At 45.0% G+C, this 57671-nt stretch carries 45 protein-coding genes (2 of these 45 cut by a window edge); 13 read left to right on the top strand and 32 right to left on the bottom strand.

Annotated elements, in window-relative coordinates; all coding sequences use genetic code 11:
- The 3 genes in view from H3V01_RS00440 to H3V01_RS00430 are tightly spaced (at most 31 nt apart) and all read right to left on the bottom strand, a layout consistent with a single transcriptional unit that may run on beyond the window.
- Positions 1-653, bottom strand: partial view of a DUF4178 domain-containing protein gene (locus tag H3V01_RS00440; protein WP_198185619.1) — the beginning only. 1186 nt of this gene lie to the left of the window's left edge; 653 of the gene's 1839 nt are visible here — the first part of the coding sequence; the start codon lies at positions 651-653; the stop codon falls past the left edge of the window.
- An 8-nt stretch (positions 654-661) separates the two neighbouring features.
- Positions 662-1705 carry an SPFH domain-containing protein gene (locus H3V01_RS00435; protein ID WP_084564733.1) on the bottom strand — a complete coding sequence of 348 codons (1044 nt, stop codon included), beginning with the start codon at positions 1703-1705 and terminating at the stop codon, positions 662-664.
- A gap of 31 nt (positions 1706-1736) precedes the next feature.
- A complete protein-coding gene (locus tag H3V01_RS00430) occupies positions 1737-2135 on the bottom strand; it encodes a DUF350 domain-containing protein (protein WP_025330045.1) in 399 nt (132 codons plus the stop codon).
- A gap of 197 nt (positions 2136-2332) precedes the next feature.
- On the opposite strand from H3V01_RS00430, the gene H3V01_RS00425 reads away from it, so the two are divergent.
- Together H3V01_RS00425 and H3V01_RS00420 are read left to right on the top strand one after the other, a co-directional pair.
- The gene (locus H3V01_RS00425) at positions 2333-3841 is read left to right on the top strand and encodes a polyamine aminopropyltransferase (RefSeq protein ID WP_370570110.1); all 1509 of its coding nucleotides are present in this window, start codon (positions 2333-2335) and stop codon (positions 3839-3841) included.
- A 13-nt stretch (positions 3842-3854) separates the two neighbouring features.
- Entirely contained in the window at positions 3855-5483 is a 1629-nt protein-coding gene (locus H3V01_RS00420) for an FAD-dependent oxidoreductase (protein WP_198185616.1), read from the top strand.
- Positions 5484-5560: 77 nt separating this feature from the next.
- Here the strand turns inward: H3V01_RS00420 and H3V01_RS00415 are convergent, their stop codons facing one another.
- From H3V01_RS00415 to queC, 6 genes are all read right to left on the bottom strand, one after another.
- Complete coding sequence (locus H3V01_RS00415; protein WP_025330042.1) at positions 5561-6970, bottom strand: FAD-dependent oxidoreductase; 1410 nt, start codon at positions 6968-6970, stop codon at positions 5561-5563.
- A 49-nt stretch (positions 6971-7019) separates the two neighbouring features.
- A complete protein-coding gene (gene gltB, locus H3V01_RS00410) occupies positions 7020-11486 on the bottom strand; it encodes a glutamate synthase large subunit (RefSeq protein ID WP_198185615.1) in 4467 nt (1488 codons plus the stop codon).
- A gap of 459 nt (positions 11487-11945) precedes the next feature.
- Positions 11946-12902 carry a lipoyl synthase gene (gene lipA / locus H3V01_RS00405; protein ID WP_025330040.1) on the bottom strand — a complete coding sequence of 319 codons (957 nt, stop codon included), beginning with the start codon at positions 12900-12902 and terminating at the stop codon, positions 11946-11948.
- Positions 12899-13543: a lipoyl(octanoyl) transferase LipB gene (lipB, locus tag H3V01_RS00400; protein WP_037475333.1), complete on the bottom strand. Its 645-nt coding sequence runs from the start codon at positions 13541-13543 to the stop codon at positions 12899-12901. The genes lipA and lipB overlap by 4 nt, the downstream gene beginning before the upstream one ends.
- The gene (locus H3V01_RS00395) at positions 13540-13812 is read right to left on the bottom strand and encodes an HP0495 family protein (protein WP_025330038.1); all 273 of its coding nucleotides are present in this window, start codon (positions 13810-13812) and stop codon (positions 13540-13542) included. The genes lipB and H3V01_RS00395 overlap by 4 nt, the downstream gene beginning before the upstream one ends.
- 110 nt (positions 13813-13922) lie before the next feature.
- Positions 13923-14585, bottom strand: a complete 663-nt coding sequence (gene queC, locus H3V01_RS00390; protein WP_198185614.1) for a 7-cyano-7-deazaguanine synthase QueC — start codon at positions 14583-14585, stop codon at positions 13923-13925.
- 201 nt (positions 14586-14786) lie between these two features.
- Between queC and tsaD the strand changes: the two genes are divergently transcribed.
- The 4 genes from tsaD to H3V01_RS00370 are packed head-to-tail and all read left to right on the top strand — an operon-like array spanning position 14787 to position 18712.
- A complete protein-coding gene (gene tsaD, locus H3V01_RS00385; protein ID WP_198185613.1) occupies positions 14787-15809 on the top strand; it encodes a tRNA (adenosine(37)-N6)-threonylcarbamoyltransferase complex transferase subunit TsaD in 1023 nt (340 codons plus the stop codon).
- 39 nt (positions 15810-15848) lie between these two features.
- On the top strand, positions 15849-17753 hold the full coding sequence (locus H3V01_RS00380; protein ID WP_084585868.1) for an ATP-binding cassette domain-containing protein: 1905 nt from the start codon (positions 15849-15851) through the stop codon (positions 17751-17753).
- Positions 17754-17777: 24 nt separating this feature from the next.
- A complete protein-coding gene (locus H3V01_RS00375) occupies positions 17778-18263 on the top strand; it encodes a hypothetical protein (protein ID WP_025330034.1) in 486 nt (161 codons plus the stop codon).
- A gap of 20 nt (positions 18264-18283) precedes the next feature.
- Positions 18284-18712 (top strand): DUF4124 domain-containing protein, encoded by a 429-nt coding sequence (locus H3V01_RS00370; RefSeq protein WP_078474794.1) that lies wholly within the window; start codon positions 18284-18286, stop codon positions 18710-18712.
- 166 nt (positions 18713-18878) lie between these two features.
- On the opposite strand, the gene H3V01_RS00365 is transcribed toward H3V01_RS00370, so the two are convergent.
- From H3V01_RS00365 to H3V01_RS00345, 5 genes are all read right to left on the bottom strand, one after another.
- Complete coding sequence (locus tag H3V01_RS00365) at positions 18879-19787, bottom strand: hypothetical protein (RefSeq protein ID WP_198185612.1); 909 nt, start codon at positions 19785-19787, stop codon at positions 18879-18881.
- A gap of 103 nt (positions 19788-19890) precedes the next feature.
- Positions 19891-21456, bottom strand: a complete 1566-nt coding sequence (gene proP / locus H3V01_RS00360; RefSeq protein WP_084550064.1) for a glycine betaine/L-proline transporter ProP — start codon at positions 21454-21456, stop codon at positions 19891-19893.
- 191 nt (positions 21457-21647) lie between these two features.
- Positions 21648-23804, bottom strand: a complete 2157-nt coding sequence (gene yccS, locus H3V01_RS00355) for a YccS family putative transporter (RefSeq protein ID WP_110413893.1) — start codon at positions 23802-23804, stop codon at positions 21648-21650.
- A 128-nt stretch (positions 23805-23932) separates the two neighbouring features.
- On the bottom strand, positions 23933-25624 hold the full coding sequence (locus H3V01_RS00350) for a glutamine--tRNA ligase/YqeY domain fusion protein (RefSeq protein ID WP_198185610.1): 1692 nt from the start codon (positions 25622-25624) through the stop codon (positions 23933-23935).
- 262 nt (positions 25625-25886) lie between these two features.
- Positions 25887-26045: a hypothetical protein gene (locus tag H3V01_RS00345; protein WP_198185608.1), complete on the bottom strand. Its 159-nt coding sequence runs from the start codon at positions 26043-26045 to the stop codon at positions 25887-25889.
- Positions 26046-26464: 419 nt separating this feature from the next.
- On the opposite strand from H3V01_RS00345, the gene H3V01_RS00340 reads away from it, so the two are divergent.
- Complete coding sequence (locus tag H3V01_RS00340) at positions 26465-26893, top strand: hypothetical protein (RefSeq protein WP_198185607.1); 429 nt, start codon at positions 26465-26467, stop codon at positions 26891-26893.
- 487 nt (positions 26894-27380) lie between these two features.
- On the opposite strand, the gene H3V01_RS00335 is transcribed toward H3V01_RS00340, so the two are convergent.
- Positions 27381-28163 (bottom strand): DUF3304 domain-containing protein, encoded by a 783-nt coding sequence (locus tag H3V01_RS00335; RefSeq protein ID WP_198185606.1) that lies wholly within the window; start codon positions 28161-28163, stop codon positions 27381-27383.
- 41 nt (positions 28164-28204) lie between these two features.
- Here H3V01_RS00335 and H3V01_RS00330 point away from each other — a divergent pair, with 41 nt between their 5' ends.
- Positions 28205-28564 carry a hypothetical protein gene (locus H3V01_RS00330; RefSeq protein WP_198185605.1) on the top strand — a complete coding sequence of 120 codons (360 nt, stop codon included), beginning with the start codon at positions 28205-28207 and terminating at the stop codon, positions 28562-28564.
- Here H3V01_RS00330 and H3V01_RS00325 read toward each other — a convergent pair.
- The 6 genes from H3V01_RS00325 to H3V01_RS00300 form a co-directional block, all read right to left on the bottom strand.
- On the bottom strand, positions 28551-29327 hold the full coding sequence (locus H3V01_RS00325) for a DUF3304 domain-containing protein (RefSeq protein ID WP_084553316.1): 777 nt from the start codon (positions 29325-29327) through the stop codon (positions 28551-28553). The genes H3V01_RS00330 and H3V01_RS00325 overlap by 14 nt on opposite strands.
- 396 nt (positions 29328-29723) lie before the next feature.
- A complete protein-coding gene (locus H3V01_RS00320) occupies positions 29724-30506 on the bottom strand; it encodes a DUF3304 domain-containing protein (RefSeq protein ID WP_198185604.1) in 783 nt (260 codons plus the stop codon).
- Between the two features lie 389 nt (positions 30507-30895).
- Positions 30896-31672 (bottom strand): DUF3304 domain-containing protein, encoded by a 777-nt coding sequence (locus H3V01_RS00315; RefSeq protein WP_084586850.1) that lies wholly within the window; start codon positions 31670-31672, stop codon positions 30896-30898.
- A gap of 324 nt (positions 31673-31996) precedes the next feature.
- The gene (locus H3V01_RS00310) at positions 31997-36511 is read right to left on the bottom strand and encodes a T6SS phospholipase effector Tle1-like catalytic domain-containing protein (RefSeq protein WP_198185603.1); all 4515 of its coding nucleotides are present in this window, start codon (positions 36509-36511) and stop codon (positions 31997-31999) included.
- A gap of 309 nt (positions 36512-36820) precedes the next feature.
- Complete coding sequence (locus H3V01_RS00305) at positions 36821-37597, bottom strand: DUF3304 domain-containing protein (RefSeq protein ID WP_198185602.1); 777 nt, start codon at positions 37595-37597, stop codon at positions 36821-36823.
- Positions 37598-38004: 407 nt separating this feature from the next.
- Entirely contained in the window at positions 38005-38787 is a 783-nt protein-coding gene (locus H3V01_RS00300; protein WP_198185600.1) for a DUF3304 domain-containing protein, read from the bottom strand.
- Between the two features lie 44 nt (positions 38788-38831).
- Here H3V01_RS00300 and H3V01_RS00295 point away from each other — a divergent pair, with 44 nt between their 5' ends.
- Positions 38832-39074 (top strand): hypothetical protein, encoded by a 243-nt coding sequence (locus H3V01_RS00295; protein ID WP_198185599.1) that lies wholly within the window; start codon positions 38832-38834, stop codon positions 39072-39074.
- Positions 39075-39175: 101 nt separating this feature from the next.
- Here H3V01_RS00295 and H3V01_RS00290 read toward each other — a convergent pair whose 3' ends face one another.
- The 8 genes from H3V01_RS00290 to H3V01_RS00255 all read right to left on the bottom strand — a co-directional run bounded on the left by H3V01_RS00290 (position 39176) and on the right by H3V01_RS00255 (position 51007).
- Complete coding sequence (locus H3V01_RS00290; protein WP_198185598.1) at positions 39176-39952, bottom strand: DUF3304 domain-containing protein; 777 nt, start codon at positions 39950-39952, stop codon at positions 39176-39178.
- Between the two features lie 64 nt (positions 39953-40016).
- Positions 40017-40793: a DUF3304 domain-containing protein gene (locus H3V01_RS00285; protein ID WP_198185597.1), complete on the bottom strand. Its 777-nt coding sequence runs from the start codon at positions 40791-40793 to the stop codon at positions 40017-40019.
- A 389-nt stretch (positions 40794-41182) separates the two neighbouring features.
- Complete coding sequence (locus H3V01_RS00280) at positions 41183-41965, bottom strand: DUF3304 domain-containing protein (protein ID WP_198185596.1); 783 nt, start codon at positions 41963-41965, stop codon at positions 41183-41185.
- 340 nt (positions 41966-42305) lie between these two features.
- Positions 42306-46715: a T6SS phospholipase effector Tle1-like catalytic domain-containing protein gene (locus H3V01_RS00275; protein ID WP_198185595.1), complete on the bottom strand. Its 4410-nt coding sequence runs from the start codon at positions 46713-46715 to the stop codon at positions 42306-42308.
- A gap of 295 nt (positions 46716-47010) precedes the next feature.
- Positions 47011-47793 (bottom strand): DUF3304 domain-containing protein, encoded by a 783-nt coding sequence (locus tag H3V01_RS00270; RefSeq protein WP_198185594.1) that lies wholly within the window; start codon positions 47791-47793, stop codon positions 47011-47013.
- Between the two features lie 401 nt (positions 47794-48194).
- Complete coding sequence (locus tag H3V01_RS00265) at positions 48195-48980, bottom strand: DUF3304 domain-containing protein (RefSeq protein WP_198185592.1); 786 nt, start codon at positions 48978-48980, stop codon at positions 48195-48197.
- 65 nt (positions 48981-49045) lie between these two features.
- Positions 49046-49825 (bottom strand): DUF3304 domain-containing protein, encoded by a 780-nt coding sequence (locus H3V01_RS00260; protein WP_198185590.1) that lies wholly within the window; start codon positions 49823-49825, stop codon positions 49046-49048.
- Positions 49826-50224: 399 nt separating this feature from the next.
- Positions 50225-51007, bottom strand: a complete 783-nt coding sequence (locus H3V01_RS00255) for a DUF3304 domain-containing protein (protein WP_198185587.1) — start codon at positions 51005-51007, stop codon at positions 50225-50227.
- A gap of 543 nt (positions 51008-51550) precedes the next feature.
- On the opposite strand from H3V01_RS00255, the gene H3V01_RS11210 reads away from it, so the two are divergent.
- The 3 genes from H3V01_RS11210 (at position 51551) to rnz (ending at position 53113) form a co-directional block, all read left to right on the top strand.
- Positions 51551-51793: an MFS transporter gene (locus H3V01_RS11210; protein ID WP_370570118.1), complete on the top strand. Its 243-nt coding sequence runs from the start codon at positions 51551-51553 to the stop codon at positions 51791-51793.
- Positions 51794-51858: 65 nt separating this feature from the next.
- The gene (locus H3V01_RS00245; RefSeq protein WP_198185582.1) at positions 51859-52092 is read left to right on the top strand and encodes a lysozyme inhibitor LprI family protein; all 234 of its coding nucleotides are present in this window, start codon (positions 51859-51861) and stop codon (positions 52090-52092) included.
- A 103-nt stretch (positions 52093-52195) separates the two neighbouring features.
- On the top strand, positions 52196-53113 hold the full coding sequence (gene rnz / locus H3V01_RS00240; RefSeq protein ID WP_025330012.1) for a ribonuclease Z: 918 nt from the start codon (positions 52196-52198) through the stop codon (positions 53111-53113).
- A gap of 260 nt (positions 53114-53373) precedes the next feature.
- Here the strand turns inward: rnz and H3V01_RS00235 are convergent, their stop codons facing one another.
- Positions 53374-53934 (bottom strand): NAD(P)H-dependent oxidoreductase, encoded by a 561-nt coding sequence (locus H3V01_RS00235; RefSeq protein WP_198185580.1) that lies wholly within the window; start codon positions 53932-53934, stop codon positions 53374-53376.
- Positions 53935-54048: 114 nt separating this feature from the next.
- Here H3V01_RS00235 and H3V01_RS00230 point away from each other — a divergent pair, with 114 nt between their 5' ends.
- Positions 54049-54396: a winged helix-turn-helix transcriptional regulator gene (locus tag H3V01_RS00230; RefSeq protein ID WP_025330010.1), complete on the top strand. Its 348-nt coding sequence runs from the start codon at positions 54049-54051 to the stop codon at positions 54394-54396.
- Positions 54397-55329: 933 nt separating this feature from the next.
- Here the strand turns inward: H3V01_RS00230 and mqo are convergent.
- A complete protein-coding gene (gene mqo, locus H3V01_RS00225; protein WP_198185578.1) occupies positions 55330-56841 on the bottom strand; it encodes a malate dehydrogenase (quinone) in 1512 nt (503 codons plus the stop codon).
- Positions 56842-57240: 399 nt separating this feature from the next.
- Positions 57241-57671: the 3' portion of a hypothetical protein gene (locus H3V01_RS00220; protein ID WP_198185576.1), read on the bottom strand. Its footprint extends 4 nt past the window's final position; 431 of the gene's 435 nt are visible here — the last part of the coding sequence; the start codon falls outside the window, past its right edge — the gene reads right to left on this strand; the stop codon is at positions 57241-57243.

Genomic DNA, 57671 nt, shown 5'->3' with positions numbered 1-57671 from the left:
CGAGTGTTTTGCAGTTTCAGTGATTTCAGGCTCACTCCCCGGCCTGCAAATACTTCAGGCTGTTGCTGACCGGATGAGTAATCCAACGTAATAAATGACAAACCATTACGGCAATCAGCTACCAGTGCTGTTTCAGAATTTGGCAGCGATACAGGTAACTCACCTTCAGCCACATACTGACCCCGGCTGGTTTTGTGAATATCAGCTACAGCATACCAACGTGACTGATACTTAAAAAATGTTTTACCGACTTTCAGACTACTGAATTCGGGTAATTTTTCCTCACCGGCAGATGGCGGCTGCAAACGGGTAAAAGCAAAACGGTCATTAGTTTCAGACAGCCATGCACTGCTGCCATCTTCTAACAGTGCATGCCACTCATTCCATAAACCTGCTTCATAATGTACTTGTATACGCCCGATCAGAATAAATGACTTACCCTGCCACTTACCGGTAGTACCGATTTGCAGCGGAGATAAATCATTCAATACTGCAGAATGGCGCCCTGATTGAAGCAGTTTATTCTGATTAACTAATAAAACAGAATGACAATAGCCGCAAACCGCAGTGACTGCAGTGGCTGAACGGATTCCGATTTCAGCCCCGCAGCTGGGACAGCTTGTGTGCAGCAGATAAGAGGATGAACTATTCATACTGCGAATTAACCGGTGATTTTTTTGATAATCTCAGCCTTGGCAGTATCATAATCATTCTGACTAATCAGATTTTGCTCCAGCAATGTTTTCAGTTGCGCGAGCCGCGCAGTTAAATCTGAAGATCCGTTTTCAGTACTACCGGCCGGTGCAGTCTGTGCAGCCACCGTTCCGGTTAGGCCTGAAGTCATCACAGTGGCTATATTCATACCGACCCCCAGTCCGGCACCAATTCCGGCAATACCGCCTTCATTCTCCGCTGCCAGCGGAATGGCCTGTGCAGTCTGATACTGGGTGTAACGTGCTATATCCCCGACAATACCCATGCCGATACGCTCATCGAGACGCTTTTGCAGATTTTCCGGCAGAGTAATGCTTTCCACAGTAAACTTTTCCAGCTCCAGTCCGAGCTCTGCAAAAGCCGGTTTCAGTAATGTGATCATTTGCTGTGACAGCATTAGCTGGTTAGCAGCCATATCCAGAAAAGGAATAGAAGAATTGCCAAAAGCAGTGGCCATCTGAGTAATGACCAGATTACGCAACTGCTCTTCCAGTGTTTCAGTTCGGTATTCTTCACAGACACCGCTTACTTCACGAAAGAAAACTGCCGGCTGGGCAATGCGAAAAGTGTACATGCCAAACGAGCGTACAGCGATGGCGCCAAAATCACTGTCGCGAATGGTAACTGGCTGTGCAGTCCCCCAGCGTCTGGATAATTGCTGACGCAGATTGAAAAAATACACATCCGATTTAAATGGAGACTGAAATAATTTACTCCAGTTTTTCAGATTGGTGAGTAAAGGCAGATTCTGGGTATTAAGGGTAAATGTTCCTGTACCAAACTGATCTGCAATCTGACCTTCATCCACAAAAAGAGCAGACTGTGCTTCACGCACCACCAGAGCAGCACCATTCTGAATTTCCTGATCCTGTAAGGGAAACCGCCACATTAATACATCCGGGTCAGGATTTTCCCACTGGATAACGTCAATAAATTGTTTCTTAATGAAGCCACCCAGACCATTACTGCCAAAAATTGAATTCATTACCATTGTTCGTATCCAGTTTAAATAAAGTTAATTTTTAACTTAATGCTGCAGCATTGAGAATACCGATAGCCACAGACAAACCAAAAAACAGAATTCCGACTGCAATATTATTATTAACCAGTTCCTGATTAGCTTTAGGTATCAGCAGGGTAGCAATCAAATACACCAGAATCTGAATAATCATGGCTGCTATGCCCCAGATAATAAAACTGACCAGATTAACTGATTGCAGCATACTGGAAGTCAGAGTGATGCAAAAACCAATCATTGAGCCGCTCAGCGAAACAGCACAGGCAATATTCCCCTGTTTAATTAATTTCAGCTCAGCTACAGGAGTAATACGCATATATAACAAAGCAAATGCGATTAGCATGGACAGCGCCACCGCAAAATATTTTAAATATTGGAGATATTGCAATAAAGGAATTGTCATTATTTATTATCCCGATTATTTCTGATGTTAAACATACCGTATAATAATTATTTTGTATAGTGTTGAATTTACTTTATTATGCAGAAATTTAACATCTGAATATAACTGCTGCCTTATCAGTATATACAGTTTAGTCAGACAGGATGCCTCACAGCAGCCTGTGCCTGAAGCAGACAAAATGAATAAAAGGATAAATGGTGAATCCTGCTTTAATTGTATCGGTATTTGTGGTAGCCAGCTGCGGTCTGGCATATGAACTGATTATTGCTGCTCTGGCCAGTTATCTGCTTGGTGATTCGATACTTCAGTTTTCTTCAATTATCGGCGTGTACATGTTTGCGATGGGTATCGGTGCACATATGACACGCTATATCAGGGACAAAGATGCATTAAGCCGTTTTATTGATATCGAAATTCTGGTGGGTATCGTTGGCGGTATTTCTGCGCTGCTGCTGTTTGTTCTGTTTGGTTTCTCTGAGACACCTTTTCGTTCGATACTGTACGGAATGGTGCTGACCATTGGTATTGTTACCGGAATGGAACTGCCGCTGGTCATGCGGGTACTCAATTTGCGGGAAGTTGAATTTAAAGAAGTTGTTAGCCGGGTGCTGACTTTTGATTATCTGGGTGCACTGGCTGTTTCCCTGCTCTTTCCCCTGATTCTGGCACCCAAACTCGGTATGGCCAGAAGTGCTCTGCTGTTCGGTATACTGAATACGGTTGTTGCATTATTAACTGCACGGTTATTTAAAAAAAACTTACGCCGCTACCGCAGCCTGTATCTGCGCGGTAATGTGGTTCTGCTTATTCTGATTCTTCTTTTCTGCTATGCCAATAAAATTACCGATAAGGCAGAAGAGCATTATTTCGGCGATCCGGTCGTATACAGCACAGCCTCTCCTTATCAGCGTCTGGTCATTACAAAATGGCATAATGATACCCGTTTATTTATCAACGGCAATTTACAATTTTCTTCAATAGATGAAGCCCGTTATCATGAAGCACTGGTCTTGCCGGTAATGGAACAGAATCCTCAGACTACCAGCGTTCTGATACTGGGCGGCGGTGACGGACTGGCTGCTCGTGAAGTACTGAAATACCCTCAGGTTAAGCAGGTTACTCTGGTCGATCTGGATGCCAGCATGACTAAAGTATTTCGGAACTCAACTCATCTGCGCCAGCTTAACCAGAATTCACTGAATAATCCGAAAATGCATATTATCAATGCGGATGCAGCACAGTGGCTGGAACACAATCAGCAGAAATTTGATGCAATCATTATCGATTTTCCCGACCCGTCTAATTTTTCTCTGGGCAAGCTGTATTCGGTTCCGATGTACCGGATGGTTGCACAGCATTTAAATCCTCAGGGCAATATCGTAGTGCAGTCCACTTCACCTTATTTTGCCCCGAATGCGTTCTGGTGTATTGTAAACACGCTGGAAACGGCCGGCTTAAAGACTCTGCCTTACCATGTTTATGTTCCGTCATTCGGTGAATGGGGTTATGTAATGGCAAATCAGAGCGGTGAATTTCTGATTCCTGATCATTATCAGGTACCAACACGCTATCTGGATGCCGATAGTACAAGAGAAATGTTTATTTTTCCGAAAGATATGCAACGCCGCTCTGTTGAACCCAATCATCTGAATACACAAAAGCTGGTAGAGTATTTTGAGGCTGACTGGCGCGCTGTCATGCGCTAAAGGAATAGCAGAAATGAAAATCAGTCGTCGCCGTTTTCTCAGCCATGTACTCGGTGCCAGTATGGTAGGTTTAACCGGCTATGAGGCATGGCGCTATTTCAGACCCGGGCAACCGCCAGTCAGTATAGATTTTCCCGGTAAGGCAACCGGCCATGCTATTCGTGATGCCCGTATAAATGTCCCTGCAGAGATACCCAGATTCAGCGTGAATACTGTGATTGTCGGCAGCGGGGCGGCAGCTCTGGCTGCGGCGTGGCAATTATCCAGACAAGGCATGCAGGATTATATTTTACTTGACGGGGCTGAACGCAATGGCAATAACCGCGGCGAACAGCAGTTTGGCGTAAACTATCCGACCGGAGCCCATTATCTGCCCCTGCCTTCGCCTGAATCAGAACATATTCGCGAACTACTTAATGATTTACAGCTTTGTCAGCATGGTGTTTATGATGAGCGGGCTTTGCTTCAAGTACCTAATGAGCGTCTGTTTTATCAGCAACAATGGCAGAACGATTTACTGCCGCATACAGATGCCGACAGTAAACGCTTTTTTCAGTTTATACACATGCTCAGTAATCAGCGTGGTACGGATGGTAAGCGTTTATTCACTATTCCGCTTGATTTAGCCAGCATGGATAGTCAATGGCGCCGTCTGGAAAAAATAACATTTGCTGACTGGCTTGAGCAGCAAAACTATCGTTCGCCGACATTTTTGTGGTATCTGGACTATTGCTGCCGTGATGATTACGGACAAGGTATCAGACAAATCAGTGCCTGGGCAGGTTTGCACTATTTTTGTGCGCGCGGTAATCAGCAAAATGAGCATGGCACAATAATGACATGGCCTGATGGTTTGAATGAACTGTCGCAACGGATACGCACATTCTGCCGCCTGCATCCGGCAACCAGTCTGGCGGATATTAGTTTGCCACGCACTCAGCCATATAGTATCAATGCCTTTGTTGTTTCAATTGAGGAGCATAATCAGGGTGTTCGCCTGCTTATCTGTACAGAGCAGCAACAATATTATTGGCTTGAGGCACAGCATGCTGTATGTGCCATGCCACTTTATATTGCAGCCCATGTGGTTAAAGATATTCAGCAGTACGGATTCAAACCGGATATCCATATGCCGCAATATGCACCATGGATTGTGGCGAACTTTCTGCTGCGTGGTTTTCCGGCAGAACGCAAGGGCAGCAAACTCGCCTGGGATAATATCCTCTATCAGGGAAAAGGACTGGGTTATGTGGTGGCAACCCACCAGCAAATCCGGCAGGGGCCACCAGCCTATACCTCATTTACCGCCTATACTGCACTGAATCATGATACCCCTGCTAATGTGCGCCGCTGGATGCTGTCTGCATCAACCGATGAAATTTATCAGTGTGCGGCCGCAGAACTCGAGCAAATCTATGGAGTTAAACTACGCCGGCGTATGTTGCAGGCGCGTTTAAGTTTACGTGGCCATGCCATGGCTGTACCGCAACCGGGCTATCTGTCCAATCAGGGTTTACAGTCACTGCGTACTTATACCGGTCGCTTACAGTTTGCACACAGTGATTTATCCGGTTATTCGATTTTTGAAGAAGCCTGCTACTGGGGTAAACGTGCGGCAGTTCAGATACTGGCACAACACTAATATGCGGTATCAGAACAAACAAACAGCCTGCTGCCAGAAATATGGCAGCAAGCTGTTTGATTCAGATAACAAAGTTTCTAAACTTCAAGATAATCCATAATACTTTGTGCCGCATCACGACCCTCGGCAATAGCAGTAACCACCAGATCAGAACCACGGGTAATATCACCACCGGCAAAAATTCTGGGGTTGGCTGTCTGCTGTTTATATTCACCACAGGTCTGAATCCGGCCGCGTTCATCCACAGTAACACCAACACTGTTTAACCAGGGCATACTGTGCGGAGCAAAACCAAACGCCACAATCACCGCATCGCAGGCAATCACTTCTTCACTGCCGGCAACAATTTCAGCACGCCGGCGCCCGCGTTCATCCGGCGCGCCCATTATGGTTTTTACTACCTGAATACCGCTTACTGTACCATCAGCATCAGTCACTACTGCCTGTGGCTGCACATTGAATTTGAACTGAACACCTTCTTCACGCGCATTATTGAATTCTTTTTTTGATCCGGGCATATTGGCCGCATCGCGGCGATAGGCACAGATAACCTCTTTTGCCTGCTGACGTAAAGCTGTACGCACACAATCCATGGCAGTATCACCACCGCCAAGAACCACTACGCGTTTATCGGCCATAGAAACATAATCTTTACTGGGAATATTCAGCAAATGTTCGGTATTGCCGATTAAATAAGGTAATGCCAGATAAACACCAGCGGCATCTTCATTTTCAATACCTGCACGCAGCCCCTGATAAGTACCTACACCCAGAAATACCGCATCATACTGCTGCTCCAGTTCCTGCAAGGTAACATCTTCACCTACTGTTACCCCCAGTCTGAACTCAATACCCATATCAGTCAGTACATGACGGCGGCGCATCATCACTTCTTTTTCCAGTTTAAAAGCCGGAATACCGAAAGTCAGTAAACCGCCGATTTCTGTCGCCCGTTCGTAAACTGTAACATCCACACCATTACGAATCAGTACATCGGCACAGCCCAGCCCGGCCGGACCGGCACCGACTACCGCCACTTTTTTGCCTACTTTTTCCACCTTACTGATATCAGGATGCCATCCCTGTGCAAAAGCCTGTTCAGTAATGTATTTTTCAATGGCTCCAATCGTAACCGCTCCGAATTCAGCATTCAGCGTGCAATCACCTTCACACAAGCGGTCTTGCGGGCAAACCCGTCCGCAGACTTCCGGCAGACTGTTGGTAGAGTGTGCCAGTTCAACTGCTTCGATAATTCTTCCTTCATTGGCCAGTCGCAACCAGTTGGGAATATTATTGTGTAAAGGGCATTTATTCTGACAGTACGGATTACCACAGGCCAGACAGCGGTCTGCCTGCGCAATAGCCTGTGCAGTAGTAAACGGCTGATAAATTTCCGCGAACTCATGCCGACGTACAGTCAGCGGTTCTTTCGGGGGATCGACACGCGGCACATCAATAAACTGATAAACATTTTCGCGTTGACTCATCTGGTGTTCCTTGCAATATTTCTAATTATTTCTGCATTATCCGGCGGGTTTACTGGGTCACTGCACGCAGTTCTGTAACTGTACGCGGCTTATGTCCCAGTAACGCATCAACATCATTGGCTTTCGGTTTAACCAGCACAAAACGGCTGACATAATTATCCCATTCTGCCAGAATGCGCTCCCCTAACGGACTGTGGGTATTCTCTACATGCTCAGCAATTAACCCGCGCAGATTTTCCTGATGCATAGTTAATTCACTGATATCCAGCCCTTCCACCAGCTCCGGATTAATCCGCTGTTTAAAGCAGCCATCTACATCCAGTACATAGGCAAAGCCGCCGGTCATACCGGCACCAAAATTAATTCCGGTTTTACCGAGTACGCATACCACACCACCAGTCATATATTCACAGCCATTGTCACCAATGCCTTCTACGACCACCGTAGCGCCGGAATTGCGCACGGCAAACCGTTCTCCGGCCTTACCGGAAGCAAAAAGCTTGCCACCGGTAGCACCATACAGACAGGTATTGCCGATAATTGTCGTGTCTTCAGGACGGAAAGCTGTGCCACCGTGCGGATGAATCACAATTTTGCCGCCGGCCATACCTTTACCCACATAATCGTTGGCATCCCCGGTGAGATATAAATTTACTGTTCCGGCCAGCCATACGCCAAAACTTTGTCCGGCTGTTCCGGTCAGATAGATATCAAAACGCTGGGGCACGTGACCACGATTACCGTAAGTCTCTGCAATCCGGCCGGATAATGAGGCACCTACTGAACGGTCGGTATTATTAATATCATAATTTAATTCAACATCCTCACCGCTTTGTATCGCATCACCAATATCCTGCATGATGGTACGGTTAAGGCGTCCCGGATCAAACGGAGGATTGGTCTGGGTACAGTAGCGTGAGCTGCCATCCGGTACTTTCGGGGAATACAGCAGCTTGCTCAAATCCAGCGTACCTTGTTTAGGCGTAATTCCGGAAACAATTTCCAGTAACTCAGTACGGCCGATTAAATCAGTTAACTGAGTTACACCGAGCTGCGCCATAATTTCGCGTACATCCTGTGCGATGAATTTGAAATAATTCATTGCTTTTTCAGGCAGACCGTGGAAATGTTCATGGCGCAGAGTATCATCCTGTGTCGCTACACCGGTAGCGCAGTTATTCAGATGGCAAATGCGCAGATAGCGGCAGCCCAGTGCAATCATCGGTCCGGTACCAAAACCAAAACTTTCAGCCCCCAGAATAGCTGCCTTCACAATATCCAGCCCGGTTTTCAGACCACCGTCAACCTGTAAGCGCACTTTATGGCGCAGATTATTTTCTACCAGAGCCTGCTGAGTTTCAGCCAGACCCAGTTCCCACGGGCTGCCGGCATATTTCACACTGGTTATCGGACTGGCACCGGTACCGCCGTCATAGCCGGAAATAGTAATCAGATCCGCATATGCCTTAGCCACACCGGTAGCAATCGTCCCCACACCCGGTAAAGACACCAGCTTAACTGAAATCAGCGCACGCGGATTAATCTGCTTCAAGTCAAAAATCAGCTGTGCCAAATCTTCAATTGAATAAATATCATGATGCGGTGGCGGCGAAATCAGCGTAGACCCGGGCACGGCAAAGCGCAGTTGAGCAATGTACGGAGTCACCTTATCGCCGGGTAACTGACCACCTTCACCCGGCTTGGCACCCTGTGCCACTTTAATCTGAATAACATCTGCACTCATCAGATAAGCCGGTGTTACACCAAAACGGCCGGAAGCCACCTGTTTAATCCGTGATACCCGTTCAGTGCCGTAGCGGTTCGGATCTTCGCCACCCTCTCCTGAATTGGAGAAACCACCCAGACGGTTCATCGCAGTAGCCAGCGCTTCATGCGCTTCCGGACTCAGTGCGCCAATAGACATTGCTGCACTGTCAAAGCGCTTATACAGATTTTCTGCTGCTTCTACCTGTTCCAGCTTAACCGGCGTTGCATTATCAGTTTTCAGACGCAGCAAATCTCGCAGCATAGCAGGCGGACGGTGGTTAACTGCATCTGCATAGCGACGGTAACGGCTATAGTCTCCGGTATTTATGGCCGCCTGCAATGTATTCACCACCTCAGGATTATAGGCATGATATTCACCCTGCGGCTTGTATTTCAGATAACCGCCGATTTCCAGTCCGCGGCTTTTCTGCCATGCCCGCTTGTGAAGCCATCTGAGCTCATCATCCAGCTGGGCAAATGTTGCACCTTCAATCCGGTTAATCATATTCTTAAAGCATAACTGCATCACTTCATGATGAAAGCCCACTGCTTCAAACAAACAGGCACAACGATAGGAAGAAATCGTTGAAATACCCATTTTGGAGATGATTTTATACAGCCCCTTATTAATACCATTGCGGAAATTCAGCATTACCTGCCGTAATGGTTTGGTAATTGCACCAATGCTAACCATTCTGGCCAGACTTTCATACGCCAGATACGGATACACTGCCGTGGCACCCAGACCAATCAGTACCGCAAAATGGTGCGGATTACGTGCCGAGGCAGTTTCAACAATAATATTGGCATCACAGCGCAAATTGGTTTCGACCAGACGCTGCTGAATAGCACCGACACTGAAAACAGCAGGAATAGCAATAGCATTCCGGCTGACATTGCGGTCTGATATCACCAGCAGAACAGCACCGTTTCTGACAGCAGCCACAGCTTCATCGCATAAATGTACCAGCGCTTCCTGCAAACTGGTTTCATTCGGGTTATAGACAGCATCCAGATGATGATGCTGATAATGCTCAGCTGATAACTGCAATAACTGCTGCATATCAGAGTACAGTAATACCGGCGATTTAAAATTCACCCGGTGTGACATTCCCTCAGCCTCAAAAAACACACTCATTTCGCGCCCGATACAAGTATTCAGGCTCATCACATGTTTTTCGCGCAAGGGATCAATCGGCGGATTGGTTACCTGAGCAAAATACTGACGGAAATAGTCGTACAGTACCCTCGGCCGTTGTGACAACACCGCAAATGGCGTATCGTCACCCATTGATCCTACCGGTTCCTGTCCGTTTTCTCCCAGTATCCGCACCACATTTTCCAGCTCTTCCATGTCATAACCAAACAGTTTCTGGTAAACCAGCAACTGGTCTGCTGACAAACTTGAGGTACCGGCCTCTTCATCCGGCAGTTTTTCAAACGGAATCAGCGATAATACATTTCTATCCAGCCATTCTTTATACGGATGCCGAGTTTTCAGCTCAGTATTGATATCCGCCGAATGCATCAGCCGGCCTTCACGCGTATCAATCACCAGCAACTCACCCGGTCCGACACGGCCTTTTTCCAGTACTTCATCCGGTGCGTAATCCCAGATACCTACTTCAGAGGCAATCGTAATCAGTTTATCCTGAGTAATAACATAGCGCGCCGGCCGTAAACCATTTCGGTCCAGCGTACAGGCCGCATAGCGGCCGTCACTTAGTACAATACCGGCCGGACCGTCCCACGGTTCCATATGCATGGAATTAAAATCGTAAAATGCACGCAAATCCTCATCCATATCCGGATTGTGCTGCCATGCCGGCGGTACCAGCAGACGCATAGCCCGGAACAAATCCATACCGCCGTTCACAAACAGCTCCAGCATATTATCCAGAGAGCTGGAATCCGAACCGGTTTCATTGACAAACGGCGCAGCAGTCTGCAAATCGGGAATCAGCGGAGTATGGTATTTATACGAGCGTGCGCGCGCCCAGGCACGATTACCTGAAATAGTATTAATTTCACCATTGTGTGCCAGATAACGGAATGGCTGTGCCAGCTGCCAGCGTGGCAATGTATTGGTTGAAAACCGCTGGTGAAACAGACAAATAGCACTTTGCATGCGCAAATCAGCCAGATCAGGATAAAACCGCGGCAAATCCTTGGGCATACACAGCCCTTTATAAATCATCGTCTGATTGGATAAGCTGCAAATATAAAAATCACGATGATTAATCCGTTTTTCAACACGCCGGCGGGTCATAAACAGCCGCCGTTCCAAATCACGCGGCAGCCAGCCGGCAGGCGCATTAACAAACACCTGCTGAATATAAGGCATATCCGCCAGAGCAATGGAACCAAGCATTTTCGGATTGGTGGGAACAGGCCGCCAGAATGAAATATTCAGCGTTTCACGCGTCAGTTCTTCCTCAATTATTGCTTTATATTCTTCTAGCAAAGCCTCATCACGGGGAAAGAAAATCATCCCTACGGCAAAGTTTTTGGCCAGCGTAATTCCTTCTTCTTCGGCAACAGCCTGAAAGAATTTTTTCGGCATTTGCAGTAACAGGCCACAACCATCACCTGTTTTGCCATCCGATAAAATCGCACCGCGATGCTGCATGCGTGACAGCCCAAGAATTGCGGTACGCACCACCTTGTGGCTGGCTTCGCCTTCAATATTGGCAATCAATCCAAAACCGCAGTTTTCTTTTACCAGAGAGTGGTCGTATAAGCTGGACATCGGGAAACCTCATTTGCTGCACTAACTGCAAAGCACAAATTAATTAGACAAGGTAACAAACATACAAAAATTTACCTATAAGCGTCAAAACCTTTTTTCTCCGGTACCGCAAAAAAAACTCTGTGATTTCATTTAAATTTAGATTAAATCACTACGATAATCCGTTTTACTGCGTATAAAAATGGAATTGAGTACAATATCTGCTATTTTTCACCAATTTAGAGATAATTAATAATAACTGCCTAAACAGCCAAAAAAAATTGCCAAAAGCACAAATTATGCTATTGGCAAATTATTTTAATTGAGAATAATAATCAATTATTATTCTAATTCAACAATATAAAATTATCTGATTTAATTATTTCCGGCTTTAAATATAAAAAAACAGGCGCATCCTGTTTTTATACTTTTCGGCTGTAATAAATAAAAAGGGAGATGCCAGCATCTCCCCGATAAATATTACTCATTAACGACACCCGCATGTTCAGCCTGAACATCAGCATGATAACTGGAGCGTACCATGGCACCAATGGCACCATGCTTAAAGCCCATCTCGTAAGCACGCTTTTCAAACTCCTTAAACTGCTGCGGCGTAACATAACGCAATACCGGCAAATGGCTGTTACTTGGCTGCAAATACTGGCCGATAGTAATCATTTCCACATCATGAGCACGTAAATCCTGCATAACTTCCAGAATTTCCTCATCACTCTCTCCAAGCCCTACCATCAGACCGGATTTGGTCGCTACTTCCGGCCTTAATGCCTTGTACTGTTTCAGCAGTTTCAGTGAATGCTGATAATCAGCTCCGGGACGAGCCTGCTTATACAGACGCGGAGCTGTTTCCAGATTGTGATTCAGTACATCCGGCGGTGTCTGTGCCAGAATATCCAGCGCGGTATCCAGACGACCGCGAAAATCAGGTACCAGCACCTCAATCTGTGTATGTGGGCTGGACTCGCGAATGGCAGTAATACAGTCAGCAAAATGCTGTGCCCCGCCATCGCGTAAATCATCACGGTCAACCGAAGTAATCACCACATAACGTAAATTCATTGCTTTCACTGAAGCAGCCAGATGCTTTGGTTCCTGCGGATCAAGCGGATTAGGACGGCCATGTCCCACATCACAGAACGGACAGCGGCGGGTGCAGATATCACCCATAATCATAAACGTTGCCGTACCCTTGCTGAAACATTCTCCAATATTCGGACAGCTGGCTTCTTCGCATACCGTATGCAGCTTCTGCTCACGCACAATGCTTTTAATTTCAAAAAACTTCTGACTGCTTGGCAGCCGTGCCCGTATCCATTCCGGCTTTTTCAGTTTTTCTTCCAGCGGCACAACCTTAATCGGAATGCGCGCAGTTTTTTCCGCACCTTTATGTTTTACCCCTTGGCTGTTATCTTGATTCATAGTACAACTTTCTGTGTAGATTTCCGCTCAGGCGGCGGTGCATTCAATTCTAAAGTCAGGTAGCCGGTTAAACGCTCAGCCACATCAGCCAGCTCCGGACAGGGCTTAACAAAATCCGCTATCTGGGTCATATGCAAACCGGCATAACCGCACGGATTAATATGTGTAAACGGAGTCAGATCCATATTCACATTCAGTGCCAGCCCGTGATACACCGCGCCTTGTTTAATACGCAGACCAAGCGAAGCAATTTTCTGACCGTTCACATAAACACCGGGACGTTTCGGATCATTCACCGCCGTAATTCCGTAATCAGCCAGCGTAGCAATAATACTGTTTTCCAGCCGGCTCACCAGCTCGCGCACAGTAATATGCCGGCGCTTGAAATCAATCAGCGTATATACCACCAGCTGCCCCGGACCGTGATAAGTAACCTGTCCGCCCCGGTCAATCTGCACTACCTCGATATCATCATGCACCAGAATATGTTCGGGCTTACCAGCCATACCCTGAGTAAACACCGGCGGATGTTCAACTACCCATAACTCATCTTCAGTATCAGCCGTACGCCGTGCAGTAAATTCCTGCATAGCCGCAAAAACCGGCTGATAGGAGCGTAAACCCAGCTGCACCACTTTCATAGTACAACTTTCACCATCGGATGGCTGCTTAAAGCACGATAAATATTATCCAGCTGTTCCTGATTTTCAGCACGAACCACCACCGTTGCACTAATATAATTACCCTTACTGCTCGGACGGGTATTAATATTTTCTGCCGCTGTATCCGGTGCATGCTGCTGCACCACCTCCAGCACTTTAGCCTCAAATTCCGGATGCTGTGCACCCATTACCTTAATCGGGAAATCCAGCGGAAATTCAATAATACTGGTTTTCAGATTATCACTCATTTCTGTACCTTTCCTGTCTGCTCACGTTTGTACCATGTAAATCCCATGCAAAACAGGCTTATTCACGTAAAATTTTTTAATCCAAAGCTAAGAACAGCTGCACAGCCAGACTAAACACCTGTTTTTTGTGCCAGATAGGTCTGTAATCCCCGTTCGCGCAACACACAGCTCGGGCATTTACCACAACCGCCCTCTATACCATCATAACAGGTATGTGTGTGTTTCCGTACATAATCCAGATAGCCCAGCTCATCCGCCAATGCCCATGTTTGCGCCTTATCCAGATACATCAGCGGCGTTATCAGCCTGAATTCATAATCCATAGCCAGATTCAGCGTTACATTCATAGACTGGACAAACACATTACGGCAATCAGGATAGCCGGAAAAATCTGTTTCACAGACACCGGCAATAACATCATGAATACACTGACCCTTAGCAAAAATGGCCGCATACAGCAAAAACAGCGCATTCCGTCCGTCGACAAAAGTATTGGGCAACCCTTCAGCCGGTGCCTCAATCGTCTGCTGTTTATCCATCAGCGCATTATGGGTAATGCTTTGCAACAGCGACAAATCCATTACTGTCTGTGCCACGCCCAGATCCTGTGCAATCCAGCGTGCTTTTTCCAGTTCAATCGCATGACGCTGACCATACTGAAACGTAATCGCCTGCACATTCTCACGCCCGTAAGCAGCAATAGCCTGCAACAGACAGGTAGTTGAATCCTGACCGCCGGAAAAAATTACCAGAGCCTTAGAATATTGTTTCATTATCCAGATTCCTTAGTTTTGATTTCAGAACCAGCCGGAAAGCCCTCTTTCCGGCCGCCTGACGTGGGAGGTTTGCGAACCACGCAGTCATTTATTACAAATTATAAAACATTTGCCCTCTTATACTGACAGTTTGGTCACGAAAGCGTGTAAAACAGGTAAAATAACCGGCTTTATTGCTGATATTTCAAATACACAAACATGTTGGTACTGGGAATAGAATCTTCTTGTGATGAAACCGGCGTCGCCCTGTACGACAGCACGCGCGGTCTGCTGGCTCATCAACTGCATACACAAATTGCCATGCATGCAGAATATGGCGGTGTCGTGCCTGAACTGGCCAGCCGCGATCACATCCGCCGGCTGACACCGCTTACTCAGGCCTGTCTGCAAGAGGCAGATAAAACATACAGTGATATCGACGCTATTGCCTACACACAGGGACCGGGTCTGGGCGGTGCACTTTTGGCCGGCGCAAGCTTTGCCAATGCTCTGGCATTCGCCCTGAACAAACCGGTTATTCCGGTACATCACCTTGAAGGACACATGCTCTCGCCATTACTGAGCGAAGACAAACCTGCCTTTCCCTTCGTCGCCTTACTGGTTTCCGGCGGCCATACCCAGTTTATGGCCGTAAAAGGGATTGGCGACTATACCCTTCTGGGTGAAAGCATCGATGACGCTGCCGGAGAAGCTTTCGATAAAACCGCCAAACTGCTTGGCCTGCCTTATCCCGGCGGTGCCAAACTGTCAGAACTGGCCAGACTGGGACAACCGGGCAGCCTGCATTTTCCCCGCCCCATGCTGCATTCACACGACTTAAACATGAGTTTTTCCGGTTTAAAAACCGCAGTATTGACCGCAGTAAACAAAATCCGCGCAGAAACAGGCTGTAAAGAACAGCTTCCGGAGCAAATCCGCAATGATATTTGCCGCGAATTTCAGAACGCCGTAGTAGATGTACTCACCAGCAAAGCCAGACAGGCATTAAAACAAACCGGTTATCAGCAGCTGGTTGTTGCCGGCGGTGTCGGCGCCAACTGGCAGTTACGCCAGAGCCTCAGCAACTTGCCGGGAATACAAACATTCTTTCCGCCAATGGCCTACTGCACAGATAATGGCGCCATGATTGCTTTTGCCGGTGCCATGCACCTGAGCAAGGCACAGCCTGCTGCCGGTTTTAATGTAAAGCCGCGCTGGCCGCTCAGCCAGATTGTTCAGTAATACCGTGCACCCTCAGCACGGTTAACCGCACAGATTAATATGATTGAAATTAAAAACCTTAGTTTACAACGTGGTAATAAACAACTTTTGAATAATGCCAGCCTGACCATCTATCCGGGTCAGCGTATTGGCCTGATTGGTAAAAACGGCACCGGCAAATCCAGCCTGTTCGCTCTGATTGAAGGTAAAATCAGCCATGACAGCGGTGATATCCGTTTACCCAAACACTGGCAACTGGCCACTGTCAAACAGGAAACACCTGCACTGGATATACCTGCGCTGGACTATGTTTTGCAGGGCGACAGCGAATTGCAGCAACTGCAACAGCTACTGCAACAGGCCGAAGATGACGACGACGGCTTCAAACAGGCAGAATATCATGCAAGGCTGGATGAAATCGGCGCATACAGTGCACCGGCACGTGCAGCCAAACTGCTCAACGGTCTTGGTTTCTCACAGCAGGAACAGCAGCAACCGGTAAAATCATTCAGCGGCGGCTGGCGTATGCGCCTGAATCTGGCTCAGGCACTGATGTGCCGTACGGATTTACTCCTGCTGGATGAACCTACCAACCATCTGGATCTGGAAACAGTATTGTGGCTGGAACAGCATCTGGCCGGTCTGGATACCACCCAGATAATTATTTCGCATGACCGTGATTTTCTGAATGCCACCACCACTCAGACAGTTGAACTGACACAACAGCAGCTTATCCTCTACGGCGGCAACTATGATTTTTATCAGCAGGAACGTGCACAGCGGCTGACTCAGCAGCAGGCTGCCTATCTTAAACAGCAGGCTCATATTCAGCACCTGCAATCCTTTATCGACCGCTTTAAAGCCAAAGCCACCAAAGCAGTACAGGCACAAAGCCGAATCAAAGCACTGGCACGGCTTGAACGCATTGCCCCGGCACATCTGGACAGTGAGTTTTCGTTTCAGTTTGCGCAGCCTGACCATCTGCCCAATCCGCTGCTGAAACTGGAACACATCAGCCTTGGCTATGGTGACAAAACCGTTCTGCACGATATCGACCTTTCAGTTGAATCCGGAGCACGTTATGGTCTGCTCGGGGTAAACGGCAGCGGTAAATCCACCCTTATCAAAGCCATTTCCGGCAGCCTGAAACCACTAAGCGGCCAGATTATCCGTGCGGAAAAACTCAAGATCGGCTATTTCGCCCAGCATCAGCTCGAAACACTGCGTGCAGACCAAAGTCCGGTCTGGCATATCCAGCAGTTATCACCGGCCGTACGCGAACAGGAAATCCGCAACTTCCTCGGTAGCTTTGCCTTCATCGGAGATATGGCTTTACAACCAATCGCCCCCTTTTCCGGCGGTGAAAAAGCCCGTCTGGCACTGGCAATGATAGTCTGGCAAAAACCAAACCTGCTGCTACTGGACGAACCGACAAACCATCTTGATCTGGACATGCGCCATGCATTAACTGTAGCATTACAGACGTTTAAAGGCGCACTGATCGTAGTCTCTCACGACCGCAGTCTGCTTGAATCCACTACTGATGCCTTAATTTATCTCAGTGATGGCGAACTGAAACACTTTGATGGTGACCTCAGCAATTACCGCCAGTGGCGTTTAACTCAGGATCAGCATAACGGTGAACAGCCGCAGGATTCGCGTGATAACCACAATCGCAAAGAGCAGAAACGCATTGAAGCACAACAACGTCAGCAGCGTGCCCGTCTGATTAAACCGTTATTGAAAAATATCGAAAAAGCCGAACGGGATATGGGAAACTGGCAGCAGCAACGCAAACAACATGAAGCATTTCTTGCCAGTGAAGAAGCATATCTTGACGAAAATCAGACAAAATTACAACAAACCCTTACCCAATTGGCCGAGCTCAAAGTAAAATTAGCTCAGACTGAAGAAAAATGGCTTGAATGGCAGCAAGAAGTCGAAAACATTAACCAGACTACTTGAATTATTGCAGTATAAGGCTCAATAATGACATACAAAAAAATCATTCCCATACTAATATTTACCAGTGGCCTGTTTATAGGACAGAGTGCCGTTGCAAAAGTGTATACCTGTCTTGAAAACGGCGAAGTTGTCTATACCTCAAAACTAAAGGGAAATTGTGCCGTAGCCAACTTACCGGCTATCGGTAGCTACAGCGACAGCCGCCCCAGCTACCGCAACAGTAGTGCTTCGGCCACAATACGCAGCCGCCCGCGGCCTGCAACCAAGGTAGCAACAGCCTATAGCGGCCTGCAACCCACAGTTAATATCGTTCCTAAAGGCAGCGACAATACCCGTCGTGCCATTTTGCAGCAGGAGCTGACCAATGAACGTAATGCTCTTGCTCAGGCACAGCAGGCACTGAACCGCAGCCGTACCGGAAAAGGCGGTAATATTACCGAACTGCAAAGCGCAGTACTTGACCGGCAGCAGAACATTCAGGCCATACAGCGGGAACTTGGTCGTATGTAAACCCAGATAAAGGATAAATCATGAGAAAATCCCTGATACTTGCCACATTGTGTACACTGATAAGCACTTCTGCACTGGCACAGATATATGAATGCACCGACAGCCGGGGGAATCACAGTTACAGCGAAGTTCCGAAAGGTAAAAACTGCCATTCTGTCAGTAATCTGGGCGGGAATTTCTCAACCACTTCTGCCTACAAACCTGCGGTAGCTACTCCTGATACCAATTCCAAAGATGCAGATTCAGCCGCCCGCAACCAGCCTGATCAGGCCGCAATTTCTGCTGCCCGTAAAAACCTTGCCGATGCCAAAAAAGCACTGGAAGACGGTAAAAAAATTCGTATGGGAAATGAACGCAACTACGTGCGCTATCAGGAACGCATAAAAGGTCTGGAAGATGCCGTAAAATCCCGGCAGCAGGATTTGGATAAAGCTCTGAATGGCAAATAAAATTTAGCTTAACTTGCTTACTGGCATAAAACAATTCCGTCAGCCAGTAAGCAGCTAAAAATTTATAGAATAATCAATGCAATAGTAACAGTTTAGTTAAGTATTTTTACATCTAAATGATTAGATGTGGTGAATTGTATTATTCATTATATTGATTATGATTTATTTACAGATTTAATTTTTTAATTTTGATCGCCTCTGTAGGCATTTCAAACACTATTTTGGTATCGGTTGATTTATCAGGAATCTCAAATTTAGTGTTCGAACCAATATTGGTCATCAAGATATTCACGTGTTCTAATTTACATAAAGAAGAACATTTATTATTATCATAAGTTATTTTGTTTTCAGAGTCCAAAAATACTTTCTGATAATTTTTATCTATATATATCACAACATTAGATTGCCTAATACCCATTAAAGAAAGCGTAATTTCAGTTAGACTAGTCAGACTGCCTGATACAGTAATCATTGGTAACAGAATTATTAAAATTATGGAAATTAATTTTGATGGAATTTTTATATTTCCTACAGTAAAGTATAACCTTTTCTCATTTTCCTCACTAAATTCATCATTATTTTTTAAATTTAGCTCCTTCCATTTAAGAATTGAAATTTCTAAGTAAGCCATACCACCAACAGATAGATATATAGTTACAAAAAGTATTACAGCTTGCTTTACACTGTCTGAATTTACTCCTTTAAAGTAAACAGCTAATAGAATTAAAATATTTGCTAATAAACTGCAAATAATAAAAAACCATTTATCTTTAGATAAATAAACTGGTTTTAATTCATTTCTAATAAAAATTTTTTTATTTATTTTGTCTTCAAACCATATCAGAAAAATCTTATTAGCAAAACTTAATACAAGAATAAAAACAATACTCAATAAACCAAATATTGTAGCTATACATAAACACAATAATAAGTCACCTACAGATAAACCAGCTGGAAAGAAATGTATTGTAGAGCAATAAAATATTAAAATAGAAACACCAATCACATTACCTAAAATTCCAAATAATCCAACTATTTCTTTAATAATCTTTAACATAGATTCTAAATAATTCATATTTTATTTCCCCTTACAATTAAAGATTAAAATTAAAAAACCACTATATTAACGAACAAATGTTAACATAGTGGTTTAATTATATTCAATTTAAATTAATTATTCACTCCAGCTTCGGATGTAAATCAATATATTGCTGCTTACGCTTTTCCAGTTCGCCTATCTGCTCCTGTAAGCGGGCAATTTCTGCATCAATATCATCCACACTTTGCTCAATATGCTGATAAGTCTGCACCAGCAGCTCTCGCGCTTCCTGCTTATTCGAAGCTGAAGGAGACACACCGCGCAGCGGGCGGTTGGCCGTTTCTTTCAGGCAGATACCGGTAACAATACCGATAATTCCCACCAGCATCAGATAATAAGCCGGAATAAACAAATCATTAGTAGCATCCACCAGCGCAGCGGCAATAGTCGGCGTTAAACCGGCAATAATAATCGCAATATTAAACGCACTGGCCAGAGCACTGTAACGGATACGGGTAGGAAACAGTGCCGGCAGCGTAGAGGCCATAACACCGGTAAAAGAATTCAGAATCAGCGCCAGAATAAACAGCCCGAGAAAAATCAGCCCTACTTTGCCACTGGTAATCAGCTGAAAACACGGAATAGCCAGAATCAGCAATGCAATTGAGCCGCCAATCACAAATGGCTTACGTCCGATTTTATCGCTGACAAAACCAATAATCGGCTGCATAAACATCATACCAATCATAATCGCAATAATAATCAGCACACCGCGATCTTCACCATAATGCAGATTATGCGACAGATAGCTAGGCATATAAGTCAGCAGCATGTAGTAAGTGATATTTGTGGTTAACACCAGCCCGACACTCACCAGCAATGTCGGCCAGAAACGCTGCACAATTTTCTTAAACGAAACCTGAGGCCGGTTACCAACGTCTTCCTGCTCAGCCTTTTCCATCATATCCAGATGTTGCTGAAAAGCCGGAGTTTCCTCCGCAGCATGGCGCAAATACAAGCCCAGCAGACCTAAAGGAGCAGCCAGAAAAAACGGAATGCGCCAGCCCCATGAGAGAAAATGTGCCGAACCCATAATATTTTCCAGCAATACCACCAGCCCTGCCCCAAGCACAAACCCGCAGATTGAACCAAAATCCAGAAAACTGCCCAGAAACCCGCGCTGCCGGTCGGGAGAATATTCTGCGACAAAAATAGCCGCTCCCGTATATTCACCGCCCACAGAAAACCCTTGAGCCAGCTTACACAACAGCAATAGCACAGGTGCCCACATACCAATACTGTTATACGATGGAATCAGACCAATACAAAAAGTACTGAGTGCCATAATAATAATGGTAGTCGACAATACTTTCTGCCGGCCGAAGCGATCGCCAAGAATCCCGAAAAATACACCACCAAGCGGGCGCACCAGAAATGGTACGGAGAAAGTACCCAGTGCGGCGATTATCTGCACACTGGGCGAAGCAGACGGAAAAAATACCTGTCCCAGCGCATAAGCCACAAAACCATATACCCCAAAATCAAACCACTCCATGGCATTACCCAGTGCAGCGGCAGAAATGGCCTTTTTAAGCTTATTCTGGTCAACAATAGTGATATCGTGTAATTCCAGCGTTCCGTTCTGAGTAGGAATCAGTGGTGGAACATGAGAAGAAGCCTCATTTTGTTTATTAACAGCTGTCATGATAATCCTCTCATTATTAATATTTAAATGATATTTCAATTATAACATGCGTCTGAAAAACGCTTTGTAATTGAATTTTAAAGAAAACTATCTACAGCATAATCGATAAAAGAGCGCTTGTGCTACAATTATTTCATTCCACCCCGATTTTTCATAGTTTATTAATTCACTTTCACAGCCTGTTTGCCGCATTACTGAGCCGCTATCCTGCCTGCTCCGGCATCAGCCCGCAAAGCCTGCCTGTACAGTGGCAGCTGTACATGAATCTGATGCAATTGCCGCCATAATACCTTTTCAACCACATCATCATCCGGCAGCGGCCTGCTCACTTTTAACAGCTCTGCCAATGCCTCCCACTTAGTTTGAAAAAGTGCGGAATCGGGTTTCTGCTCCATCAATTCTGCCAGACTGCCGGCAATCGTCATCCAGTATTGCACCTGTTCCGGCGTCAGCTGTGGACGCAGGCGATCCACCTGAGCACGAATCGCACCCAGTGCAGAAATACAGCTTAACAATACATAATTCAGTTGCAGCAAGGTTTTACCCTCAGCCAGATGTTGCCCGTAACGTTTTGGTTCCATCGACATATCAGCTACAGTATTACTCAGCGTAACCGCCAGCTCGTGTGCATTGCGTCGCGCCGCGCGATAAACAACATCGTCGCTTAGCCCGTTCTGCAACTGCTGCGCTACCTGTCGCAGATAGACACCGTCACTACTTAAGGCGCGCCCGGCAATCCGCCCCAGCGTCAGATAACGCCAGTCCGGCCACAAATACGATACCGCACACCATGCCAGCACAGAGCCAAGAATCGTATCCGTAAAGCGTGACAGCATGGCTGACTGCGTATCCATACCGATAATCGCAAAACCCACCAGCACCTGAACCGTAATAAAAAACGTGGAGAAACTGTAGCGGCGAACCCTGAATGCAAAAAACAGCACCGTACTAACCACCACAATTATCAGCCTGCCAGACAGCGCAGGCACAAAATAGGGCAATGCCGAACCCACTACTACCCCAAGCAGCGTACCCACAATTCTTTGTTTCAGCCTGGCTGTTGTTGCCGAATAATTCGGCTGACAGACAATAACCCCGGTCAGCAAAATCCAGTAACCCATTTTCAGATGAAAACTTTCAACCACCACACAGGTAACAGCAGTCAGAATGGCCAGACGCACAGCATGGCGCAACACATTCGACTGAAAAGTAAAATGTGCTTTTAATGCCGGCAGAATATCGCGTATCCGGTCAACATCCAGCCCGGCAATCTGCAAATCACCGATGTTTTGTTCTTTACTGTTATTCTTTACCTGTTCCAGCCACAACAGCTGTTCATTAATCGCCAGAATATTAGCCGTTAACTGCTGTAAACCCGGTAAATCCTCATCACTGCCATGTTCTGCACAATAACGTGCCACAGCCTGCTGTACACCTTCACCGGCACGCTGAAGCATCAGATTAAATGCATACGGCTTATCTTCCTGCAGGCATTCACCCATCTGCCGGCAAGCCTGAGCCTGCAACACAATCAAGCGCTGAATACGGTAAATTAAATCAGAATGTGCCAGCTTATGCGCCAGTGCCGCATAATCAACATGGCGCGAACTGATACGTTCATGGATATTCTGTGCAGTCAGATAATATTGCAGCAGCATGCCAATACTACGCTGCCGGTGCTGCCGGCGCAGACGGTAAAACAAAGCAGTACGGCACTGATTAAAACCATTAATCACCGCCGTATTTTTCATTGCCAGCTCAAGTTCCCTTTCTGCAAGCAAATCCACCTCATCCGGGTCAAAAAACTGAGCTTTTACCAGCATATAATCGGCCAGTCTGGCAAAAGAGCCGGCCAGATTGTCCTGCACCGGCCGGTTGGGAAACAGCAGATGCAGCACCAGCGTACACAGACTGAACAAACTGGTACCGCAAACCAGCATAATCGGATTGGTATACCAGGGTAAAAGCGGCGAATAAGTCAGCACCGTATACAGCATCACCAGCAGCGTACCAAAAGCAATCGTGCGGTATCGCACATCAATAGCACCCATCATCGTCATACTGAATGCCGCCCACACCATCAGCAGCGAAAACGCCAGCGGATGCCCGAATGTCCACTGCACCGCAGTAGCAGCCAGAGAAAAATGTATCAGCGTAAAAAACAGATTGCGTAAACGGCCGGTAAATCCATCATCCAGATCCACCAGCCCGCCGGCAATAATTCCCAGAAACAGTGCCGTACTTTCTGCCGTATTGCCCGTATACCATACCCACAGTGCCGCCAGCATCATACTGAGCAGCATCGGTAAATTGGCCAGATAACCTGCACGTACCGGAATTGTTCGCATCTAATCGCCTCTAATGACCAGAAAACACAACCTGCCCCATTTTAGCAAGCTGCCGGATAAACCGGACAGATTATTTACAGCATAAAAAAACCGGCTTCAAAAAGCCGGTTTTCCATATACAGACACAATTATTTCTTCTCAGCCTGTGCCTGCCAGGTATCACGCAAAGTTACAGTACGGTTAAATACCGGATTTTCCGCAGTATGGTCATAGCGGTCAGTCACAAAGTAGCCCAGACGCTCAAACTGATAGCGCGTTTCCGGTGCCAGCGTATTTGCTACCGGCTCCACCAGTGCATCAATTTCTGTTACCGAGGCTGGATTCAGAAACTCAGTAAAATCACGATACTGACCATCATCACCGCGTACCGCATCCGGACGTTCCACAGTAAACAGCCGGTCATACAACCGCACCTTAGCCGGCACAGCATATTCAGTAGACAGCCAGTGAATAACACCTTTCACCTTACGTCCCTGCGGCTTAGAAGCCAGCGTGTCATGGTCTATCGAGCATTTCAGCGACACCACCCGTCCGGACGCATCCTGCACCACTTCCTCACACTTAATCACATAGCTGTAACGCAGGCGCACTTCACCGCCCAGCGTTAAACGCTGCCAGCCTTTAGGCGGCTCCAGCGCAAAATCGTCTGCTTCAATATAAATCGTTTTCGTTAGCGGTATCAGACGCTCGCCCATTTCCGGATGATGCGGATGAAACGGTGCTTCACGGCTTTGCGTTATCGCCTCATCAAAATTAATCAGCTCAACTTTAATCGGATTGAGCACCGCAATCATCCGAGGTGCCACACTTTCCAGATCTTCACGAATAGCACCTTCCAGAACACTCATATCCACCACATTTTCGCTCTTGGAAATACCTACCCGTTTGGCAAACAGACGCAGCCCTTCCGGCGTATAACCGCGGCGGCGCATACCGGAAATAGTTGGCATACGCGGGTCGTCCCAGCCGGACACATGGTCTTGCACTACCAGCTGATTCAGCTTGCGTTTGGAAGTAATCGAATACAGCAGTTCCAGCCGAGAAAACTCATACTGATGCGGCTGATGCGCAATCGTAATATTCTCCACCACCCAGTCATACAGCGGCCGGTGTGATTCAAATTCCAGCGTACACAGCGAATGGGTAATATTTTCAATCGCATCCGAAATCGCATGCGTATAATCATACATCGGATAAATAACCCATTTATCACCAGTGCGATGATGATGCACGCGGCGGATACGGTAGATTACCGGATCACGCAGATTAATATTGCCCGCAGCCATATCAATTTTCAGCCGCAGCGTTTTACTGCCGTCCGGAAACTCCCCATTGCGCATACGGGCAAACAAATCCAGATTTTCTTCTATCGTACGCTCACGATACGGGCTGTTTTTACCCGGCTCCGTTAACGTACCGCGATACTGACGCATTTCCTCAGCATCCAGATCATCCACATACGCCTTACCTGCTTTAATCAGCTCCAGCGCATACTCATACAAACGTTCAAAATAATCTGAAGCAAAACGTTCCTCATGCCACTGAAAACCCAGCCACTGCACATCTTCCTTAATCGAGCGCACATACTCATCCGATTCTTTCTCAGGATTCGTATCATCAAAGCGCAGATTACACAAACCATCATAAATATAAGCCAGACCAAAATTCAGGCAAATCGATTTAGCATGGCCGATATGCAGATAACCATTAGGTTCGGGAGGGAAACGCGTAATTACCTGCCGGCATTTCCCGCTTTGCAGGTCTTCCTCAATAATAGAGCGTATAAAATGATTATCGGCAAACTGATCTTTATTAAGCATAGTTCTTCTGAATATGTGCAAATGTGTTTTGCAGAATAAAAACGCCTGAAAACACCAAGTAAAAGGTAATAATTATATACCCAATTTATATAAGCAATATACAATTATACTAACCAAAAACGTATCAATTAAACAGTTTAGTAATAATTAAGCAAATACTAAACCAAATCAGATGAAATACAAACAATAATTTACCGATTAATTAAATTCAACATCCATCACCGGAAAAACCCAAATTGCCTTTGTCTGCCATCGGGCAGACTCAACAGCGACAATACCTACCTGTCAGACGCACACTGCCCGTACCAAATAAAATATGCTTAATATTCAAAGCATAAAAATCCAGCCAGCCGTAAAGCACAGAATACAACACACAAGCTGTCATACCACATCCGTTAAAATGGCATTGCGCCTTCAACACAATTCATTCCGTAAACATATTTTCAGCAAAACATCTTCCGGAAACGAACCGCATCACATCAGCCAGTTACAAAAAGCCATAATAAATCACTGAGCCGCCATAAACCCATGCATACATTAATATCTGCATTAATTTATTTCATATAATAATCAGACTACAAAACTAAGTTTTTATGTACAATTATCAGAATTAAATTTGAAAATTCATTCAAATAAAAATACACACATCTTTACCCGCACAATCAACAACCCGAAATTTTTATCAACACATGCTTTCTTCCGGTTTAGTGCCAGACACAATCCGGCATACAACCTGCATAGTTACCAGCCTTAGTGCAGGTCTTAATACCGGTAAATAGATATTCAGGCATTAAGAGCACGAATATCCGGCAGGAAGCAGCTGATATCAAAGGATTAATCATGGTACGAGTAAACAAATTCAACCGGCAGAATAAATTTAAAAAAATAAACCGGCAACAAACAGGCAGTGATAAGCAGCCCCTAAGCAAAGGCAAAATCAGCCCGGAAACACAGACATCTGCACGCACCGCAACCCCTTCCCTGCTTTTGCGCCTGTATCATTACTATTTCAACCCTGATAAAACCGTAAGAAGAAAAAACCGCATAAGCTCACTGCAAACAAGCGCCAGATTCTCCGTATTAATATGTATTGCTTTAATTATCTTTGCATCGGTCAGAAATATTATCAGATTAAAACATGCCAGCATCACCAACACACACACTTTACCGAATTCCGGTATCAAAAATACACCTGCTCCCATCAAAATCCGCAATAGCAGCACACAATCCCGAAACAAAGAGCACAAAATCCGGCAAGAACATCATTAACCAAATAAATTTTTAATAGTCACATACCGTATTATTAGCGAGAGAATAATAACAGAGAAAATAATTTATAATATCAAATAAAACCATCGGCATATCTAACCAATCCGGCAAAATTAACAGCTGAACGTTTTATCTTTATATTCAGGATTTAGCTGTTAATTTATTTTTCCACTGGTCTGTATTCCTATTTATTTTTATTGCTTTATTAAAAATAATTAAATACATCCATCAGCATTTTATGCAAATATATTATCAATAACCAGCACGGAACTGGAGATTTGTTATTATTCAAACGATATTTGCCATATTCACTGCGAATAATAAAACGCCACTGCACCCGTATGGGAACAATGGCGTTATTTTCAGGAGATTCAGGCTATGGCTGAATCAGCCGGCTTTTTTGCAAAGACAACAGTTCAGGCTTGCCGGCGCAAGCTTACTTGCACCGGTAAATTGTCAGCCGGCGACCATAGCAAGCCTGCAAAACTTATTTACTGCTAACCGGCAGTTTGCCCTGCTGCTCCAGTTCCTTTATATATTCCGGCAGGATTATCTGCTTAATATTTGCCCGCTCCTGTTTAATTGCATCCAGCTTTGCTTTATTACGCCGGTAATCTGCCATGGATTTGATTGACGGGCGTGGCGTACACAGTTTCTGGCTTTTCTTAAATAGTTCAAACTGTTTCTTTACTGCCTCACGAGCATCATCATCTTTGGTGCCATAATCAATATATATTTGGTTACAAGCTAGGAAATGGACAGTAATATTACTCGCCTTACCAAAATCATCACCCATAGATGGAGGTGGGGGTGGAAGTGGAATTACCGCTGAATGACTCTCAGTATACTGCATTATAGTTTGATATTCATTTTCATCAAAATTAACACCAGGTAAATTTAACATCTTTGGACGCCATCCTGGGTAAGGCAGGACTGTCCAGTAAATGCGTGCAGTCATCCCCGGTTTCCATTTTGCTGGTAAATAAGCAGCGCCACAGGTAGAACCACCGCCAAAGCGTTTTTTACCAACTTCATAATCATCCACTCCCGCTGTGTTTGGAATACAACCACCATTAATTGAACCACCGTGTACATTTTCATAGTTGTATTCCAGTGCCTCTACCGGTGCGGCATAGGATTTATTTTTGCCGGAAGTAACGCCGACAAAAGGTTCAAACCCTCCGCCGCAGGAAGTTATGGCAGTTGCTGACAGCAGTAATAAGCTTAGCCGGATAAGGCGGCTTGCCGTAAATATTTTTCTTCCAGACATGTGATTCTCACTCTTCTTGGGTTAAACACTGTGATTACTGCATGGTGTATTTAATAATTGATTTCATCGCTGCATCTCTAATTTCCGCTTTATTCCGGTTTTGTTATCGTCCTGTTGCCGGTACTGCTTACATCTGTCAGTTTTTATGCAATGATATTACCAATATCTGGCGCAGAAACGGGAGTTTTTTATTATTCGAACCGGTATTTGCACTGCGGATAATAAAACGCCACTGCACCCGTATGGGAACACTGGCGTTATTTCAGGAGATTCAGACTAGGGCTAAATCAGCCGGCTTTTTTGCAAAAAGAACAGTTCAGGCTTGCCGGCGCAAGCTTACTTGCATCGGTAAATTGTCAGCCGGCAACCACAGCAAACCTGCAAAACTTACTTACTGCTAACCGGCAGCTTGCCCTGCTGCTCCAGTTCCTTTATATATTCCGGCAGGATTACCTGCTTAATATTTGCCCGCTCCTGTTTAATTGCATCCAGCTTTGCTTTATTACGCCGGTAATCCGCCATGGATTTGATTGACGGGCGGGGGGTACACAGTTTCTGGCTTTTCGCAAACAATTTGTAATGCATCGGGGTATTTCTACCTTCTTCTATTGTCCCATAAGTGATAAATATTTGATTACAAGCTAAAAAATGCACTGTGATATTTGCCACCTTGCCAAAATCATCTCCGGCAGATGGTGGTGGTGGTGGTAGAGGTATGATTGCTGAATGAGATTCAGCATATTTAACAATAGTTTGATACTCATTTTCATCCACATTAACACCAGGCAAATTTAAACCTCTAGGCTGCCAATCAGGATATGGTAAAACTGTCCAATTAATACGCGCAGTCATGCCCGATTTCCATTTCGCCGGCAGATAAGCTGCACCACAGGTAGCACCTCCGCCAAAGCGGTGTTTGCCTATTTCATTATCTTCTACTCCAGAGGTATTGGGGATACATCCCCCATTAATACTGCCACCATGTACTGTTTCAATAGTATAATTTAGTGCCTCCACCGGTGCTGCATAGGATTTATTTTTACCGGAAGTAACGCCGACAAATGGTTCAAACCCTCCGCCACAGGAAGTAATGGAGATAGCCGACAGCAGCAATAAACTCAGCCGGATAAGACGGCTTACAGTAAATATTTTTTTAGCAGACATTTGATTCTCACTCTTCTTGGGTTAAACACTGTGATTACTGCATGGTGTATTTAATAATTGATTTCATCGCTGCATCTCTGATTTTTCCCTTATTCCGGTTTTTGTTATCACCCTGTTGCCGGTACTGCTTACATCTGTCAGTTTTTATGCAATGATATTACCAATATCTGGCGCAGAAACGGAAATTTTTTATTAGTCGAACCGGTATTTACACTGCGGATAATAAAACGCCACTGCACCCGTATGGGAACAATGGCGTTATTTTAATAAAATTCCAGATTCAGGCTAAGGCTGAATCAGCCGGCTTTTTTGCAAAGACAACAGTTCAGGCTTGCCGGCGCAAGCTTACTTGCACCGGTAAAATGTCAGCCGGCGACCACAGCAAGCCTGCAGAATTTATTTACTGCTAACCGGCAGTTTGCCCTGCTGCTCCAGTTCCTTTATATATTCCGGCAGGATTACCTGCTTAATATTTGCCCGTTCCTGCTTGATTGCATCCATTTTGGCTTTATTACGCCGGTAATCTGCCATGGTTTTTACTATAGGGCGCGGCGTGCATAGTTTCTCACTTTTAGCATACAATTCAAATTGCTTTTTTACCACTTCTGGGGCATTTTCCTGTCGGGTACCATAATCAATAAATATCTGGTTACAGGCCAAAAAATGAACGGTAATATTTCGCACCTTACCAAAATCATCACCTGCAAACGCTGGTGGAGGAGGCAAAGGTATTACCGCTGAATGATTTTCATTATACTGATCGATAACAGCAGATTCTTTACTATCTAAAACCAATCCGGGTTTATTTAATACTTTTGGCTGCCAATTTGGATATGGTAAAACCCGCCAGTAAATACGTGCAGTCATACCCGGTTTCCATTTCGCCGGCAGATAAGCTGCACCACATGAACCACCACCACCAAAACGTTTTTTGCCAACATCATACTCATTTACTCCTGATGTATTCGGTATGCAACCACCATTGATTGAACCTCTTGACATATCTTCATAATTGTATTCAAGAGCTTCTACCGGAGCCGCATAGGATTTGTTTTTGCCGGAAGTAACACCGACAAATGGTTCAAAACCTCCGCCACAGGAGGTAATGGCGCTAGCCGACAGCAGCAATAAACTTAGCCGGATAAGACGGTTTACGCTGAATATTTTTTTAGCAGGCATTTGATTCTCACTCTTCTTGGGTTAAACACTGTGATTACTGCATGGTGTATTTAATAATTGATTTCATCGCTGCATCTCTGATTTCCGCTTTATTCCGGTTTTGGTTATCACCCTGTTGCCGGTACTGCTTACATCCGTCAGTTTTTATGCAATGATATTACCAATATCTGGTGCGGAAACGGAAATTTTTTATTATTCGAACCGGTATTTGTACTGAAAATAATAAAACGCCACTGCACCCTTATGGGAACAATGGCGTTATTTTCAGAAAATTCCGGCTATGGCTAAATCAGCCGGCTTTTTTGCAAAGACAACTGTTCAGGCTCGCCGGCGCAAGCTTACTTGCACCGGTAAATTGTCAACCGGCGACCACAACAAACCTGCAAAGCTTACTTACTGCTAACCGGCAGCTTGCCCTGCTGCTCCAGTTCCTTTATATATTCCGGTAAAATTACCTGCTGGATATTGTCACGCTCTTTTTTAATTGCATCCATTTTGGCTTTATTGCGTCGGTAATCTGCCATAGATTTGATTGACGGGAGCGGGGTACATAGTTTCTGGCTTTTCGCAAACAATTTGTAATGCATGGGCGTATTTCTGCCTTCCTCTACTGTACCATAAGTAATATACAATTGATTACAGGCCAGAAAATGCACTGTAATATTTGCCACTTTGCCAAAATCATCACCGGCAGATGGAGGTGGGGGTGGGAGTGGTATTACTGCGGAATGATTTTCAGTATATTGCATTATAGTTTGATATTCATTTTCATTCAAAACTAAACCAGGTTTATTTAATATATTTGGTTGCCAACCAGGATAGGGTAAAACAGTCCAATAAATTCTTGCCGTCATACCCGGTTTCCATTTCGCCGGCAGATAAGCTGCTCCACAGGTGGAACCACCACCAAAGCGCTTTTTACCAACTTCATAATCATCGACACCATTGGTATTGGGAATACAGCCACCATTAATTGAACCACCATGTACATTTTCATAGTTGTATTCCAGCGCCTCCACTGGCGCGGCATAGGATTTGTTTTTACCGGAAGTAACGCCAACAAAAGGCTCAAAACCGCCGCCGCAGGAGGTAACAGCGGTTACCGATAGCAGCAATAAACTTAGCCGGATAAGACGGCTTACACTGAATATTTTTTTAGCAGACATGTGATTCTCACTCTTCTTGGGTTAAACACTGTGATTACTGCATGGTGTATTTAATAATTGCATTTCTATATCTCCTTTATTTAATTATTAGCATCGTACCACTTCCGGAATTTATTCCATATATCAATATATTACACAATTATACGCAGTAGCGCAGTATCTTTATTAACAGCCTAAACGATTAAGCAGCGATGATAAGAATTCTGGCTATGCGCTTTACTCATGTACAGGCAAAGCAGCAGAATAAAACGCCATTGCTCCGGCATGGCAGCAATGGCGTTGCAACAAAAACAGCGTGAATACAACGCTGCGTGCCGCTTACGGCTACAGCAGCCAGCTTCGCAGTACTTTTTTAATCAATTCCATCTTTTGCGGCGATATCGCCTGCATCTGCGGCGGAATATTACCGCTTTGCAGCTGCTGCAACAGGCTGGCGATTTCCGGCTGACTGCGGCTGGCAATATTTTCCGGCAGATACTGGTTGATTTCCAGATCGCCGAGACCAAGCCGGCTGAGCGCGGATTTACTCATCTGCTCTACTGCCTGATCGTAAATATCGCCACCGCTGTTGTTGTAAAAAGCCTGCGCAAGCGTCTGCGGATCCTGTGCACCGCTCTCCAGCAAGGCTGTACTGTTCTGCGCGCTGATGCGGCTGTTTTGCTGGTACTGGCTGATTTGCTGGCGTAAATGCTCGGCCAGACTGTCTTTGCTGATGTCTTCCAGACCGGGCGGCTGCATCAGGCTCGCCTGCGGCAGCGCCGCTGCCGGATCGGAATAAACAGTCATCCCCTGCTTCAGAGCATCCTGCAACTGCTGCTTATCCAGTGTGCCGGCTTTAGCCTGCTGCACCGCATTTTCCAGCTGTTTCTGATTCTCGGTAACCTTATCCAGCATTTGTTTTACCTGCTCAGCCTGCTGCTTCAGCTGCGCATTGGACTCTTTCATCTTATCCAGCGCTTTTTGCTGCTCGGTAAGCAGCTCGCGGATTTCATTCAGATTCTTGATGGTTTCATCACTGTTCTGAATAACCTGGCCGAGGGTTTTATCGAGAAATTCCTTATCGTTCCACGGCTGCTGTTTGTCATATTGAGCTTTAATCTGCTGGGTGGCGGTTTGCAAATCCTTGGTGAACTTGCGCAGCTTGTTCAGATTATCAGCAGTCGGCAGAATTTTACCGGTATCCGGATCAATGGCCAGTGCCTGATAGTCCTGAGTGAGCAGCCCCCATGCGGCTCTGTCTGCATCGGTAACAAACAGCTCGGGATTATTCAGACCAATCAGAATATAGGCCGGATTGCCGTATTTCACGCTCATATAGGCGCTGCGGGCAATCCCCGCTATCCCGACCACACGATTGGCCAGCAGCACCGGCGACAGCGGTTTATTTGAAAAGCCGCCGCTGAACACCAGACGGTGGGAAAAATAGCTGGTAAACGGTTCGCGGCTTTTCAGCAGCGAATCATGCATAAACCAGGCGCGTGAATCATGAATCTGGTCGTCAAAAATCCGCACCATCTGCGGATAATTGGCGGAATATTTTTCTGCATGGGTTTTCAGCCGCTTGTGGATGACAATTTTCTCACGCAAATCTGCCTGTTGCAGCCGCTGCCAGATATCCTTAACCGCATTTGTCGCCAGATCACGACCGTGCAGATTCTTCTGATAACGCTGGCGCAGGACATCGAGCAGAGTACCGGTAACCAGTGCGCCTTTATCGGCATTCTGGAACATCTCGCTGATTTGCTTCGCCGAGTATTCCCATGGCTTTTTGCTTTTGTTTGCGTCTGCCGGTGCCTTACCATCGGCAGGGGCCTTACCGTCAGCCGGGGCTTTACCATCGGCGGGTATGCTGCCCCCCGGCGGCGTGTCTGAGGCAACAATATTTTTCGCCATTGGCGGCAGCGGAATGGTGCCGGTGTTACCCGATGCCGGCGTTTTAAGATCAGCAACTTTCGCGCCGAAATACAGCTCATCGCCGTTATCATGGATGTCTTTGTATTCAGCCGCCTCATCGTCGTTATTCAGCATATACATGCTGCCGGCAAACATTGTATTAAGCAGGAAGCCGGCGGAGAGCATATTTTCCAGATTGAATTCATGCAGATAATCAGCTTTAAAATCCTTGGCGCCTTCAATCAGATCCCAGCCGTCATTACCGGGTACGTAATTTTTATTGATAATGCCGTCGAGAAACTCCTGCCGCTGCTCTTTAGGAATATCCCCCAGACCGGCCTGCTCCCACATCTCATCATTATCAGCAACCGGCTTATCGGGGAAATTGCCTTTACCGGCTTCATTGGATTCTTTACGTCCCTTCTCAATAATTTCAGTACGGCCTTTTTTGGTGTCTTTGTCTTCCTTTTCTCCGACGCTGCCATCAGGCGTAAGCTGTAAGCCGAGGAAACGCGCATAGCCGGCAATACCGGAGCGCACCCAGCGCAGAATCCGGTAAGCAGTGAAATGATGAATCTGCTTTTGCAGTGCAGTGCTGATATTTGAGGTTTCCAGCGTTTTCAGCCAGGCATTAAAGCGCTCAACCATTTCCGTTTGTGTATCAAATTCCTTTATAGTTAAGACATCCATAATTTCATAGTTTTTCAGCTGAAAACGCGGATGTTTCTGCATATCTTTCATTAATTCTGGATGCTTTGCAAAAATCTGTAAAGGCATCCCATGTTTCCAGCAGCGCGCATACATATCATGCAAAGTAATCTGCGAGAGCACATGCCCCATGCCATAATTACTCTTAAACTGCTCACCGGGTGGATAGCCGCCGCCGATATCGGAATGCACGCCGGGGTAGATATATTCCTTGAAATTGCCTTTCGGATAGCCGCCGTCAACACAGATGCTGTCGACCGAGAAGCTTTTGCGCTGCTCATGCGCGGAAACAAAGTGGTAGCAGTTTTTGATAAAGCCGGCGCTGCCGGCGCGCTGCAGCGACATGGTGCGGTGCGCCCATGAGCAGTGGCCGGTTACCATAGCCACCAGCGGCGACATACCAACTGTGGCAACGGTATCAAACAAGCCGCACATCTCCACATAAATCGGGATACCGAGCAGCTTCAGCTCTATGCCTTCATAGGGTTTTTCTGCTTTCTTATCATCGGCCTTAGCCGGTTTTTTGCCTTTGGAAGCATCGGCAGTCATGCTGGCAGCCTGCGCCTGCACCCGCTGCATAGCGGCTTTGTCGGCGCTGCTGTTTACCGGTCCGCTGGCAGCCGGTGCCGGCTGCTGAGCTTTATCCTTGTCCTGAGCATCCGGCTGCTCTTTATCTTTACCCTGTGCATCGGCTGGGGTTTTATCCTTGTCCTGCCCGGCTGACTTGTCTTTGTTTTTCGCCTCGGCTTCCTGTTTGGCTTTAGCCGCTGCCTCTGCTGCGGCACGGTTGTCTTTCCGCTGTTTGGTGCGCTCTTCTGCCTGCTGCGCCACCAGCTTCTCCAGCTGCTCGCGCGCCGCAGCATTTTCATCACGGTCGAGCAGGTAATCAAGCAGCCAGTTCAGAAAGGTGCGTGCTTCAGCGGCACCGCGGGAGAAGCCGACCACATACAGCTTAATTGCCTTCGGCAATGGTTTGGAATCGGGGCGCTGCAAGGTATTCAGAAAGCTGTCGAGCTGGCTTTTGCGCCCGGTACGCGAATCCATGCCTTTTACCATTTTCTGCGCGGTTTCCAGTGGCAGCTCTTTCTCATTAAATATTTTACACATACCCAAACTGGCACATAAACGGGTTAAGCCCCAGTTAATCCGCGCCTGGCCGAATTTTGCCAGCGCCTCGCCAAGTATCACCGGATTATCGTCGCCGATTTCCTCAAAGCGGGTGCCGACACCCTGAATATAATGCTTAAACCAGCCGTTTTTAATCATTTCTTCATCGCGGTTAATTTCTCCCGGGGTACCGCCCGCCCCCATACAGGCATGAAACAGGCGCGCGGCATTGGAAGTACGCGGATAAGTATACGGCTTAATCAGCTTTGCCTGCTGAGCCGCGGCTTCTTTAAGCGGATCAAGCTGCTCTGCGGTTGGCGGCGTGGCACCGGATACCACCTTGTCGGCTTTTTCATGATTATCGGTGCCATCAAAAAAGAAGCTGATTTTAAGCACTTTCTGGCATGGCTTGGCTTTAGTGCGGTCGACAAAGTTATTGTCTTTGCGGTTTTCCTGAATACTGCTGATGGAAGCCGGCAGGCGGCCACCGGCGGCAGTGGGAAACTCATCCGGCTTAAGCACCCCCGGCCACTGAAATTCAATCGGCTTAATCGTCGGCAAATACGGCTTAAGCATATCGCCGATCTTTTTTTCGATACTCGGTGGTTTGTCCAGAGCGGGTGCTCCCGGCACGGTTGATGGCAGGTTTTTGCCGTCGGTCTTGTTACCATCCGGTGTTTTAGCATCAGGCTTTTTACCGTCCGGTGTTGTACTCGCCGGCGTTTTACCGCCCGGTTTTTTGCCCGGCTGCGAAGCTCCCGGCTTATTTGGCTGTTTTTTCCCGGCCTCCGGTTTTTTCTGCTCGGCAGGAGGCAGACGGTTGGCTGCGGCAGCAGCGTCACCATCCTGATAAATACCGTAATCATTCTGCTCTGTCGAGTGGCCGGCAGTGATATCCGTTATACTGATTTCTTTATTGTGCGGGTTATTCGGCGTTGGCAGCGGCGCTTTGCCGCCACCCGGCTTGCCCGCTCCTGCGCCAGCAGCCGGTTTATCTCCTGCACCCGGTTTACCACCTGCGGCACCGCCGGGCTTTCCGCCTGCACCCGGTTTACCGCCGCCGGCACCTCCCGGCTGCGCAGCACCGGCTGGTGCATCCGGCTGTTTTTTATTATCGTCGTTACTCGCCATAACTGGTTTCCTCTTTAACTAAGAAATACAAATAAGCTGAGTGCCGGTGGCCGGTAGTGCTCCATATTGTCTGGCAGGCTGATTCTGTTTGCCCGGATGCCGACGCTGCTCCCTTGTCTGTTTTGTGCATTTATTCAGATATAATCATTATTTGCATACCCGATACACAATTTTTTGTAACTACTTATTTTAACATATCTAATACAGTTTATATAGATTTGTTTACATAATTATAAATAAAAATACACGATAAAAAAACGCAGCCATACCGGCAAGCTGCGGTATGGCTGCGAAAAATTAAATGATTTTTTATTTACTAGGCGTAGGGATTTTGCCCTGCTGCTCCAGTTCCTTAATATATTCCGGCAGAATTACCTGCTTAATATTAGCTCGTTCCTGTTTGATTGCATCCATTTTGGCTTTATTGCGCCGGTAATCCGCCATGGATTTAATTGATGGACGCGGCGTACACAGCTTCTGGCTTTTGGCAAAAAGCTTATAATGCATTGGCGTATTTCTGCCTTCCTCGATTGTACCGTAAGTAATATACAATTGATTACAAGCCAGAAAATGCACTGTAATATTTGCCACCTTGCCAAAATCATCACCGGCAGACGGTGGCGGGGGTGGTAAAGGTATTACTGCTGAATAGTGTTCATCATACTGATCAATGATATTTGCTTCTTTACGATCTATTACTACTCCAGGTACATTTAATCCACGCGCACGCCAACCGGGGTAAGGGAAAACTCTCCAGTTAATACGCGCCGTCATACCCGGTTTCCATTTCGCTGGTAGATAAGCTGCGCCACACGTAGAACCACCTCCATAGCGTTTTTTACCCACCTCATAATCGTCAACACCATTGGTACCGGGAATGCAGCCACCATTGATTGAACCACCACCTACATTTTCATAGACGTATACAAGCGCCTCCACTGGTGCGGCATAGGATTTGTTTTTGCCGGAAGTAACGCCGACAAAAGGTTCAAAGCCTCCGCCGCAGGAGGTAACCGCGGTAGCCGACAGCAGTAATAAACTCAGCCGGATAAGGCGGCTTGCCGTAAATATTTTTCTTCCGGACATTTGATTCTCACTATTCTTGAATTGATACGGTATTTTTATTCAAAATTCGGGGTTAACTTTGCATTAGCAGCCGTGTCTGATTTACCTGCTTTATGCCGGTATTAATTGATGGTGTCGCTTCCGGCTTTTACTACCTATATCAACATTTTACACAATTACAACTATCGGCACAGAATATTGTTTACATTAATATGCTGAATATAATTAATTTTCCGGACTAAGACATTTTTATGTATATGCTAAGTTTTTTACAGCATTATATTGCGATATTCTGGTTTTTATTTAGTTTTATGGCTATTCGGAATTAATTCTGTTGTGGTGAAAGTGCCGGTTGCAGAGCCGGCAGCGGCTGTCACTGTTGCCGTTGCCAAATCAACTAGCCGCACTAAGCAGCAAAAACTACCAGTCTATTTACCAGTAACTGGCAGCTTGCCCTGTTGCTCCAATTCTTTAATGTACTCCGGCAGAATTACCTGCTTAATATTTGCCCGCTCATGTTTGATTGCATCCAGTTTGGCTTTATTGCGCCGGTAATCTGCCATGGATTTGATTGACGGGCGTGGCGTACACAGTTTCTGACTTTTCGCAAATAATGCAAACTGCTTTTTGACTGCATCACGAGCATCATCATCTTTGGTGCCATAATCAATATATATTTGGTTACAAGCTAGGAAATGGACAGTAATATTACTTGCCTTACCAAAATCATCACCCATAGATGAAGGTGGAGGTGGAAGTGGAATTACCGCTGAATGGTTTTCATCATACTGAGCTATAATAGCTGCTTCATTTTTATCAAAATTAACACCTGGTAAATTTAAACCTCTGGGATTCCACCCAGGATAAGGTAAAACCCGCCAGTTGATACGAGCAGTCATACCCGGTTTCCATTTTGCCGGTAGATAGGCTGCTCCACAGGTAGAACCACCGCCAAAACGCTTTTTGCCAACTTCATAATCATCAACACCGTTAGTATTAGGAATACAGCCACCATTAATTGAACCACGAGACATATTTTCATAATTGTATTCCAGAGCCTCTACCGGTGCGGCATAGGATTTATTTTTACCGGAAGTAACACCGACAAAGGGCTCAAAACCTCTGCCGTAAGAGGTGATGGCAGTAGCCGACAGCAGCAATAAACTTAGCCGGATAAGACGGCTTACGCTGAATATTTTTTTACCAGACATGTGATTCTCACTCTTTTTGGGTTAAACACTGTGATTACTGCATTGTGTATTTAATAATTGATTTCGTAGCTGCATCTCTGATTTCTGCTTTATTCCGGTTTTGTTATCGTCCTGTTGCCGGTACTGCTTACATCTGTCAGTTTTTATGCAATGATATTACCAATATCTGGCGCAGAAACGGAAATTTTTTATTAGTCGAACCGGTATTTGCACTGCGGATAATAAAACGCCACTGTACCCGTATGGGAACAATGGCGTTATTTTCAGAAGATTCCGGCTATGGCTGAATCAGCCGGCTTTTTTGCAAAGACAACAGTTCAGAATTGCCGGCGCAAGCTTACTTGCACCGGTAAATTGTCAGCCGGCGACCATAGCAAGCCTGCAAAACTTACTTACTGCTAACCGGCAGCTTGCCCTGCTGTTCCAGTTCCTTAATATATTCCGGTAAAATTACCTGCTGGATATTGTCACGTTCTTTTTTGATTGCATCCATTTTGGCTTTATTGCGCCGGTAATCTGCCATGGTTTTCACTATAGGGCGCGGTGTGCATAGTTTCTCACTTTTAGCATACAGCGCAAACTGTTTCTTTACTGCTTCACGAGTATCGTCATCCTTGGTGCCATAATCAATATATAACTGATTACAGGCTAAAAAATGGACAGTAATATTACTTACCTTACCAAAATCATCACCCATAGATGGAGGTGGAAGTGGAATTACTGCTGAATGATTTTCATCATACTGATCGATAATAGCTGATTCTTTTTCATCAAAATTCACGCCAGGTAAATTTAACATTTTAGGATGCCAATCAGGATAGGGTAAAACTCGCCAGTAAATACGTGCAGTCATCCCCGGTTTCCATTTTGCCGGCAGATAAGCTGCTCCACAGGTTGAACCACCGCCAAAGCGTTTTTTGCCAACATCATAATCATTTACTCCTGATGTATTCGGTATACAGCCACCATTGATTGAACCTCTTGACATATCTTCATAATTGTATTCCAGCGCCTCCACCGGTGCGGCATAGGATTTATTTTTGCCGGAAGTAACGCCGACAAAAGGTTCGAAGCCTCCGCCACAGGAGGTAACAGCCGTTACCGACAGCAATAATAAGCTTAGCCGGATAAGGCAACTTGCAGTAAATATTTTTCTTCCAGACATTTAATACTCACTCTATTTTTATTTTAAAAGTTACTACAGATAATATTCAAAGCCCGTGATATGTCTATTTACCAGTAACCGGCAGTTTGCCCTGCTGCTCCAGTTCCTTTATATATTCGGGCAGAATTACCTGCTTAATATTAGCCCGTTCCTGCTTAATTGCATCCATCTTAGCTTTATTACGCCGGTAATCTGCCATGGTTTTTACTATAGGGCGCGGCGTACATAATTTTTCGCTTTTAGCAAAAAGTTTATAATGCATGGGCGTATTTCTGCCTTCTTCTACTGTACCGTAAGTAATATACAATTGATTACAGGCCAGAAAATGCACGGTGATATTCCTTACCTTGCCAAAATCGTCACCGGCAGATGGTGGGGGTGGTGGTAAAGGAATCACCGCTGAATAATTTTCAGCATACTGATCCATAATAGCTGATTCTTGACTATCAAAAACCAATCCGGGTTTATTTAATACTTTTGGTTGCCAATCAGGATAAGGCAAAACCCGCCAGTTAATACGTGCAGTCATTCCCGGTTTCCATTTCGCTGGCAGGTAGGCTGCTCCACAAGTAGATCCTCCACCAAAGCGTTTTTTACCAACTTCATAATCGTCAACACCATTAGTATTCGGAATACAGCCACCATTGATCGAACCTCCTGACAGATCTTCATAATTATATTCAAGAGCCTCTACCGGCGCGGCATAGGATTTGTTTTTACCGGAGGTAACACCGACAAATGGTTCAAAACCGCCGCCGCAGGAGGTGATAGCGGTAGCCGACAGCAGTAATAAACTTAGCCGGATAAGGCGGCTAGCGGTGAATATTTTTTTACCAGACATTTGATTCTCACTCTTTTTGGGTTAAACGCTGTGATTACTGCATTGTGTATTTAATAATTGATTTCATCGCTGCATCTCTGATTTCCGCTTTATTCCGGTTTTTGTTATCGTCCTGTTGCCGGTACTGCTTACATCTGTCAGTTTTTATGCAATGATATTACCAATATCTGGCGCAGAAACGAAAGTTTTTTATTAGTCGAACCGATATTTACACTGCGGATAATAAAACGCCACTGCACCCGTATGGGAACAATGGCGTTATTTTCAGAAGATTCCGGCTAAGGCTGAATCAGCCGGCTTTTTTGCAAAGACAACAGTTCAGGCTCGCCGGCGCAAGCTTACTTGCACCGGTAAATTGTCAGCCGGCGACCCCGGCAAGCCTGCAGAATTTATTTACTGCTAACCGGCAGTTTGCCCTGCTGCTCCAGCTCCTTTATATATTCCGGCAGGATTACCTGCTTAATATTTGCCCGCTCCTGCTTAATTGCATCCAGCTTAGCTTTATTGCGCCGGTAATCTGCCATGGATTTGATTGACGGGCGAGGGGTACACAGCTTCTGGCTTTTCTTAAATAGTTCAAACTGTTTGGTTACCACTTCCGGGGCATTTTCCTGTCGGGTACCATAATCAATGAAAATTTGATTACAAGCCAGAAAATGCACTGTGATATTTCTTACCTTGCCAAAATCATCACCAGCAAATGCTGGCGGTGGTGGTAATGGTATTACAGCTGAATAGTTTTCAGCATATTCGTCTATTATTCTACTTTCGTTCTCATCAAAGTTCATTCCAGGTAAATCTAACCCTCTTGCATGCCAAGCTGGATATGGCAAAACTCGCCAGTTAATACGTGCAGTCATACCCGGTTTCCATTTCGCCGGCAGATAGGCAGCGCCACAAGAACCACCACCACCATAACGCTTTTTACCTACTTCGTAATCATCTACTCCCGGTGTCTTAGGAATACAACCGCCATTGATTGAACCACCAGAAATATTTTCATAATTGTATACAAGCGCCTCGACCGGCGCGGCATAGGATTTGTTTTTGCCGGAAGTAACGCCGACAAAAGGCTCAAACCCGCCGCCACAGGAGGTAATGGCGGTAGCCGACAGCAGCAATAAACTTAGCCGGACAAGGCGGCTTACAGTAAATATTTTTTTAGCAGACATGTGATTCTCACTCTTCTTAGGTTAAAACGCTGTGATTACTGCATTGGGTATTTAATAATTGATTTCATCGCTGCATCTGCACTTTCCCCTTTATTCAATTGTCAGCCATTGTATTACTTCCGGCATTTATTCCATATATCAATATATTACACAATTATACGCAGTAGCGCAGTATATTTGTTAACAGCCTAAGCGATTAAGCGGCGATGATAAGAATTCTGGCTATGCGCTTTACTCACAGTACAGGCAAAGCAGCAGAATAAAACGCCACTGCTCCGGCATGGCAGCAATGGCGTTGCAACAAAAACAGCGTGAATACAACGCTGCGTGCCGCTTACGGCTACAGCAGCCAGCTTCGCAGTACTTTTTTAATCAATTCGATTTTTTGCGGCGAAATCGCCTGCATCTGCGGCGGAATATTACCGCTTTGCAGCTGCTGCAACAGGCTGGCGATTTCCGGCTGGCTGCGGCTGGCAATATTTTCCGGCAGATACTGGTTGATTTCCAGATCGCCGAGACCAAGGCGGCTGAGCGCGGATTTACTCATCTGCTCTACTGCCTGATCGTAAATATCCCCGCGGCTGTTGTTGTAAAAAGCCTGCGCAAGGGTTTGCGGATCCTGTGCACCGCTCTCCAGCAAGGCAGTACTGTTTTGCGCGCTGATGCGGCTGTTTTGCTGGTACTGGCTGATTTGCTGGCGTAAATGCTCGGCCAGACTGTCTTTGCTGATGTCTTCCAGACCGGGCGGCTGCATCAGGCTCGCCTGCGGCAGCGCCGCTACCGGATCGGAATAAACAGTCATCCCCTGCTTAAGGGCTTCCTGCAACTGCTGCTTATCCAGTGTGCCGGCTTTAGCCTGCTGCACCGCATTTTCCAGCTGTTTCTGATTCTCGGTAACCTTATCCAGCATTTGTTTTACCTGCTCAGCCTGCTGCTTCAGCTGCGCATTGGACTCTTTCATCTTATCCAGCGCTTTTTGCTGCTCGGTAAGCAGCTCGCGGATTTCATTCAGATTCTTGATGGTTTCATCACTGTTCTGAATAACCTGGCCGAGGGTTTTATCGAGAAATTCCTTATCGTTCCACGGCTTCTGCTTGTCATATTCGGCTTTAATCTGCTGGGTGGCGGTTTGCAAATCCTTGGTGAACTGACGCAGCTTTTTCAGGTTGTCGGCAGTTGGCAGAATTTTACCGGTATCCGGATCGATAGCCAGTGCCTGATAGTCCTGAGTAAGCAGATTCCATGCAGCTCTGTCTGCATCGGTAACAAACAGCTCGGGATTATTCAGACCAATCAGAATATAGGCCGGATTGCCGTATTTCACACTCATATAGGCGCTGCGGGCAATCCCGGCAATCCCGACCACACGATTCGCCAGCAGCACCGGCGACAGCGGTTTATTCGAAAAGCCGCCGCTGAACACCAGACGGTGGGCAAAATAGCTGGTAAACGGTTCACGGCTTTGCAGCAGCGAATCATGCATAAACCAGGCGCGCGAATCATGAATCTGGTCGTCGAAAATCTGCACCATCTGCGGATAATTGGCGGAATATTTTTCTGCATGATTTTTCAGCCGGTTGATAATCGCCGTTTTCTCGCTCAAATCTGCCTTTTGCAGCCGCTGCCAGATATCCATCACCGAACTTGTAGCCAGTTCGAGACCGTGGAGATTCTTCTGATAACGCTGGCGCAGGACATCTAGCAGAGTACCGGTAACCAGTGCGCCTTTATCGGCATTCTTGAACATCTCGCTGATTTCCTGCGTTGAATAGTCCCATGGCATTTTGGTTTTATTCTCGCCTTTCTGTCCTTTACCGTCTGCCGGCGCACTACCGCCTGCCGGTGCACTACCGCCTGCCGGCGGGCCTGAGGCAACAATATTTTTCGCCAGTGGCGGCAGCGGAAGGGTATTGGTGTTACCCGATGCCGGCGTTTTAAGATCAGCAACTTTCGCGCCGAAATACAGCTCATCGCCATTATCATGGATGTCTTTGTATTCGGCCGCCTCGTCGTCGTTATTCAGCATATACATGCTGCCGGCAAACAGGGTATCAAGCAGGAAACCGGCGGAAAGCATATTCTCCAGATGAAATTCATGCAGATAATCGGCTTTGAAATCCTTGGCGCCTTCAATTAAATCCCAGCCATCGTTGCCGGGTACGTAATTTTTATTGATAATGCCGTTGAGAAATTCCTGCCGTTTCTCTTTCGGAATATCTTCCAGACCGGCCTGTTTCCACATTTCATCATTATCGGCAACCGGCTTATCGGGGAAATTGCCTTTACCGGCTTCGTTGGCCTCTTTACGCCCCTTATTGATAATATCCGTACGGCCGTTTTTGGTTTCTTTGTCTTCCTTTTCTCCGACGCTGCCATCCTTCGAAAGCTGTAAACCAAGGAAACGCGCATAGCCGGCGATACCGGAGCGTACCCAGCGCAGAATCCGGTAAGCAGTAAAATGATGGACTTGCTTTTGCAGTGCGGTGCTGATATTCGAGGTTTCCAGCGTTTTCAACCACGCATTAAAGCGCTCTACCATTTCTGGTTTAGTTGCAAATTCTTTATCAGTATCAGAATCCATAAATTCATAGTTTTTCAGCTGAAAGCGCGGATGCTTCTGCATATCTTTCTTTAAATCTGGATGCTCTTGCCATACTTGCAGCGGCATCCCATGTTCCCAGCAGCGCGCATACATATCATGCAGGGTAATCTGCGACAACACATGTCCCATACCATAATTACTTTTAAACTGCTCGCCGGGCGGATAACCGCCGCCAATATCGGAATGCACACCAGGATAGATATATTCCTTAAAATTACCTTTCGGATAGCCGCCATCAACACAGATACTGTCAACCGAGAAGCTTTTGCGCTGCTCATGCGCAGAAACAAAGTGGTAGCAGTTTTTAATAAAGCCGGCGCTGCCGGCGCGCTGCAGCGACATGGTGTTATGTGCCCATGAGCAGTGACCGGTTACCATAGCCACCAGCGGCGACATACCAACTGTGGCAACGGTATCAAACAAGCCGCACATCTCCACATAAATCGGGATACCGAGCAGTTTCAGCTCTATGCCTTCATAGGGTTTTTCTGCTTTCTTATCATCGGCCTTAGCCGGTTTGTTGCCTTTCGGAGCACTGGTGCTCATGCTGGCAGCCTGCGCCTGCACCCGCTGCATAGCGGCTTTGGTAGCGCTGCTGTTTACCGGCGCGGCAGCGGTAGGAGCCGGCTGCTTGGCTTTATTATCTTTGTCCTGCTCGTCTGATTTGTCTTTGTTTTTCGCCTCGGCTTCCTGTTTGGCTTTAGCCTCTGCCGCAGCGCGGTCGTCCTTACGCTGTTTGATGCGCTCTTTCTCCTGCTCCGCCATCAGCTTTTCCAGCTGCTCGCGTGCATCAGCATTTTCATCACGGTCGAGCAGGTAGTCGAGCAGCCAGTTCATAAAGGTGCGCGCCTCGGCAGCACCGCGGGAAAAGCCGACTACATACAGCTTAATTGCATCGGGTAATGGTTTGGAATCCGGGCGCTGCAAGGTATCCAGAAAGCTGTCAAGCTGGCTTTTGCGCCCGGCACGCGAATCCATACCCTTTACCATTTTCTGCGCCATTTCCAGCGGTAAATCCTTTTCGTTAAATATTTTACTGATACCTAAGCTTTCACAGATACGGGTTAAACCCCAGTTTATCCGCGCCTGACCGAATTTAGCCAGTGCCTCGCCGAGCATTCCCGGATCATCATCGCCAATTTCCTCAAAACGGGTACCAACACCCTGAATATAATACTTAAACCAGCCGTATTTAATCATTTCTTCATCGCGGTTATTATCGCCGGGGCGCCCACCGGCTCCCATACAGGCATGATATAAGCGCGCCGCATTGGATGTACGCGGATAAGTATACGGCTTAATCAGCTTTGCCTGCTGAGCCGCAGCATCTTTAAGCGGATCAAGCTGCTCTGCAGTCGGTGGCGTGGCACCGGAAACTACTTTATCGGCTTTTTCATGATTATTGGTGCCATCAAAAAAGAAGCTGATTTTAAGCACTTTCTGGCATGGCTTGGCTTTAGTGCGGTCGACAAAATTATTGTCTTTGCGGTTTTCCTGAATGCTGCTGATGGAAGCCGGCAGGCGGCCACCGGCGGCAGTGGGAAACTCATCCGGTTTAAGCACGCCCGGCCACTGAAATTCAATCGGCTTAATCGTCGGCAAATACGGCTTAAGCTTATCGCCGATCTTTTTTCCGATACTCGGCGGTTTGTCCAGAGCGGGTACTCCCGGCCCGGTTTGCGGCAGAAATTTGTCGTCGGGCTTGTTACCATTCGCTGTTGTATTCGCCGGTGTTTTAGCGCCCGGTTTTTGACCTTGCTGCGAAGCTGCCGGCTTATTCGGCTGGTTTTGCCCGGACTGTGGTTTTTTCGGGTTGGCAGGAGGCGGATGATTGGCAGCATCGGCAGCGTCACCATCCTTATAAATTCCGAAATCATTCTGCTCTGGCGAGTGGCCGGCAGTGATGCTGTCTATACTGATTCCTTTATTGTGCGGATTATTCGGCGTTGGCAGCGGCGCTTTGCCGCCACCCGGCTTGCCCGCTCCTGCGGCACCGGCAGGTTTATCGCCTGCACCCGGCTTACCGCCTGCAGCACCGCCACCGGCAGGTTTTCCGCCTGCACCCGGTTTACCGCCGCCGGCACCTCCCGGCTGCGGAGCACCGGCAGGTGCATTCGGCTGTTTTTTATTATCGTCGTTACTCGCCATAACTGGTTTCCCTCTTTAACTAAGAAATACAAATAAGCTGAGTGCCGGTGGCCGGTAGTACTTCGTATTGTGAGGCAGGCTGATTCTGTTTGCCCGGATGCCAACGCTACTCCCTGGTTGTGCATTTATGCCGATATAAGCGCTATCTGAATGCACCGTTTTCATAACCGCTTATTTTAACATATTTAATACATTTTATGTATTTTTGTTTACATAATTATAAACAAAAATACAATTTAAAAAACGCAGCCATACCGGCAAGCTGCGGTATGGCTGCGAAAAATTAAATAATTTTTTATTTACTCGGCGTAGGAATTTTGCCCTGCTGCTCCAGTTCCTTTATATATTCCGGGAGGATTACCTGCTTAATATTTGCCCGCTCCTGCTTGATTGCATCCATTTTGGCTTTATTACGCCGGTAATCTGCCATGGATTTGATTGATGGACGCGGAGTGCATAGTTTCTGGCTTTTCGCAAACAGTTCAAACTGTTTTTTTACTACTTCCGGTGCATTTTCCTGTCTAGTACCGTAATCAATAAAAATTTGGTTACAAGCAAGAAAATGAACAGTAATATTTCTCACTTTACCAAAATCATCACCGGCAAATGCTGGAGGTGGTGGCAATGGTATTACTGCTGAATAGTTTTCATAATATTGCCTCATTATACTTTTTTGACTTTCATCAAAATTAACTCCCGGCATATCTAACATACGTGCTTTCCAACCGGGATAGGGTAACACCCGCCAGTTGATACGTGCCGTCATACCCGGCTTCCATTTTGCCGGCAGATAGGCTGCTCCACAAGTAGAACCTCCACCAAAGCGTTTTTTACCAACTTCATAATCGTCGACACCATTAGTATTCGGAATGCAGCCACCATTAATTGAGCCACCGGAAATATTTTCGTAGACGTATACAAGTGCCTCGACTGGTGCAGCATAGGCTTTGTTTTTACCGGAAGTAACGCCGACAAAAGGTTCGAAGCCTCCGCCGCAGGAGGTAACAGCAGTTACCGACAATAGCAATAAGCTCAACCGGATAAGGCGGCTTGCCGTAAATATTTTTCTTCCAGACATTTGATTCTCACTATTCTTGGATTGATACAGTATTTTTATTCAAAACTCGGTGTTAACTTTATATTAGCAGCCGTGTCTGTTTTTTTTCTGCTTTATGCCGATTTAGTTAATGGTATCGCTTCCGGCTTTTACTACCTATATCAATATTTTACACAATTACAGCTACCGGCGCAGAATATTATTTACATTAATATGCTGAATATAATTAATTTTCCGGACCAAGACATTTTTATGTAGATGTTAAGTTTTTTACAGCATAATATTGCGCCAGTCTGGTTTTTATTTATTTTTATGGCTATGCGGGATTCATTCCGTTGTGGTGAAATTGCCGGTTGCAGCGCCGGCGATGGCTGTCACTGTTGCCAAATCAACCGGCGCACTAAGCAGCAAAAACCGCCAGTCTATTTACCAGTAACCGGCAGCTTGCCCTGCTGCTCCAGTTCCTTTATATATTCCGGCAGAATTACCTGCTTAATATTTGCCCGCTCCTGTTTGATTGCATCCATTTTGGCTTTATTACGCCGGTAATCCGCCATGGATTTGATGGATGGGCGCGGGGTACACAGTTTCTGGCTTTTCTTAAATAGTTCAAACTGTTTCTTTACTGCTTCACGGGTATCATCATCTGTAGTACCGTAATCAATATATAACTGATTACAGGCGAGAAAATGGACAGTGATATTACTTACTTTGCCAAAATCATCACCGGCAGATGGTGGCGGAGGTGGTAATGGTATTACGGCTGAATAGTTTTCACTATATTGTTGAATAGTCGCACGTTCCTGCTCATCTACATTCACACCTGGTAAATTTAATCCTCTCGCATGCCAGCCCGGATATGGCAATACCCGCCAGTTGATACGTGCTGTCATACCCGGCTTCCATTTCGCCGGCAAATAAGCAGCGCCACAGGTTGCTCCACCACCAAAGCGTTTTTTACCCACCTCATAATCATCTACACCATTGGTACCGGGAATACAACCACCATTGATTGAACCCCTTGACATATTTTCATAGTTGTATTCCAGTGCCTCCACCGGTGCGGCATAAGATTTATTTTTGCCGGAAGTAACGCCAACAAAAGGTTCGAAGCCTCCGCCACAGGAGCTAACAGCGGTTACCGACAATAGCAATAAGCTCAGCCGGATAAGACGACGGCTAGCGGTGAATATTTTTCTTCCTGACATTTAATGTCTCACTCTATTTTTGTTTTAAAAAACACTACAGATAAAATTCAAAGCCTTTAATGTATCTATTTACCAGTAGTAACCGGCAGCTTGCCCTGCTGCTCGAGTTCCTTTATATATTCCGGCAGAATTACCTGCTTAATATTAGCCCGTTCCTGTTTGATTGCATCCAGCTTGGCTTTATTGCGCCGGTAATCTGCCATGGATTTGATTGACGGGCGCGGCGTACACAGCTTCTGGCTTTTGGCAAAAAGCTTATAATGCATTGGCGTATTTCTGCCTTCCTCGATTGTACCGTAAGTAATATACAATTGATTACAAGCCAGAAAATGCACTGTAATATTTGCCACCTTGCCAAAATCATCACCGGCAGACGGTGGCGGGGGTGGTAAAGGTATTACTGCTGAATAGTTTTCATCATATTGGTCAAGAATAGCTAATTCTTTAGGATCCCTAACCATACCAGGAACATTTAATCCTTTGGCATGCCAGCCCGGATATGGCAAAACTCGCCAGTAAATACGTGCGGTCATACCTGGTTTCCATTTCGCCGGCAGATATGCGGCTCCACAAGTTGCACCACCGCCATAGCGTTTTTTGCCAACTTCATAATCATCTACACCATTGGTACCGGGAATACAACCACCATTGATTGAACCACGAGACATATTTTCATAGTTATACTCAAGTGCCTCTACCGGTGCGGCATAGGATTTATTTTTACCGGAAGTAACGCCGACAAAAGGTTCGAAGCCTCCGCCGCAGGAGGTAACCGCGGTAGCCGACAGCAGCAATAAACTCAGCCGGATAAGGCGGCTTGCCGTAAATATTTTTCTTCCGGACATTTGATTCTCACTATTCTTGGATTGATACAGTATGTTTATGCAAAATTCGGGGTTAACTTTGTATTAGCAGCCGTGTCTGTTTTGCCGGCTTTATGCCGGTTTTGGTTGATGGTATCGCTTCCGGCTTTTATTACATATCAGTATTTTATACAATTACAGCTATTAGCGCAGAATATTGTTTACATTAATATGCTGAATATAATTAATTTTCCGGACTAAGACATTTTTATGTAGATGTTAAGTTTTTTTACAGCATAATATTGCGCCAGTCTGGTTTTTATTTATTTTTATGGCTATGCGGGATTCATTCCGTTGTGGTGAAATTGCCGGTTGCAGCGCCGGCGATGGCTGTCACTGTTGCCAAATCATCCGGCGCACCAAGCAGCAAAAACTGCTCGTCTATTTAGCAGTAACCGGCAGCTTACCCTGCTGCTCCAGTTCTTTAATATATTCCGGCAGGATTACCTGCTTAATATTTGCCCGTTCCTGCTTGATTGCATCCAGCTTGGCTTTATTGCGCCGGTAATCCGCCATGGATTTGATTGACGGGCGGGGGGTGCATAGTTTCTGGCTTTTCTTAAACAGTTCAAACTGTTTTGTTACCACTTCCGGCGCATTTTCCTGTCGGGTACCGTAATCAATAAATACCTGATTACATGACAGAAAATGCACTGTGATATTTCTTACCTTGCCAAAATCATCACCTGCAAATGCTGGCGGTGGTGGCAATGGTATTACTGCCGAATAGTTTTCATCATATTGATCAAGAATGGCTAATTCTTTAGGATCTCTAACTAAACCGGGAACATTTAATACTCTGGCATGCCAGCCCGGGTATGGCAATACACGCCAGTAAATACGTGCGGTCATACCCGGTTTCCATTTTGCCGGCAGATAGGCAGCGCCACAAGAACCACCACCACCATAACGTTTTTTGCCTACCTCATAATCGTCAACACCATTGGTATTGGGAATACAGCCACCATTGATTGAACCACCGGAAATATTTTCATAGACGTATACAAGTGCCTCCACTGGTGCAGCGTAGGCTTTATTTTTGCCGGAAGTAACACCGACAAAGGGTTCGAAGCCTCCGCCGCAGGAGGTAATGGCGGTAGCCGACAGCAGTAATAAGCTCAGCCGGATAAGGCGGCTTGCGGTGAATATTTTTCTTCCTGACATTTAATGCTCACTTTATAGATATAAAAGACAATATTAGTTTCTGTGGCTTACAGATTTAATCAATAATAGATAGCGGACTATCATCCGATAAATGCGCTTACTGTATTTTATCTGCACTAAATCTGTTTGTTATTGAATTAAACAAACAGTATAGCAATGGATTAATTATATTGAGCAATGCTAATTCACTCTCAACAGATTGAATATTATATTTAATTTTTGCTGATGAAGGTTTGATTTATATCGAAAATTTGTATATGAATCAATTTATTAAGATTGATGGAATTGATATTTCTTCTTTAGGATTGGTTGTTGAAATAATTTCGATAAAGTTGATTATAAATAATTAATGAGGATCGTTGAAAGACGCGCCGGCTCTCTGTAATCATTAATATATAATTAAAATGTATCTGTTAATCATTTGAAATATAAATGAAAATATTCAGGACTATAATAGTGACCTGATTGTTAAAATTTTTTCGATATGTAACAAAATGTATAACTCAGAATATTAAGCTGAATTAATGATGAATTTTATAAAAAATTTATTTTGTTCTTATCTTACCCGGATTTACTGGGTTTATTTCAGCCGCAGATAATTGGGTGGCTTCACTTTTTTTACCCGATATTTCAGTGGATTTTGGCAGCCCTATTTCTCAGGCAAGTATTATTTTAACTGCATATCTCTTTCCGTATGGTGTGCTGCAACCGTTTTATGGTTTTTATAGTGATTGGTATGGCTGTAAGAAAATAGTATTACTCCTCTTCAGAAGCAGAATTAATTAAATGTTTAGAAAAAATTTTTTATATCAGTCAGGCTGAGTTAAATAGATCGCCGCAGAAATTTTTTAATGTATTTTCAAATTTTTATGAAGAAAAAGTGTACACCGGTAATTGCAAAAAATAAACTTAAAAAATCTGATAAAGAATTGATTAAATATCGTGATTTACAGTGTGACTTTGCTTATTCGTTAGGGGGTGGAGCAATTGGTAATGCTCTAAATATGTTAAAATACACATGTTTAGCTGAACTAAATTTTCAACGAGCAAAACAACTTGATCTTTATCGGTCTGATTGTTTGTAACTGCTATAAATTTTTTTCTACTTATTGTTATTGCATCAAAATAAAGTTATGTATTGTTATTCTCAGTATGTAATAAGACATTCAATAAAAGATTGATATAGTTATGAAACTCACTTTTTTAGGAACAAGCTCAGGCTCACCAACCGCTGAGCGCAATGTCAGTAGTATTATGCTCGATCTCCGACAAGAAAGAGGGCGATTATGGCTTTTTGATTGTGGTGAGGCAACTCAAATGCAAATGCAGAAAGCAAAATTCAGCTTAGCCAAATTAGAGATGATATTTATAACACATTTGCATGGTGATCATCTGTTTGGTTTACCGGGTGTTTTAACTACACGTTCATTAACTCAAAATCAATCGGAACTAACTTTGATTGGCCCTAAAGGTATCAAACAATTTATTCAAACTGTGATTGATATTAGTTATTCCTGGATAACTTATCCTTTAAACATTATTGAACTTGATCAAGATGGTTTGGTATTTGAAGATACTAAATTGCGGGTTGAAGCCAAATTATTAGCGCATCGGGTACCTTGTTTTGGTTATCGTGTTATTGAAAAGGATTCATCACCTGTCTTAGATATCGACAAATTACAGCAAGATAATATTAATCCTGGTCCACATTATGCCTATTTAAAAGAAGGTAAAACAGTAACACTAGCTGATGGTCGTGTCATTGATGGTCGTAATTATCTTGGTGATTTTAAACAAGGGAAAAAACTGGCTATTTTAGGTGATACAGTACCTTGTGATGCTTCAATTGAATTAGCTAAAGATGTTGACGTACTTGTGCATGAAGCAACGCATGAAAGTGCATTAGGACAAAAAGCAATTGAGCATGGTCATTCTACCACTGTTCATGCAGCCACGATTGCTAAACAAGCCAATGTTAAAAGATTGATTATAACGCATATAAGCCCTCGATATTCTCTCAATGACAATGCTAAATTAGTTAATGAGGCTAAGAGCATTTTTATCCATACTGAAATCGCAACTGATTTTGCTACGTTCCAAGTATAGAAGAATATGCCGACATTATCGGCTAGTTTGCTGATGTTTCAATTAGTATTAAAGTTTCGCAAGAAAAGCTAATTGAGCCTGAAATTTACAGATTCTGTAAAAAATATTCAGGAGTCTGTACCGTTTCATTTTTTATTCAGAATAAAATCATTAAATACCCATTACTTTAGGAAAATAAGAAATATGCTGTATATTTCTTATTTTTTGTCCACAGCAGATTTTATTTAGTAATAAGCTTGGATGAACTTTAATGATCTGTTTTAAATTAGCATTCCTAATTTTTTCATCCAATTCACATAATCATCTGCACTTTTATCTATATCTTTTTGTGTAATTTTATCGGGATAGTCTGGCTCATTATTTGCGCCATAAATTGCAAAAATGGGCTGATAATCAGCCTGAACGTAATTTATTGTTAATTCAAAGGGGCTGAGAATTTGCTCAAGTGTATATTTATAATGTCCTGTTTGAGAATAGTCCGCTTTCTTTATACCTGCTGAAACAGCTAAACCAATTTTTTTACTTTTTAATTTATCGCCTAAGGCACCAAATGCCCATCCGTAAGTGAAAACGTCGTCTAACCATTGTTTTAATAATGGTGGACAATTAAACCAATAGATTGGAAATTGAATTACCAAATTTTGATGATTTTCAATTAAGTTTTGTTCGAAACCAGAGTCTATTTTATAAGAGGGATAGTAAGAATATAAATCATGTATGGTTACTTGTTCATGATACTGATTTAATCTATTAACCCAGCATCGGTTAACACTTGAAGAGGCTAAGTGAGGATGAGCAACAATCACTAAAGTGCGTTTCATTGTTAAATATTCCTTCTATATTATTATCAATAATTAAGTCATACTAATATTAATACGATTAATTTTGAAGTACGGTAATTACCGTTATGTACTATCTTTATGGAAAGTATCTACATGGAAAATCATCATTGTGCCGAAGATCATTTTGAGGATAGTGGATTTAATTACACTCTCTCAATGATTCGAGGTAAGTATAAAATTGTGATTCTTTATTGGTTAAACGAAAATCAACCCTCAATGCGATTCAATGAACTTAAACGAAGCATTAATCATATTTCTTTTAAGACACTGAGTAATACGCTAAAAGAGATGGAAAAAGATAAATTAATTTTTAGAAAAGAATATCCGCAAATTCCACCTAAAGTGGAATATGGGTTATTAGAACGAGGTAAATCTTTAGTTCCTATTTTAGATATGCTTTGCCAATGGGGAAATAATCATAAAAATGACTCATTATCATAATCTGAAAAAACTTTATCCGCCGACATTGTCGGCGTATTTATATGACTAAAGGCAGAATTTGGTGGCGGAGGGATTGGTAATCCTGGAAGCTTTAAATTATCAAATTCTATTTATGGTATTTCTTTGCCTGATCTTTATTCCTCTGCTGATTACAATACGCAGTAAAGATATATAAATCAATATATCAGACTATATTTAAGCTTTAGTATCAATGTGATAGCTGATGTCGATGCAGTTATACGGAATTCTTGCATAATCAGTTTGTTAGTTTATCTTGAGTTTATTGTGTTATCGATATAGCGGTATTTTTATGTGTATGGATTTTCTATATAAGTTTTAGCGATAAGCACGGATATGCGGCTATTGTTCAGAAAATAAGATTTCTGCTGTGTCTGATAGTGATACACGGAAAAAAACAGTGTCCTATATCCGCTGGATTAAGCGGTATTATTATAAATGGAATATTGCTTGAAGATGCCGGATTGACGGTGAATGCAGGCTCTGCCCTGCTATCAGGAAAAATTTTTATCCGGCGGTATAAATCATACTTGTTGCGACCGGGCTGATACAAAAACAACGCCACCGCATTTTTGAAAAATGAAGTGGCGCTTATTACTGCACTATATAGTTATAAGTGTTAGTTATAATTATATATTTTTGTATGTCTATGTTATTTACTTTTAACTTATACTAAATAAATTTAATCCGTACAGCAAGTGTTTTTTTCAGTTTTATGCTTTAGTTGCGATTTTGAAATTATAGTGTTGGAAAGTAACTACAGTATAACCAGTACAGTAATAATTACAGACGAAACTATCACTGTATACCGGTACGTGTATGCTCTAAATTGCGGCAATAACACAAAAAAAACCAAATTCAGCAAGAATTTGGTAAGGAAGTTTATGGCAATAATGGTTTTTAGTATGTGTGTGTTCAGTTGTTTATGGTTTGTTGTTGCGGAGTATGTAAGTTAAGCGATTTAATTGTCCAGTCGCGAATACGCTGTACCAGCTCGGGGTTTTGTTCCAGTTTCTGACCATAGCTCGGTATCCATTCATGCAGTTTTTGCTTCCATTCGCCGCTGACTTTATCGGCAAAGCAGTGTTCGAGTAATTCAAGCATAATGGATACGGAAGTAGAAGCACCCGGAGATGCGCCTAACAGGGCAGCCAGTGTACCATCGGTAGATTTTACCAGCTCAGTACCAAACTGTAGCACGCCACCTTTTTGCGGATCTTTTTTGATTACCTGTACGCGATTGCCGGCAACGGCCAGATGCCAGTCTTCATCGCGGGCTTCGGGATAAAAGGTACGTAATTCCTGCATGCGGTCGGTAAAGCTTAATCGTACCTGCTGTATCAGGTAATGCTCAAGGGCGAAGTTATGTACGCCGACGGTGAGCATGGGGCAAATATTGGCAAAATTCAGAGTCTGGAACAGATCTTTAAATGAGCCGCATTTGAGAAATTTGGTGGTAAAGCCGGCAAAAGGACCAAAAAGCAATGCATCTTCGCCATCGATAACCCGTTTATCAAGATGCGGCACACTCATCGGCGGGGCGCCGACTGATGCTTTGCCATATACTTTGGCATTATGCTGTCTGACAATTTCGGGATTTTTACATACCAGCCACTGACCGGATACGGGAAAGCCGCCGTAGCCTTTGCTGGCTTCAATCTGGCTTTTCTGCAGCAGTCTGAGGGAGCCGCCACCTGCGCCAATAAATACAAAGCGGGCAGATACTTGTTGGCAGGTTTGATTAATTAAATCTTTGATTTTCAGATGCCAGCGGCCATCTTGCTGTTTCAAGTCGATAATTTCGTGTTGCAGATGCAGTTGACAGCCGTGACTGGTGAGGTTGTTAATCAGGATGCGGCTTAAGGCGCCGTAATTGACATCGGTACCCAGATCCGACCAGGTAACGGCTATTGGCTCACTGTTATCCCGCCCCTGCATCATGAGCGGCACCCACTGGCTAATCTGCTCTTTATCTTCGGTATAAACCATATCCTGAAACAGGCGGTATTGCTGCAAGGCGGCAAAACGTTTACGCAGAAAAGCAACATCAGTTTCACCGCGTACAAGGCTCATATGCGGCACACTGCGGATAAATTCACCGGGATTGGCAATCATGCCGGCATCGACAAGTGATGCCCAGAATTGTTTGGACAATTCAAACTGTTCGATAATTTTAATTGCTTTGGATACTTCGATTGTGCCGTCTTTCAGCTCAGGGGTGTAGTTGAGTTCGCACAGGGCTGAATGACCGGTACCGGCATTATTCCATGCATCTGAGCTTTCTGTAGCCACTCCAGCGAGACGTTCGTAGATATTAATCTGCCAGTCTGGCTGTAACCCCTTAAGAAAGGTTCCCAGTGTCGCGCTCATTATACCGGCGCCGATTAATACTACGTCTGCTGAGCTATCGCTATTGGTGTTTTTCATAACGCAAACTCTTTTCTCTTCTCTTCAGGCTACTCTGATTAAATGTTTATCTGGAAGTTCGCACACGAAGTAATCAGTATTGGTGTGATTTACTTGTTTTTGACTTAAATCATTGACAATAACAAGTGGTTAATTTAAGCACTTTTACTAACAGGCAGCAATAGCAAAATACAGTATGTACCAGACTCTATGGCTTTTTATTAACTATTTTATTGTTTATTAAGAAAATTGTTTTTTATTAGCATGACAATGATATTTTATAGTAACAGCAAATGATTATATCTTTATTGTTTTAAATTAATTTTTATATATTTTTATACAAATTTTTACAAATCAATAACAAGGGTATTATAACTATGCCGACCATAACCGCTGCAATTATGGCTGATTTTTCTGTGCCTACTGTTGCAAACGGTTAACACACAGAGCACTGATGGCGGCAGCCAGTGCATTAAACAGTATCGGTATCCAGTCCAGAGGCCAGCTGAATAGCCAGTTTTGCAGAATTGCGACTGAAAAAGCAATAATGGCGGCGGCAGCGCCGAGCAAAAAGCGCGGCAGACGCCAGACAAAACAAGAGCAGAATACGGCCGCCAATAGTGAAGGGACTAACGCAAAAAGCATGCAGCCACAGATAAGTACAAGAATAAGCTTGATATCGTTGGAATTAAGTAAGCTGGTCTGCATCAAGGGCAGTTCACTATTGGCGCGCCAGTAAAATAATATAGTACAGAATAAAGCGGTGACGATTACACTGCTTAGTGTTTGCAGCATAAGTGCGGGCAGTCTGGCCAAAGCTGATGGATGGTGGGTATGGATCTGCTTGTGCT

The sequence above is a fragment of the Snodgrassella sp. M0351 genome (assembly GCF_016100575.1).
GTDB lineage: Bacteria > Pseudomonadota > Gammaproteobacteria > Burkholderiales > Neisseriaceae > Snodgrassella > Snodgrassella alvi.
This window is presented reverse-complemented; position numbering and strand designations above follow the sequence as displayed.

Coding starts and splice junctions, on each gene's coding strand:
- H3V01_RS00435 (WP_084564733.1), bottom strand. CDS start 1,705: ATGGTAATGAATTCAATTTTTGGCAGTAATGGTCTGGGTGGCTTCATT.
- H3V01_RS00430 (WP_025330045.1), bottom strand. CDS start 2,135: ATGACAATTCCTTTATTGCAATATCTCCAATATTTAAAATATTTTGCG.
- H3V01_RS00420 (WP_198185616.1), top strand. CDS start 3,855: ATGAAAATCAGTCGTCGCCGTTTTCTCAGCCATGTACTCGGTGCCAGT.
- H3V01_RS00415 (WP_025330042.1), bottom strand. CDS start 6,970: ATGAGTCAACGCGAAAATGTTTATCAGTTTATTGATGTGCCGCGTGTC.
- gltB (WP_198185615.1), bottom strand. CDS start 11,486: ATGTCCAGCTTATACGACCACTCTCTGGTAAAAGAAAACTGCGGTTTT.
- lipA (WP_025330040.1), bottom strand. CDS start 12,902: ATGAATCAAGATAACAGCCAAGGGGTAAAACATAAAGGTGCGGAAAAA.
- lipB (WP_037475333.1), bottom strand. CDS start 13,543: ATGAAAGTGGTGCAGCTGGGTTTACGCTCCTATCAGCCGGTTTTTGCG.
- H3V01_RS00395 (WP_025330038.1), bottom strand. CDS start 13,812: ATGAGTGATAATCTGAAAACCAGTATTATTGAATTTCCGCTGGATTTC.
- queC (WP_198185614.1), bottom strand. CDS start 14,585: ATGAAACAATATTCTAAGGCTCTGGTAATTTTTTCCGGCGGTCAGGAT.
- tsaD (WP_198185613.1), top strand. CDS start 14,787: ATGTTGGTACTGGGAATAGAATCTTCTTGTGATGAAACCGGCGTCGCC.
- H3V01_RS00380 (WP_084585868.1), top strand. CDS start 15,849: ATGATTGAAATTAAAAACCTTAGTTTACAACGTGGTAATAAACAACTT.
- H3V01_RS00375 (WP_025330034.1), top strand. CDS start 17,778: ATGACATACAAAAAAATCATTCCCATACTAATATTTACCAGTGGCCTG.
- H3V01_RS00370 (WP_078474794.1), top strand. CDS start 18,284: ATGAGAAAATCCCTGATACTTGCCACATTGTGTACACTGATAAGCACT.
- H3V01_RS00365 (WP_198185612.1), bottom strand. CDS start 19,787: ATGAATTATTTAGAATCTATGTTAAAGATTATTAAAGAAATAGTTGGA.
- proP (WP_084550064.1), bottom strand. CDS start 21,456: ATGACAGCTGTTAATAAACAAAATGAGGCTTCTTCTCATGTTCCACCA.
- yccS (WP_110413893.1), bottom strand. CDS start 23,804: ATGCGAACAATTCCGGTACGTGCAGGTTATCTGGCCAATTTACCGATG.
- H3V01_RS00350 (WP_198185610.1), bottom strand. CDS start 25,624: ATGCTTAATAAAGATCAGTTTGCCGATAATCATTTTATACGCTCTATT.
- H3V01_RS00340 (WP_198185607.1), top strand. CDS start 26,465: ATGGTACGAGTAAACAAATTCAACCGGCAGAATAAATTTAAAAAAATA.
- H3V01_RS00335 (WP_198185606.1), bottom strand. CDS start 28,163: ATGTCTGGAAGAAAAATATTTACGGCAAGCCGCCTTATCCGGCTAAGC.
- H3V01_RS00330 (WP_198185605.1), top strand. CDS start 28,205: ATGGTGTATTTAATAATTGATTTCATCGCTGCATCTCTAATTTCCGCT.
- H3V01_RS00325 (WP_084553316.1), bottom strand. CDS start 29,327: ATGTCTGCTAAAAAAATATTTACTGTAAGCCGTCTTATCCGGCTGAGT.
- H3V01_RS00320 (WP_198185604.1), bottom strand. CDS start 30,506: ATGCCTGCTAAAAAAATATTCAGCGTAAACCGTCTTATCCGGCTAAGT.
- H3V01_RS00315 (WP_084586850.1), bottom strand. CDS start 31,672: ATGTCTGCTAAAAAAATATTCAGTGTAAGCCGTCTTATCCGGCTAAGT.
- H3V01_RS00310 (WP_198185603.1), bottom strand. CDS start 36,511: ATGGCGAGTAACGACGATAATAAAAAACAGCCGGATGCACCAGCCGGT.
- H3V01_RS00305 (WP_198185602.1), bottom strand. CDS start 37,597: ATGTCCGGAAGAAAAATATTTACGGCAAGCCGCCTTATCCGGCTGAGT.
- H3V01_RS00300 (WP_198185600.1), bottom strand. CDS start 38,787: ATGTCTGGTAAAAAAATATTCAGCGTAAGCCGTCTTATCCGGCTAAGT.
- H3V01_RS00290 (WP_198185598.1), bottom strand. CDS start 39,952: ATGTCTGGAAGAAAAATATTTACTGCAAGTTGCCTTATCCGGCTAAGC.
- H3V01_RS00285 (WP_198185597.1), bottom strand. CDS start 40,793: ATGTCTGGTAAAAAAATATTCACCGCTAGCCGCCTTATCCGGCTAAGT.
- H3V01_RS00280 (WP_198185596.1), bottom strand. CDS start 41,965: ATGTCTGCTAAAAAAATATTTACTGTAAGCCGCCTTGTCCGGCTAAGT.
- H3V01_RS00275 (WP_198185595.1), bottom strand. CDS start 46,715: ATGGCGAGTAACGACGATAATAAAAAACAGCCGAATGCACCTGCCGGT.
- H3V01_RS00270 (WP_198185594.1), bottom strand. CDS start 47,793: ATGTCTGGAAGAAAAATATTTACGGCAAGCCGCCTTATCCGGTTGAGC.
- H3V01_RS00265 (WP_198185592.1), bottom strand. CDS start 48,980: ATGTCAGGAAGAAAAATATTCACCGCTAGCCGTCGTCTTATCCGGCTG.
- H3V01_RS00260 (WP_198185590.1), bottom strand. CDS start 49,825: ATGTCCGGAAGAAAAATATTTACGGCAAGCCGCCTTATCCGGCTGAGT.
- H3V01_RS00255 (WP_198185587.1), bottom strand. CDS start 51,007: ATGTCAGGAAGAAAAATATTCACCGCAAGCCGCCTTATCCGGCTGAGC.
- H3V01_RS00245 (WP_198185582.1), top strand. CDS start 51,859: ATGTATTTTCAAATTTTTATGAAGAAAAAGTGTACACCGGTAATTGCA.
- rnz (WP_025330012.1), top strand. CDS start 52,196: ATGAAACTCACTTTTTTAGGAACAAGCTCAGGCTCACCAACCGCTGAG.
- H3V01_RS00235 (WP_198185580.1), bottom strand. CDS start 53,934: ATGAAACGCACTTTAGTGATTGTTGCTCATCCTCACTTAGCCTCTTCA.
- H3V01_RS00230 (WP_025330010.1), top strand. CDS start 54,049: ATGGAAAATCATCATTGTGCCGAAGATCATTTTGAGGATAGTGGATTT.
- mqo (WP_198185578.1), bottom strand. CDS start 56,841: ATGAAAAACACCAATAGCGATAGCTCAGCAGACGTAGTATTAATCGGC.